The organism is Pantoea sp. C8B4, from assembly GCF_051336905.1.
Taxonomy (GTDB): domain Bacteria; phylum Pseudomonadota; class Gammaproteobacteria; order Enterobacterales; family Enterobacteriaceae; genus Pantoea; species Pantoea rwandensis_B.
Map to the genome: position 1 here is coordinate 1 of NZ_JBGMNK010000018.1, position 56,038 is coordinate 56,038.

The window sequence follows — 56,038 nt, forward strand, 5'->3', positions numbered from 1 at the left end:
ACGTTACTCCACGAGTCGCGGAAAGCGTGACGCACGGTGTTTCAGGCGTCACTTCGGGCAGTGCGGAAAGCGTTACGGAACGCGTTACGGTCGGTGCCTCAGACGTTACTCCACGAGTCGCGGAAAGCGTGACGCACGGTGTTTCAGGCGTCACTTCGGGCAGTGCGGAAAGCGTTACGTTCGGTGATTTTGGCGTTACGCAGAGCGTCACGGATCACGCTCCTCGACGCCTCTCGCGTGTTATACCTTCGCGCGCGCACACCCGTTTTAGTTTTTTAAGATCTAAAACACTAAGATCAAAACATAAAACAACACACAGAGCGCGCGAGAGAATTTTCATGGCCGTGTTCAAATCCAAAACTGCCCAGAACCAAAATAACACATGGCCAGAACGCTCTGGTCATCCCAGACAAAATCCAATGAGCCTGTCCGAGCCACGAAGCTACCGGCACCTATTCGACGCGATGCTCAACGTGACTCAGAGTTTTACGCTCTGGAGAAACGGCCAGAATGCAACCTGTGTGACCCAAAAAATCAGGCATGCCGCAAAGACCCAATTGCCTGAACAGTCGGTAATCGAGCCGGGCAAATTCAGACTGTTTCCCGACTGGTCACCGTCAGCAGACTTCCTGGCAAACGCTCAGCACATCGGCCTCACGCTGTCGCACGAAGCGACAGATTTCGAAGTCGCGGAATTTATAAATTACTGGTCAGAAGAGGGCGCACAGCACACCCAGAAGCAATGGGAGACCAAGCTGGCACGTTTTATCGGGAAAGGCCGGAAGAGGGCGGCTAAACGTGCTCAGGGCCGTCAGGACTTCACAATCCCCACAAGCATGGATTATGAAATACCTGATGGGTTTCATGGGGGCTGATAAGACAACCGCTAATAAACCGATTTTACTTTATGAAAAATGGGAACTCGAACGGCAGTTATTAGCGAACTTCGGACATTGCTTACAGCATCAATTACCCCTACATGGGGATAGAAAATCAATTATCCCCAAAGCCGCCTAGGACGATGCTGTAGACAGGCGGCAGGGATTTGATAGGAGAAGAGCTGTACCTCATCTATGACGATTATTGCTTTTCAGGTCCTCGCCGGCTGACTTTTCCCCCTTTACGACCCGCTTCCCGGGCACGGTCCGGCTCGTTTCGGAAATTGCCTCCGCTAACTTGCTCCCTTTGCTGCCTGCTTCTGCAGCGCTCTCACGATTATGTGCAAAGTTGCCCAGACCAACGCGTAAAATTTGCTATGTCATCACGACCTCTGTTAGCGATAAGCGAAGCTTGAAATATAGCATGCTAATCATAACTACGAGGGAGAAAATTAACGATTTTCAGCAGATCGAAGTTTATCAGAACAGGTATTTACGTATCTTTTCACTAAATACTGGCTCTTGACCGAAGCACAAAAACATAACCACTGCTAAAGTTTAATTGATGCACAGTAGCTGTAGCTTCAGTGAGGTGTAATCAATAACGCTTTTCCCTGGTGTGGTCACTACCATATGACACCCGCTCCGGCGGGATTTTTTTTGCCTGTATTCCAGGCTGAATTTCAGGTTTGTGGACAAAAAATATCCGCGCATAGCGGGTCAAGTTCATTACAGGAGATAATCTCCATACCTGTTCCGACAGGAGGAAGTTATTAACGTTTGGTTTTTCAGTTAACAATGGCGGGATGAGCCAGCTGCCCTGTCCGGCAGTAGGCTCTGCTATAACAAAACTTATCTGAGCGAGAGTGGATTTCTGCCCTGTCAGGACTTATTAAGCCAGACAATAATACACCTTTTAACCGAAGAAGTTTTCGCTATCTCCAGTTCTCAAGGGCCGGTGACCTGAGCCCTATTGAACCACACAGACTAGTGTATTCAACTTCCGCGAAGGCACGCGACTGCCTGAGGCAAGGCCTATAAGGCAGCTGTGAGCGAACAGCGGACGCTGGTATATAGCAAACGAGCGCCCGTTAATATTACACAGAAAGTTTACTTAACCCGTTTCCCCGTTTCGTCAATGACCTTTTCGCCATCTTCTTTGGTAAAAGAGCCTTTCTGACTTTCAGGTAGAATATCCAGCACCATTTCGGAGGGGCGGCAAAGACGTGTGCCGAGCGGTGTTACTACAACCGGCCGATTAATTAGGATCGGATACTGAAGCATAAAATCAATTAACTGTTTATCAGAAAATTTGTCCTCTTCTAGACCCAGCAGCTCATAAGGTTCGACATTCTTACGCAGCAATGCACGTACTGAAAGGTCCATATCTGAAATCAGTTTGATAAGTTCATCACGAGCTGGGGGCGTATCGAGATAATAAATAATGGTTGGTTCGTTACCGCTGTTACGGATCATCTCCAGAGTGTTACGTGAGGTGCCACAGGCAGGGTTGTGATAGATGGTAATGTTGCTCATATCAGTATCTCATTACAAAGTGACAGAGAGCCGCCACGCCAGCGCGGCCAGAGTGACAAACAGCACCGGCACAGTCATGACAATGCCGGTACGTAAGTAATATCCCCAGGTGATGGTCATATTTTTCTGGGCAAGCACATGCAGCCACAGCAGGGTTGCCAGACTGCCAATCGGGGTGATTTTCGGGCCTAAATCGCAGCCAATCACATTGGCAAAAATCATTGCATCTTTGACGACGCCAGTCGCCGTGCTCCCTTCAATCGACAGCGCACCAATCAGCACCGTCGGCATATTGTTCATCATTGATGAGAGAAATGCCGTCAAGAAGCCGGTGCCGAACGTCGCTGCCCATAACCCCTGGTCTGCCAGCAGACTCAGCACGCCAGACAGGTACTCCGTGAGCCCTGCATTGCGCAGACCATAGACCACGAGGTACATGCCCAGCGAAAAAATAACGATCTGCCATGGCGCACCGCGCAGGACTTTCCCGGTGTTGATGGAATGACCTCTATTCGCCACCACAAACAGCACTGCTGCGCCAGCCGCCGCTATCGCACTGACCGGGACCCCCAGCGGCTCCAGAACAAAGAAACCGACAAGCAGCAATAACAGGACAATCCAGCCCACCCTGAAGGTTGCCGGATCCTTGATCGCACTGGCAGGCTCCTTCAGCAGCGAAACGTCATACGTTGCCGGAATATCCCTGCGGAAGAAGAGATGCAGCATGATCAGCGTGGCCGCAATCGCTGCCGCATCCACGGGGATCATAACGGAGGCGTACTGCGTAAAGCCCAGACCGAAGAAATCCGCCGAGACGATATTCACCAGGTTAGAAACAATGAGAGGCAGGCTTGCTGTATCTGCAATAAATCCTGCTGCCATGACAAAGGCCAGTGTCGTGCCATGGCTGACCCCCAGTGCGAGCAGCATCGCAATCACAATTGGCGTCAGGATCAGCGCGGCGCCGTCATTGGCAAACAACGCAGCAACAGTGGCACCGAGCAAAACTATCCAGGTGAACAGCAGGCGACCACGTCCGTTACCCCAGCGGGAGACGTGCAGTGCGGCCCATTCAAAGAAGCCGGACTCATCGAGCAGCAGGCTGATGATGATGACCGCAATAAATGCCGCAGTCGCGTTCCAAACGATATTCCAGACAACGGGAATATCAGCGATATGGATGACACCGGTTCCAAGAGCCAGCACTGCCCCGATACTCGCGCTCCAGCCAATACTCAGACCTCTGGGTTGCCAGATTACCAGTACCAGCGTCAGTAAAAATATACTCACTGCCAAAAGCATCTCAGACTCCATCATATATGATTATGTGAATGTGTTATCCTGCCTCAGCAGGAGGTGCTGGCTGATTTATCCAGCCATTCACGCACATCCTGCCGCATACACTGCCAGGACGTTGTGATTGTCTCAGCTGCCCACGCCGGTATGTGGGGTGACAGACGATAGTGGATCCATTTTCCTTCACGACGGTCAAGAACCAGCCCGGCATCGCGAAGGATGGCCATATGCCGGGAGATTTTGGGCTGCGATTCAGAGGTGGCCGCGCAGATATCGCAGACGCACAGTTCACCGGACTCCCGGAGAAGCATGACGATGGCGAGCCGTGTTTCATCCGACAGGATTTTGAAAAACTGAACAGGTTGTAGCATTTATCACTCCGTTCCCTTTAGAATACACATATGCTAAATCATATGTATTGATTTTGAAATCACCTGTTCTCTCCGGAGGAGAAAAATGGAACAATTTCCTGCTCTGAACACAGAATGCTTTGATCAACACATCGCGGAACGCCTCCACCTGCAGGAACCGCCACGGATTCTGATCCTCTATGGCTCAGTAAGAGAGCGATCCTACAGCCGTTTTGCCGCGGAAGAAGCTGGTCGCCTGCTGACGGAGATGGGCGCGGAGGTAAAACTCTTTAACCCCTCCGGTTTACCCCTGCCGGATGATGCGCCGGACACGCACCCTAAAGTGACCGAGCTACGCGGTCTGGTCAGATGGTGTGACGGGATGGTGTGGAGTTCTCCGGAACGGCACGGGGCTATGAGCGCAGTTATGAAGGCGCAGATTGACTGGATACCCTTAAGCGAAGGCGCGGTTCGTCCTTCGCAGGGCAAAACACTCGCGGTAATGCAGGTCTGCGGCGGTTCTCAGTCCTTCAATGCAGTGAACCAGATGCGTATTCTGGGCCGCTGGATGCGGATGTTTACGATCCCCAACCAGTCCTCCGTAGCCAAGGCATGGCAAGAATTCGACGAAAACGGACGAATGAAACCTTCGTCATGGTATGACCGCATCGTCGATGTAGCTGAGGAGCTGTTTAAAATCACACTGCTGCTTAAGGGACAAAGCGGTTATCTTGCGGATCGTTACAGCGAGCGAAAAGAGAGCCATCAGGAGCTTTCATCCCGCGTTAATCAGGACAAAATATAACGTCTTTTCTTCGTGAATCTGTACTGCATGAGCTTAACAACGTCCGCTGTTGGCACAGGGCTGCTGATGCAGCCCTGACAACCTTAGACTTCGATCGATTCAGAGATCTCTAATGCATCATCGACTTCAATGCCCAGATAACGGACTGTGCTTTCCAGTTTCTTATGGCCCAACAGAAGTTGGATCACCCGGAGATTCTTGGTTTTCTTGTAGATTAGGTAAGGTTTTGTTCTTCTCATGGAATGTGTGCTGTAAAGCGAATCTTCGAGACCAAGCTTTTCTATCCACCCATGAAAAATTCGGTTGTATTGCCGGGTAGATATGGGCTGGTTAGTTCCGACTCGAGACCGAAACAAGAAGTCTTTACTATGCAAATTGCCAAGCTTTATCAATGCAGCAACAGCTTCTCTTGTCCCTTTGGTTATCTCAAACTGCACAGGGCTACCGGTTTTCTGTTGCAACACCGTAGCTCTGCTTGAAACAGAGCTACCATATGCAACATCAGATACTTTGAGTTTGACCAGATCACAGCCTCGTAGCTTACTGTCCAGAGCCATATTGAACAGAGCTAAATCGCGCGTTTTACCTTCCAGTTCAAGCCGGATTCGGATCCCCCAGATATGAGATATCTGAAGTGGTCTTTTTTGGCCGATGATACGGTCTTTGTTCCACGGTGACGTGTTCATACTCAAATCTCCTGCAATGTGGGAGATTTGAGTATGGTTGTCCCTTATGAGCGAAGATCGGACATGAAGTATGAGATTGACAAGCACCATGCAACAATGGTTGTATTCTACAACTATTATCACAGGGCAATCCTAATGATTTCAGAGCGTCAGAACATAAAAAACATCCGTGCTGCATCACGTTTAATGGTGCGAGAGTTGGGCTTCATGAACCAAAGTCTGGCTGCAACAGATTATCCTCCCTCGGCCGTTCACGCATTACTTGAAGTTGAAACGCATGGGGCAGTGACAGCCGCCCAACTGGTGCAGATTTTAGAGCTTGAGAAGTCCAGCGTCAGCCGCATGCTTGCTAAGCTCGTCGAAGCCGGAGAACTTGAAGAACACACATCTGCTGATGATGCGAGGGTGAAGCTTTTAAGCCTCACTGGGAAGGGAAAAAAGACTGTACATAATATTAATGCCTACGCTGATCATCAGGTCGCGGCAGCTTTGGATAAGCTCGATCCGTTTACGCAAGAGACTGTATCACAGAGTCTTTCTTCATATGCAGGCGCACTAAAATCCAGTCGCGAACACACTGAAGGGAAATTGCAAAGCAGCGTCAAAATAGTGACGGGTTATCATGCGGGTATGATTGGTCGTATTACCGAAATGCATGGAGGCTATTACGCCAGAGAGCATAATTTCGGCCATTTTTTTGAAGCTAAGGTTGCCGCAGGCCTTGCAGATTTTTCAGTTCGCCTGGATAAGCCATGCAATCAGATTTGGCTGGCAATGGTTAATGAGCGCATAGTCGGCTCAGTTGCAATTGACGGCGAGGACCTGGGAAATAGTGAGGCACATCTGCGCTGGTTCATCATTGACGATGGTTGTCGTGGCAGCGGACTGGGTAGAAAACTCATTGGAGAAGCGATGAGATTTTGTGATGAGCAGAGCTTCTCTTCGGTACAATTATGGACATTCAATAAATTGACCGCGGCAAGACGATTGTATGAATCATTCGGATTTGAGTTAGCAAAAGAATGGGAAGGCGATCAATGGGGCAGTACTATTACTGAGCAGCAGTTCACCCGCAAATCATCTTAAAATCGCTTACGACTTCCCCTTGATGGGCAGAAAGTTTTTGAGTACTTACATTGCTCAGTCTTTCTGTCCCTGATTAGTGATGTCCGCTCCTGGCACTGAGCAGTCATAGCCCTCAATCTCCCAACGACATCGGCCGCTTACCTCCCGGAGGTAAACCAAACCAGCTTCGTACCCAGTTAAGGAACGCTCCATAGGGCCGCCCGAGGAGCAGCATCATCAAAGCGGCACCGAGTGTGCCGCGCACTAATCCACTGCCAGATGCGCCGCTAAAAGCTATAATGGCGGCATAAATTGGGACCTGAAAACTGACCAGAGCAGCGCTGTCCCACAACAGCTTCGAGACCCGGCTTGTTCCTGCGCGTTTCATCAGCCAGTCTCGCCACAGACCGTAAGGACGAGCAACCGGCACCATAAGCATTGCACCAATTAAACGTGCATGCAGTACCTGATCCCACGCCATCCCAGCGACCCATCGTTCATTAATAATGCCGGTTGTAGTAAAAAACAAAATCAGCGCAGTGGTATCTGCAATAAAAGCCCTACGCCGCATGCTTGGATGCTGAATTTTTCGCAAATTACATCTCCTGTGTTTGCCTGATGAGGAAGTGAAGTTTAGACATTGAACAATAATGAGATGCCAATTAACGAAATTATTCTGCAGTGAAAATGGTGAAATAATAATTTTTCCTGACTTCCTGTGTGAAATCTATCTGGTTCTCTTACTGGGACAGCTCGTAAATCGACAATACACCACCATGAATCAGATCTGCATCGAGAATTTCTGGAATGTTGAAGCAAAGGAGGAGTTGAAAATCCATTGAAGTCAGGTATTTGTCTTATACAAGCGGGGAAGGGGGGGTTAACTCTGTAGTGTTAAATCGGAAGAGGATGTGGCCCTTTAAACTGGTTCCGTGTAAATCCAGTTACGTTAAATAAGATTTATACTAAAAATGCGCACCATCTTGCAGGTATGAGGTCTAATGAGTATAAATCATCGTTTAATTCTCCAGAACCTGCAGGTTAAAAGACATGGAACATAAGTTATCTCATCAGCCTTCACTTCCTCTCACAACTGGCATTATTGGTGAAGCTGTGCTTGAACTAGTTCAGCGAAGCATGGCCGTAAATAATGAAGCCATTGTTTTCATGCTTGAAAAGAAGAAAAGTCACTGCCAATTGCCTGCGTTAGCCAAAGTTATAGACGATGCGTTGTTCTGGCTTAGGAAGAATGAAGGGGATTAGAAGGGCATCCATTGGTGATGGCGTACTGTCTCGCTTGGCTTAAATTATCAGGTGAAGTTCCTGCATTCTTAACAGTACCCTGACGAGATTTGCCAGCATGAAAATTGATTCATTTCATGCTGGCTCGTTGCTGATGAATCTGGGCACGTAACTTTCGGTCTGCTTTGCTCAGCGAAAGGAAGAAGAGCACCAGAGAATCTACCGTTTCGTTAAATTCATTTCTTATGCCATTTATCATCATTACCTTTCTCATATTTCTGCTTGACTGCAGACCAGGCTACTTTATGTGAAACCTCTTCACGTGAGCTATCATCCTTACGGTCTTTCTTTTCTTTATATTCATCCCACGCACTGTTAAAGGATGCAAGGTAGATATCCTGCGCGTGAGCCGGGAGGACGTTCCGGACATTGTCGGGAAGGGAATCTCGTGATTTATATGGCATATTTACCTCACTCTGATTAGTGAATTAAGCCTGGTTCACTTGTGATAATTTTCAACGTGTATTTCAAGGTACATAAAGAATGTTAGTATTAATGATGCATCGATGAGACTTCTTCAACCCACAGATTAAGCTCGCCTGCGCTTCTAATCGAGTTTTAAAGATATCTTCACGCTACCGGTCAGTTCAGATACTCAGAAAGGGTACTGACTTACCGTATTTTTGTTGAAATTCACTCTAGCCCAAGCGGTATAGATGCGCCGCCATAAACATTCACCATGTTAAATGGTTATCAAATTTAAAATTCAAAAAAGCACTTTGAAAAAAACCATCTACCATTCTAGGTAAGTGGAGTTAATCTTCATTTCTACAGATGGTTTTATTTTTTTGTGTCTTACCGCTTCCCTTTTATATAGGGTTGCATCTGATTACTTAAGAGTCTTAACGTTGTAAGTGGTTATGTTTCCTGTTTCTTCGGGCAGTTCCTGGTTATGAATACAAAAAATTAATCTAAGGAAAACAGCTATGACTCACATTCACGAAGAATCTACTGTTAACAGTACGTATCCCGATACTCGTCTGCCCCCGCGCTCCTCGAATACCAGCGCTCTATCATGGGGTGCCATCTTTGCCGGCGCGACAGCTGCGGCATCCCTTTCTTTGATTTTGATAATGCTCGGTGCCGGTTTAGGTCTGACTTCCGTTTCACCCTGGGAAGGTCGTGGACTTGACGCAGGTACGGTAGGCATTACCGCCATTGCCTGGCTGACCTTTACTCAGGTTATTGCCTCAGGTATGGGAGGTTACTTATCTGGGCGGCTGCGCACGAAATGGGTTGATACGCACACTGATGAAATTTACTTCCGTGATACCGCACATGGTTTTTTGGCCTGGGCGGTTGCAGCAATCATATCAGCTGCGCTGTTAACCAGCACAGTGGGATCCATTGTTGGAGGAGGGGCTAAAATTGTCGGTACCGTTGCGGGGGGTGCAGCAGCAACCACGGCAGCAGGTGCCGCTGGTATGGCGAGCGGGTCGTCTGGATCGCTGGGTTCGTCAATGGATTACTTTATTAATTCGATGTTCAGGGAGAACAATCATGCCACTTCTCCGGATAACGCAGCTAATCCCGCTTCGTCAACTGCTCCTGCAACGCCATCGACCTCTCATCAAGAGGTTTCTCCTGCGCAGTTAGGAGAAGTGTCCGGAATATTTGTTAACAGCATTACCACCGGAGCCTTACCGCAGGAAGACCGTCAGTATGTCGCCGGGTTGATTGCTAAACATACAGGTATCAGCCAGCAAGATGCTGAAAAGCGGGTTCAGAGCTCCTATGACAAAGCACAGGCTAAATTAAAAGATGCGAAGGATAAAGCGCAGGAAGCAGCGGACACCGCGCGTAAAGCCACGAGCTATCTTATGCTCTGGATATTCATTTCTCTGCTTGCGGGTGCCTTTGTAGCCAGCCTGTGTGCGACCTTTGGTGGCCGTCAACGTGATTTATAATTCTTAATTTTATGAGAGGTTTAAAATGCGCTCATTACTACTGTTCTTTTTAGGTGTGCCAATTCCAATCATTATCCTGATTGCACTTTTTGTTCATTGATGTGGATTGGATAGACAGACATTAACCCGTCAGGGCTGGACAGAGGTATGAAATAAATAAATGCCCGAAAGGGCATTTATTTCTCTCACGCCCATGATGGAGCAGCAAGGATTAAAGTCGTTAGGGTTATTCATAAAGGTCAGGTGGCTTTATAGTTTGTTAGCATGTGGTTATGAAATGATTTTTTGGTGAGAACTTTACAGCATCTCCTTTTCAGACACTCCTGCTCTCCTGAATAAGCTCAATAATGTGTTCGCATTGTGCTCACTTCAAATTTATTTTCATTAAAAAGGCATAAGTAATTACTGGATGTTACTCGCTTGGCTTATTGCGCTGATGATTGAATTAATACAGTTTTTAGCACGCTTCGCTTGATACCGGTTCGGTTTCATAAAGCGAGCTAGCCTGATAATGTGTTGGTGACAATCTGCGATTTACTGGAGCGTGAAATGCATACAACAATAATTTATCGAAGCCATCTCTCGGATGATGTCCCTGTCAACATACTGCCTGGAATGGTAGATAAAGCAACCCGGCGAAATGCCTGTCATCAGGTGACGGGCATTCTGCTTTTTAACGGGACACATTTCTTCCAGATCCTTGAAGGGCCGGAAGAGGGCGTTCTGGATATTTATGGACGGATTTGTGCTGACAAACGACATCATAATGTTGTTGAGCTGATGCGTGACTATTCCCCCTCCCGTCGCTTCGGCAACCACGGTATGGAATTGTTTGATTTGCGCGAGCATGACTCTGGCAGCGTGTTGCAGGCCGTGCTTGACCGGGGGACGTCAAAATACAGACTGACCTATGCTGATCGGGGTTTGCAATTTCTCCGGACCTTTGTTGAGGCTCGAGAGAAAGAGAATTATTTCGAAGTGCTGCCTGCAGACTACTGGGAGTTTATCCCGGCGGATAATGAAACGCCAGCAACAGCGCCAGGTGTAACATTTCGTCCCGTTGTGGATCCACTGGGACGCGAAGTCACGGCACTTGAGGCAATACCTGGAGAGGCACTGGAAGTGCTGACGGATGCTCAACGTTATGCACATAACCTGCGTGCGGTGACCCAGGCATTACGAAAGGCTGGCAGTTCGTGTCCGGATGGGATGACACTGTACATCAGCATTTTGCCGATGACGCTGGTTTCTGTCGATGGGGCTGTCGACCAGATTGTGCATGCTATCAAAGAGGCTGAACTTGTGCCACAGCAGGTCATACTGGGCGTCAGCGAAACGGAGGTGATTTCACAGCTCGATGCTTTTTCGGCATCGGTGCGCCAGCTCAAACAGGCAGGCATCAGCCTCTCGATTGATAATTTCGGCGATGGCTCAGCCGGGCTTTCGCTGCTGGCACACGTTCAGCCTGATCGTGTGCGTATTGGTGCCGGGATCATTCGCGACATACATCGCAGCGGCCCAAAACAGGCAGTGGTTCAGGCGGTGATTCGGTGCTGTTCTGCACTGGAAATCAACGTCATTGCAGCGGGTATAGAGCGTCCTGAAGAGTGGATGTGGCTTGAAGCTGCCGGGGTCATTGATTTTCAGGGTAACCTGTTTACTCATGAAGGTAGCGCTGTGGCATGGCCTGAAACCCGCGAAGCTGTCTGAGCACGGTAATTTGATTTAAGGCGGTTCGGGAGAAATCCCGACCACGCCTGTAAGCTTCAAAAATTTAGATTATATCTCGATACTTGCTTTCAAATAACAGTTGGATATTTAGTATGAGGAACGTTTCGCTTATACATAAATATTATTTTTTGGATTTTACGTGACAAATATCACATTTTTGCCAGGCTTAATTATCGCACTGACAAGGAGATAATGAGATATGAGTTCATTTACTAACAAAACACTTATTACCCAGCAATATCCTAAACCTCCTTTTAAAAAACAGCATCAGCCGATTCCCGGGCTGGCAAGTGAAATGGAACCTCGTCCCGACCATGGTGAAACAAGTTATCGCGGTAACGGACGTCTGACCGGTCGTAAAGCACTGATTACCGGAGGAGATTCCGGTATAGGACGTGCTGTCGCCATAGCATATGCTCGTGAAGGAGCAGATGTTGCCATTAATTATCTGCCGGAAGAGGAGCAGGATGCGTCAGAAGTCGTGCAATTAATCGAAGCGGAAGGGCGTAAAGCTGTCGCTATACCGGGTGATATTCGCTCAGAAGCGTTTTGCCAGCAACTTGTAAAAGAAGCTGCAACAAAATTAGACGGTCTGGATATTCTTGTGAATAACGCCGGTCGTCAGCAATTCAATGAATCCATTCGCACGCTTTCCACTGAAGATTTTGACGCGACCTTTAAGACCAACGTTTATGCCATGTTCTGGATAACCAAAGCGGCGCTGGAATATCTGCCAGCCGGTTCATCAATAATCAATACTACGTCAGTTCAGGCATATAAACCGAGCGCTATTTTACTGGATTATGCCCAGACAAAAGCAGCAATCGCGGCTTTCACAAAAGCACTCGCGAAACAGTTGGGTGAGCAACAGATCCGCGTTAACGCTGTCGCACCCGGACCGTACTGGACTGCGCTTCAGGTCTGCGGAGGTCAGCCTCAGGAAAAAATCGAGGAGTTCGGTGCTACCGCTCCGTTAGGTCGACCCGGCCAGCCAGCAGAAATTGCCCCGCTCTATGTCACCTTTGCTGAGACCACCAACAGCTTCACTTCCGGTCAGGTGTGGTGCTCTGATGGCGGCACGGGCACCGTCTGATTCTCTGAAGTATTGGTGAAGTTCGTGTAGCGGCCACGTTGTTGTCTCAGCAAGCAGGGAAGACCCATGAACAATCAGGTATTAAATTCGCCGATGCGCGAGGATGGGTTTGCGCGTCTCGGGGACTATGCGGCAATAGGTGAAGGTCGGTCGGTGGCGCTGATTGCTCCTGATGGCGCTATCGACTGGTGGTGTGCGCCTGACCTTGATTCCCCTCCATTGTTTGACCGCCTGCTGGATCCTGAAATCGGCGGTTTTTTTCAGATAGAACCTTCATCCGACTACCGCACTGAAAGGGTCTATCGTCCCGACAGCAACGTACTCGAAACCCGCTTCTTTACGCAGTCGGGCAGCGTACTCATCACAGAATCACTCAACAGTACACTGGCAGGTCGACTTCCCTGGAGCGAACTGGCCCGCCGCGTTGAGGGGGTTGAGGGTGAAGTTGAACTTATCCTGACTTTACGCTTTGGCACCGTTGCGGAGACACGATCTCCCTGGCGTGACAGCACCGGTCAGGGAGACGTTTATCATCTTGGTGACCTGATGGCCATGCTGCGCACCAGTGAAGACTGGATCGTTACGGAACGTGACGATGGTATGATCCGCGCGACACTTCACACACGTCCCGCCAGCCGTTCATTGATTGCACTGCTGGTAACGGAGCGGGAGCCACTGGCAGTTCCTGACTTGACGGCTATTGATTCCCGCATTGAAACCAGCCATACGGCGTGGCGCGACTGGACTCACAGCCTGAGCTACACGGGGCGTTACGCCTGCCACGTCAGGCGTTCAGCTTTGTCCCTCAAATTCCTGTGGTACTCGCCAACCGGTGCGCTGGCTGCTGCAGCCACGACCTCTCTGCCAGAAGGAATAGGGGGTGAAAAGAACTATGACTATCGCTACGCATGGGTGCGCGATGCCTGTCTGATTATCAAGTCGTTTGTCTTTTTAGGCGCCCTCGAAGACTGTAAGGCCGCGTTTTCATGGCTGTCTAAAACGATAATACGACACGGCACCAAACTTCGCGCCTGTTATACGCTGGAAGGCGGGGAAGTCCCGGCCGAAAGCTATCCTCCTCTGCGCGGTTATCAACATTCACTTCCTGTCCGCATTGGCAATAACGCTCGTGACCAGGTTCAGCTGAGCATGTACGGCGACATGCTGGCAACGGCCGAACTCTTTATCCGCGCAGGCCACATTCTCGATCTTGAAACCTCGCGCATGCTGGGAGAACTGGCGAACTACTGCGCAGATCAGTGGCGTCAGAAAGACAGCGGGATCTGGGAACTGCCGGAAGAACAGCATTACACCCATTCAAAAATGGCCTGCTGGCTCGCACTTGATAGTGCGGTCACTCTCGCCCAAGCCAAACACATTGAACCCACCTGGGTAGAACGGTGGGAGCGAGAGCGGGATCGGATGAGTGAATGGATTGAAGCACACTGTTGGTCTGAAGATAAGCAGGCGTATCTCTTCTATCCGCACAGCGAAGGTAAGCTTGATGCCTCACTGGCGCTGGTGCATCACTATGGGAACACGGTTAACCCCCAACGCATGCGCGCTACTTATCGTGCCATTCAGCAGGATCTAGGCCATGGCAGCGCGATGCTTTATCGCTACACCGGAGCTGAGCAGGAAGAGAGTACGTTTGTAGCCTGCTCTTTCTGGCTGGTTGAGGCGCTGGCAGCCATGGGTGAAGCCGGGCAGGCCGAAAAATCCATGGAGGAAATCCTGGATAAACTCTGTCAGCGCGGGAACGTCGAAACATTCAATGAAATGTTTGATGTTCGCAGCGGTGAGTGGCGCGGCAACATGCCGCAGGGTTTAAGTCATCTGGCCCTCATATGCGCGGCCCAGGCGCTGACCGATCATGCTTAAACCTTCAAATGACTACAGTCAGGCACACCAGGTCAAATTCAGAGTTAGAACTTCAGGTTTTATTTAACGCATTTCAAAAGGAGGCACGAGATGATCCGTGGAATTGAACGTATTGGTATCACCGTTTCTGACTTAAAACAGGCAGAGCATTTTTTTACCGGTGCGCTGGACGCATCTGTACTCTATCGCATCGTTCCTCCTGCAGACGAAGAAAAGTTTATTCCGGGTAAAAAAATGGCCCCACTGAATGGCTCCCCTCCAGAACTGAAACTGACGGGGCTATCCATGCTCAGGCTGAAGAATGGCTGCAATGTAGAATTATTCCAGACGCAGCCTCCTGTAACCGATCGCACCGCTAATCCCGGACTGGCTGGCATAAACCATTTCTCTCTTTATGTAGATGACATTAATCTGGCTGCGAAAAAAATGCGTGATTACGGCGCTGACATGCTCGAAGGTCCTTCAGATTGCTTTGCTCAGGAGGAGGGTGCCGGTAATCAGACGTGGTTTGGAATGACACCGTTTGGCGTCCTCATTGAACTCATCACTCTTCCTTCGAATATTCAGTATGACGCTGAAGCCACCCAGCAGCGCTGGATACCTGAAACCTGAATCCACTAAATGTTCGGAGATCTGAGGATGCAAAGACGTGAATTCATTGCCGGCGGGATAGCAACATTATGCCTGTCTCACAAAGCTTTTGCTGTGGCAGAGTCCATCGTTAAACCGCAACTGCAGGTTGCGGCGACTTCACCCTGGCTTGCCAATGGTGTTGCCGTAACAACCGGGGGAGCGTTGTTTCTTAATTTTCCTCGCTTCAAAGGACATCAGAATTCGCCTTCGCTCGCACGCGTGACCCCATCCGGATTAATACCTTTCCCGGGTGGCAACTGGAATGGGTGGAAACCGGGAAACGACGGCCATGACACCCTTGTGAATGTTAACGCCTGCCATCACTTTGGTGACAATTTACTATGGGTGGTCGATCAGGGCGCACCTCAGGGCGAAAAGCCATCACCCGGGGCGGCGAAGCTTGTTGCGTTTGACGCATCTTCGGGCGAAACGGTAAAAGTCATCCGATTTGATGAAAAAGCGTTACCTGCAGGCGGGGCACTGAACGACCTGCGTATACACGGGAGTTCGGTATACGTCACAGATTCGGGATTGGGTGGTTTGCTAATTCACGACTTAATTTCTGGTAAAACAATACGAAGGCTGTCTGAAAATAAACTGCTACGCAAACCAGAATCAATCGACCAGAAAGGTTACAGGGGGCGAATTCTTGAAGATAAAAACGGAAAACGGCCCAGCGTACACAGTGATGTTATTGAAGTCAGTCCTGACGGCAAGTGGCTTTACTATGCGACGCCGACGGGGCCGCTCTATAGAATCCCCACCGCATCACTACACGATACCGGGTTGAATAACGATGCACTGGAGCGGCGTATCGAAAAAGTAGCGGATATTCCTTCAGTCGGTGGGTCCGCCATCGATGCTGCGGGAAATATTTATCTCTCAAATGTGGAGAAACGTTCGGTCGATATACTGCTGCCTGATGGCAGGCTGGAGACGCTTGTTCAGGATGAGAAGCTGATGACACCCGATGCTCTGGTCATTGCTGAAGGCTGGATTTATGTGCCCGCTCCCCAGATTGAATACCTGGCAGACAACAATAAAGGTAAAGATAAAACGCTTGGACCCTGGAAAATTTACCGCTTCGCATTTACTCCTTAATATATGTTTCGCCTGATTTCTTTTTACTCCGATGGGGTTGATGCAGGACCATGAGAGCCTCTTTTTCTGTATGAGCTAGAATTAAAAGATGTTTACGCTTTCAAACTGAAAATCGACTTACCCAGACTATCAGGAGATCAAATGGCTGACATAAATGAACGCATTGGAATCCTCGAGCAGACTATCAATGACCTACAGCTCGACCTTTATATATCTAAGGTCGCCATAACTGTTTTGTCTTCAGTGATAGAAAAAATGGGTGGTGAGCCCGGCTTGCTAACCAATTCATACGAACCAGAGAAAAGTTCGGCCCCCCTGGTGAAGTTCAATCACCCTGGTCAAGAAGACAATGCTGACGATATCAGAAAAAGAGTTTTAGCCCTGTTATCGAATCCGGAATAAACGGTGTAACGAAGGGGGCATCATCAAGAAGATACGGGTAGAGCGAGCTGCGGTTGCGTTACCCAGCGTTCTCATGATTTCTCCTCCATCGTTTTAGTTGCAGAGTGCATTCATCATCGGGAAGACCACATTGCTAAAAGCGTAAAAAAACGCGCTACTGCCCCCGAACAGAATTGTGTTGATGATCGGCCTTGCTCTTCCGTTCATTTGTGATAATCATCCGAAAGAACTAAACAGATGTTATAGTTCAGTGCGGTAATTAAATAACATGGACACCATTTTTATTTTAGTTGCTTTCCTGGATTAAACGAGGCGGGTATTAATCCTCAACGTGTTGAAACCCAAACAAAAAAATCCCGTCGAGGAGGGAAGAAGCAGAGCGGGAATTCCTTTTACTTGATTACCCTTACAGTCGAACATGGGGCACTTTTTTAATATAGCGCCTGAGTATCAACTATCCATTTTTCATGTGCGCTTTACCCACATATCCACACGACGGCCAGTTTTTGCAATGAACCCATTTGAATGACTAATTTTCCGACAAATTTAATCGGCACTTTATGGGGGGCACTCACGTTTTAGTCATCAAAATAAGAAAAAAACTGCACATAATGTCGTGCTAAACATCAAAGCCCTTTAAATAAACTCGCTTAAACAGAAGGTTATGAAATAGTTCTGTCGCTTTCTCGGCAGCCATTTGTTTTTAACTTTCACAGGTTCATCTGCTCCACTGCCACCGGCTGGCTTGTCTTTTGCGTTATGGCGACCAGGCTTTATGGGTTAACCGATCCATATACGCAAAGCGCTTTCAAAGCAAGGAGAGACAGATGGGTAAGAAAATAGCGGTACTGATCACAGATGAATTTGAGGACTCCGAATTCACCTCACCCGCCGATGCTTATACCAAAGCAGGACACGAGGTGGTGACCATTGAGATGCGAGCGGGGAAAACGGTCAAAGGTAAGCAGGGTAAAGCAGAAGTCAAAATCGACAGGGATATTGATCACGTCAGTCCTGCAGAGTTCGACGCATTACTTCTGCCAGGCGGCCATTCACCTGACGCCCTGCGCGGTGACGATCGTTTTGTGAATTTTACCAAAGAGTTTGTCGCCAGCGGCAAACCCATATTCGCCATTTGCCACGGACCTCAGCTACTGATAAGCGCAAACGGCGTGCGAGGCCGGAAGATGACTTGTGTCAAAGCCATAGCAATAGACCTACGGAATGCAGGCGCAGACTTCTATGACAAAGAGGTCGTGGTGGATGATGATAAACTGGTCACCAGCCGCACACCGGATGATTTACCGTCGTTCAACCGTGAAGCACTGCGTATTTTGAATGTCTCTAGTTAATTAGCTACTTGTCTTCGCAAAACCCGCCATCCTCAGATGGCGGGCACATGTCACTGGGTGATTACGGGATGCTGATCAACTAAATTGCGGCGTTTTTTCTTCAGTTCCTCAATTCTTTCATCTATGTCTTAGATGCGTTGCTCAATACCATTGTGATGTTCCTGCAGTAACTCTTCAACCTCTACAAGTGATGAGGCCGCAGGGGTATCGCCATAGAGAGGTTTGTTCGCCGTTTCTCTTACAGTGAAGCCGGTTACAACCCCAATTACCCCTACAACCATCAGATACCATTCAGACATATAAAGGTTGCCGGTTTCTTCAACCAGCCACGCAGTCAGTGTAGGCGTGACGCCCGCAACCAGAATAAAGATGTTATAGGTACTCCCCCAAAGCACGTTAAAAAGTGATAATGGATTGAATGAACGCTGTCTAAAAAATAAGCGGTGGAGGGAAGTAAACGAAGCATGCGGTATATTCATGCAGTCTGGCGGTGTTAATATTTTTAAATAGGTGCGTGTTCTAGGTATTCAGTTTAGTGTTACCACTTTATTTTTATGAAAATCGAACTCCATAAGCATGATTCCGGACTTCATCTATAATATCTAATCGATATTGAGACAGGAGGCCAGATGGCAAATACAAAGAATGAATCTAAGGGAAATCAACATTCAGTTGAACATGATTTGATACTAAAGAGTGGTTGTGCATGGAATGGCCAGGAATATGAAAAATATCCGGTAGGGAAACCACAGATTTCAGTTATGCGTATGTCACTTCCACCTCACAGCGACTTGCCCTGGCACACTCACCCTATGCCTAATACCGCCTACATCCTGTCCGGTGAGTTAACAATTGAAGATAAAATGACAGGTCAGACTCGATGCTTTAAATCGGGTCAGGCCGTCAATGAAACCATCAACAGCGCACACCGCGGATACACATCAGAACTACACACCGAGCTGGTAATTTTTTATGCCGGGGTTGATGGCCTTGAGCTTTCTGAATCTCTGCCTGGAGAAACGTCAGAGTTTTGACCTCAGGTGCAATTTAACCTGAGCCATTCCTCTTACCAGTCATATAACGGACATAACTGACCAGTAATGAAAACAGGGAAAAGCAAGCCCCGGTTATCAGGCTGAGTGTGATGCCATGGGCTTCGCTGATGTTCAGATATATGGCGACCATGGCAGACCCAATAATCTGACCGATGAGGCGGGAACTTCCCAGAAGGCCACTGGCGACACTGACATTTTCATTTGCCACTGAGGTCATGATCAGATAATTGTTGGGTGACTGGAAAAGCCCAAATCCAGCGCCACAGAGTGCGACCCGCCAGATGATATCAAAGTTCCCGGGTGAAACAGGAAGCACCGTCATCGTGACCATTCCACAGACCAGCATGCCCAGCCCCAGTGAAGCAATCACATTAGGGTTGTGACGTTTAAGCAACTCCCCCGCGACCAGAGAGGTAATGGTTGTCGCAAGTGGCCATGCTGTCAGTAACAAACCAACCTGAACCACGTCCCGATGCAGGATGTTGTGAAAGTAAAAGGGCAGCGAGACATAGGCCAGTAGCTGTGTGCAGTAGGATAGAGTGGACATCATTAAAGAAAGTGAAAACGTCCTGTCTGCAAAGACGGACAAGGGAATGAGAGCCTGGTTCATCTTTCGTCTCTGGTTATCGAATAGCCATAAAAGCATGGTGACCGACCCGACGGTACCGCACAGGGCCATAAGGATATGTTCTCTGGTCATACCCAGCACAAAACACGCTAAGAATATTGTCAGAGTGAAAACCAGCATTGCACCTGAGATGTCGAATCTCGTTCTCTGGATCGGTTGTTTGTTCAGGTTCAACATGCTCAGTAACAGGGACACAATTGCTATTGGCACGTTAATGGTGAAGAGGCAATTCCAGCTGGCCATGGACATGATGGCGGCTGCGATCGATGGACCCGCAGCAGCTGAGACAGACACTATCATCACGTTAATGGCCAGGCCTCTGCCAAGTAATTTTTCAGGGTAGATCTCTTTTATGAGTGCGGCATTAACACTCAGAATGGCCGCTGCTCCAAATCCCTGTATCACACGAAATATCGTCAGCATGTTCAGCGTATCCGATATGGCACAGCCTAACGAAGATATTGCGAACAGCAACACACCTGTCTCAAAAACACTCTTATTGCCTAGTTTCTTTCCTAGCGCAGCCAGAGGTACTAGCGCTGCCACAACTGCAAACTGGTACGCGTTGACGATGACAATTGATGCCGAAGCGCTAACCTGAAAATCCCTGGCAATCACCGGCAGGGCGACATTAGCAATCGTGCTGTCAAGCATGGCAATCACAATACTCAGAGATACAGCTGTTATCGCCATCCAGTTTACTTTGGAATAATTTTCGTTAATCGAATACACACAGTACTCCCGTTAATATTTCTTTTTAAAAAAACACGCGATGAATACGTGAGAGGGGATTTAACATCGATGTTCTCAGAATGAAATTAAGCATTTTTTCATTCAACATTTCATCAACCAAAGTAGGGTTTTAAGGGGTGTTGTTTAATTGTGGTGACGTGTCAATGTTGCGTGCATATTTAATATGAAAGCATTGGTGCGATTCATTATCCTGAATAAAGTAGCCCTCGGGAAAGACGTGAGAATCGTGTTTGATAGGAAGGTTTTTTCTGATGTTGGCTGGATAATAAGTGTGGGGATTGCTTCATAAAATATGTCTGGCGTCTCTATTTATTTATGAGGTCGGCAGGGTGTGCTCAAAATTTCTAATGATAAATTGTAGTTGAATAGGGGGCTGGATTTTCACATGGCGAAGATTTTCTTTGTATTAATAAGGCAAATATTACAAATTTTTATCGACAATAAATTAAGTTATGTATCGAAGAGATGATGATAATGAGGATGATGGAAGGAATCTAAAACAACGAGGTGCAATCAACATGACAATGAAAAAGCCCGGAGCTTGCGATTTCCGGGCTGGGCTAACGAGGGGCCAATGAAGCAATGGAGTTGGAGATATCACAGGCAGGTAGTCCTGAGATGAATAAATAGTAGAAGCCTGATTCGCTTTTTGCATGCGAAGCGGTTGATTTAGTCCTCAGGTTTTTTACTTATTACGACTCCTAAGAAGGTAGCTGTGAGGAATAATAAAAGATGTCGTTAAGAGAACGGAGACTTCTTTACCGTTCAATCTTGCATATGGAGTTGCCTAGGCATTCAGTCCGAAGTCGCTGTGGTTAAAGTCAGGTGGATTTTTTATACTGACTGGATAGTACGCATATAATTATAAATGGTATTTTTTGTAAAGTAGGGAAATGGGAACTGAACGATTAAGTGTAAGATAAATTAACCATACGATCTCTGAATTCGCGGTTGAGAAAAGCTATCCCAGTTTACGCCTCGCTTAAACTCTAAACGTTCAGGACTAAAAATGGCAGCAATCCTGTTATGGAAGTTACATGACAAAGTGCATGAGCTTGCTTACTATAGCGTGATTGTTTCAATTCAAAACAATAATAACCGAAGCAGGATGTTCATCGTACTGGTGGTAAATCATCAAGCATCATTTCTAAATTAAATTTCTAAATCAGGGCCGACTTCTGGTGGGGGCTTGCATGAACAATTCAGCTATGTACGCACTAAACGGGCTTACCATTCTGGCATTAAGATCGCCTGACATCTGCAGAGATGAAGTACTCACAAAATTCACTGATCTGGTAAGTGAAACGCTAAATTTTCCAAGCAGTTTCATTGCTATACTGGATGATCACTATCAGTACATTAAAGCGTCCCATAACTTTGACCTTGATGGATCTGTGAGAAGCGACTCCTTATGTCAGTACGTTGCGGATGATGTTAGTCCATTGATCATTCCTGATACTCATGCTGACAGCTGCTTTGCATCTAATCCTTTTGTTACTGGGTCCCCCTTCATCAGGTTTTATGCCGGGGTACCGCTTAAAAACAGGGAGGGGGCTTTTCTTGGGACGCTTTGCGTGACGGACAGCGTCCCCCGTAGCTTTAGTGCGGACCAACTCGCCACGCTGGAAAAACTTTCACAACTTGTCATTTCATTTCTTGAGGCCTGGCATTCCGCAGGTTTCACCGATCCGGTAACAGGTTTACCTAATCGTCAGCAATTAATTCGTAACCTCCATACCCTCGGAAAAATGGAGAAGAGTTCATCTTACCGTCTTATTCTCATAGACCTGATTGATATCCCCCGCGCTTATGAGCTTGCCAGGACATTAGGAATGGGCCCGGTTGAAGGTCTGCTCAGGGATATGGCCACGCTCATACCGTTACGATTGCGACCTGGACCAGATGACTTGATTTACACAGTTGCGACAGGGCGTTTTGCGCTCCTCACCCAAGCTTCCACTCACTTCACAGCAGAATGGGTTGCCACTAAATTAGCAGGCGTTTCTGCTGACATGGGTGAAGGATTATCTGTTGATCTGACGACACATGCCGGGGAAGCACTTTTCAATCCCGGTAAATTTCCACCTCATGAAGTCTTGAGGAAAGCAGTCAGTGCCCTGCATGAAGCTATTTGTCAGGGTGTTTCCTACATGAGTTTTAGTGAGAAAAACGATGAACGTCGCACCGATGACTTCACTCTGGTCAATGATCTGGCAACAGCTATACGCTTTAATCAGGGAATATACCTGGTTTACCAACCTAAAATTTGCCTGAATACGGGACTGCCAATTGGTCTCGAGGCGCTCATCCGCTGGCGACATCCTGTGAGAGGGGAGCTTTCTCCCTCCGTATTCATACCTCTGGCCGAACAAACGACGCTTTTACAGGATTTGACGGAGTGGGTTATCGATAAAACCATTGAGCGTCTCAAGCGACTGGACAGCAGCCCGCTACAGCTACCTGTTACGGTGAATGTCAGTGTACGGGACTTCAGTCAGGAGGGATTTGCAGACCGGCTGGAAACTAAAATGATAAATGCGCGGCTATCCCCGGAATTGCTAGGAATTGAATGCCTGGAGACTGAACGAATCATCGAGAGTGCCGCCGCCATGGCCGGACTGGAAATGTTAAAACTGCGTGGATTTAACATATCTCTGGATGATTTTGGCACAGGTTACAGCAATATAAGCTACCTGCGCCGTATGCCTCTTGATGTTATTAAGCTTGACCGATCCATTATCAATGGACTCACGACAGATACAGCTTCTCGCATTATTACTAAAAGCATTATTTCAATGTTAAAGGAGCTGGATTATGTCGTCCTGGCTGAAGGGGTAGAGAATGTTGAAACACTGGATGTGCTCAGGGAGTTTGGGTGTGATCAGGCTCAAGGATTTTATCATTCTCGCCCTCTACCTGAACCTGAACTGGATGAGTGGTTGAGCTGGAAAATCCGCCGGTAACTGTCATTCAGGCCAATAAAAATTGCGTTAAAGGCGGTTGAAGCGGTTCGTTATCAGCATATCCGACATACATCTTCGCTGCACGCCTCTTAAACTGTCAGTCTGAGTGCAGGATACGTATGCATCATTCCGGATGGTAAGGAAAAATCGGTTTTGAGCCTGTTCAGTCTGGCTGACAGCCCTCTTTATTCTGCGAAAAAACCCGGACGAAATCGGGCAGCAGGGGACTAAAAAGGCTATCCCTTTTGATAATTTAACTTCGCCGGCTGCACCATGAGGGCGCAGTGTTAATCTTAATCGCCCTGAGTCGAAATGTTCACTTGCGAACAATGACCGCAATTTCAGCAGGAAGCAGAAAACCCCGCCTGATTTCGGCTTACTTTCCATCTGCGACAAAATGTGGATTTACGATAGCGTTAGTCAAAGTTGCATTGAAAATATGGATTAAAGGAGAATTATCAACCAGGCTGGTTACAGTGAAGGTAATCCTTACCTTTCACCAACGTTGAAGGAATCAAGCTATGACTACTCGTCGCGGTGGAACAGGAAATTTTGCTGTAAACAGGGACCGGGCAAGTGAAGCAGGACGTAAAGGTGGAAGTATGAGTGGTGGTAATTTCAAAAATGACCCTGAACGTGCGGTTGAAGCCGGAAGAAAGGGTGGCAAAATAAGTCGCAGGAAAAGTGTTCCTGGTGGTGAAATAAACGCAGCGTAAATTAGTTTTCTGGCTGAAATTGTTTTCTGTGGTTATCATTTTCATTCCCACCTGAGTTTACAGGTGGGGTGGCCACGCTGACAGACTGAGCCCTGAAAATAATTTTTGCTATCATGATTTTTGACGCTTCGCTTTAAATAAAACCTTTCTTAACCCTGACAAATGGACTCCAGTTGCAGAGGTCATGCTATGTCTGAATTCACTCATATCAGGTCCACAAAACAGGTCATACTTTACGATGGAGTTTGTAAATTATGTAATGCCTGGGTCGTGTTTTTGCTTCGAAAGGGTGTATCAAAGGACATTCGTTTCTCAGCCATTCAGAACGACATCAGCAAAGCGATATTAAAATCTGTAGGACTTCCCGAAGAGAACATTCGCACCATTGTTCTGGTTAAACAGGACATGTACTGGTTGCGTGCCGGTGCCATTTTTCGCGTTATGGCTTATTTACCCTGGCCCTGGAAGATACTGTCAGTTATGCGCTTCCTGCCACGATTCGTAACTGATTCTGTTTATAAGATTGTGGCCTTCAATCGGTATAGATTATTTGGCCGTTTCGATGACATCCAGACCATCAAAGCTGATTTTCCCGAGCGATTTTTGTGAATTTTACTGAGTATTCCAGTCAGGAACTCCTGAACTTTAAACAGCGTCATTGCATTCGCATCATTCCCCATTCTCTATTAGGTTTAATGCAGGTCTGAACTGCGGAGGAGAGGCAATGACGGATATAACCACTGATGAACTCACACTGCTGAATCGTTACTGGCACGCTGCGAATTATCTGTCTGTTGGGCAAATCTATCTGATGGACAATGCTCTGCTGCGGTCACCGCTCTTAGCTCAGCACATCAAGCCGAGGTTGCTGGGTCACTGGGGGACAACGCCGGGACTGAATTTCATCTATGTGCACTTAAACCGTATTATCCGGCATCGCGATTTTAATCTGCTTTACGTCTGCGGTCCCGGACATGGCGGACCGGGCATGTTAGCTAATACCTGGCTGGAGGGAAGTTACAGTGAAATTCACCCTCACATCAGCGAAGATGCAGAGGGCATGAAGCGCCTCTTTAAACAATTCTCTTTTCCGGGTGGTATTCCCAGCCACGCAGCTCCAGAGACACCGGGTTCCATTAATGAAGGTGGCGAGCTGGGCTACTCACTGGCTCATGCGTTTGGGGCAGCTTTTGATCATCCTGACCTTGTAGTGCCGTGCGTCATTGGTGATGGCGAAGCTGAAACCGGCCCTCTTGCCGCAAGCTGGCAGGGCATCAAATTCCTGAATCCGGAACGCGATGGTGCTGTTCTGCCCATTCTGCATCTCAATGGCTACAAAATCGCGAATCCAACAGTACTTGGGCGCAGCACTGATGATGAACTGACACAGTTATTTGATGGTCACGGCTATGAAACCATCATTGTCAGTGGGCACGAACCCATGGACATGCATCATCAGATGGCACAGGCTCTCGACCGTGCTTTTGACATCATTTCGATGTTTCAGCAACAGGCGCGAACAGGCAAAGAAGTCAGCACAGTTCCGAAATGGCCGATGATCGTTCTGCGCAGCCCTAAGGGATGGACCGGACCAAAAGAAGTGGATGGCAAGAAAGTCGAAGATTTCTGGCGCGCCCACCAGGTGCCGGTATCCGGCTGCCGGGAGGATGACGGCCACCGACAGATCCTCGAAGCGTGGATGCGCAGCTATCAGCCGCAGGAGCTGTTCGATGAGAGTGGCAAACTCAGACCAGAATTACGCGCGCTGGCGCCTGTGGGCGCTAAGAGGATGGGCTCGACGCCCTATGCTAATGGTGGGCGACTACGTCAGGAACTTAACACACCTGAAATACAGGACTTTGCGCTCAAGACCGGCAAGCCGGGCAGCACCAGTGGGCAAGCCACTGAGCAGTTTGGCCACTATCTCAGCGAGATATTTAAACGCAACGCCGTTAATTTCCGTCTTTTTGGTCCGGATGAAACCGCTTCAAATCGCCTCTCGCCGGTGTTTGACGTCACTCAGCGCACATGGATGGAACCGGTCAGGGATTACGATGAACAGTTGTCACGTGACGGTAGGGTGATGGAAATCCTCAGTGAGCATCAGTGTCAGGGCTGGCTCGAAGGTTATCTGCTCACGGGACGACACGGACTGTTTAACTGTTACGAAGCCTTTATCCATATTGTCGACTCGATGTTCAATCAGCACGCCAAGTGGCTGAAAGTCAGCCGGAAGCTGGGGTGGCGTAAACCGATATCATCACTGAATTATCTCCTTTCCTCACATGTCTGGCGGCAGGACCACAATGGCTACAGCCATCAGGATCCGGGATTTATCGATCATGTCGCGAACAAGAAAGCTGACATTGTACGAATCTACCTTCCTCCGGATGCCAACACGCTGCTGTGGGTTGGTGATCACTGTCTGAGAACTTGGGACAGGATCAATGTCATCGTGGCCGGCAAGCAGCCTTCCCCCCAGTGGCTGGATATGAAGAGCGCTGTTGCGCACTGTGAAGCCGGAATGGGCGAATGGCGCTGGGCAGGCTGTGAGGGTGAACCTGACGTGGTGATGGCCTGTGCAGGCGACGTCCCGACCATGGAAACGATGGCGGCAGTGGACCTTCTGAGTGGTTATCTGCCTCAGTTACGCGTGCGGGTAGTGAACGTGGTCGATTTGCTGGCGTTGCAGACAAAAGAGCAGCATCCCCATGGCAAATCCGAAGCCGAATTTGATGCGCTTTTCACGGCTGATAAACCGGTGATATTTGCGTTCCACGGCTATCCCAGCCTCATCCATCGGCTGACCTATCAGCGCAATAATCATCGCAACTTCCATGTGCACGGCTTTAACGAAGAGGGCACAACCACCACGCCATTTGATATGACGGTGCTCAACGAGCTCGATCGCTATCATCTGGCGCAGGCCGCCATTCTGCACGTGCCGGGGCTGGCAGAGCGCCATCCAGAGTTGCTGGATGATTTACAGGAGCGCATCGCAGAACATCATCGCTACGTGCGTGAGCATGGTGAAGATGTACCTGAAGTCAAAGACTGGATCTGGTCTGGCAGGTAAATAAAAACCGCCTCTCGGCGGTTTTTAAGTCAGTCAGGTTGTTTGTCACCTGACTCCGGGGCATTTCTTTCGTCATCTTTGGGCTTTTTGTCAGGCGATTGTTTACGTGGATTATAATCCGGTTGGTCGCCTTTCACGGGACGATCGGTCATCACGTTCTCCTCGTATTCGCTGGATGGATAATAAGTTTAGTTCCCTGTTGGTGGTTAAGCCAAACGGTCATTGATGAATATCATTCGTTGTACCCATCGCCAGTGCGCTAGCGCTGGCGGGGTCAAACAAGGAAAGACTTTCGATTTGATCCACCATAATCACTTTGCGAAATTCCAGCGCACATTTAGGTTTAGACGTGAAATCGATCCCGTGTTCGTGATACCAGCTACTGTAATTATGCTCAACAGCAAGATTGAGTGTGCGCGCATCGCGGTAACCGCTGAGCATAGGGATAAGAACAATATTTGCAGTACTGGCGTATTCGAATGTGGCTGCGTGGATCATACCGATATAAATCCGACGGGACTTGAGTGTTACCCACGCCAGTTCACCTTCCTCCATACACTGTAACAGCATCTGTTCAATACCATTGGACCGTGACAGGCGCTGATACAGGTCTTTCCGACTGGAAGCGGTGAGGCGGGCACTGCCTGCCCAGTTTGATCGGTAAACACAAAACAGCACCGCGAACGCCAGCATGATAACCACGGGGGCCTGAATACCCAGGAAACTCCATGTCATGAATTCCACATGCCATCGGGCGTGTACCACGTCACTCAGCGCAAACGTGTTATTCATAGCAGATGCGCCAAGTAACAGCAGCCAGACAAGTCCCGTTGCGAGCACGCCCTGAAGAACAAAAATACAGCCATACAACGCGATCAAAAAATATACATCCCAGCCGATCGAACGTTTGATTTTCAACCTGCTGGACATATCCCGGCTGGTGTACCAGTAACCGCACACCATCAGAACCATAAAAATGGCTGTACCCATTTAAATGTCCTTTAATGTTTTAACGTGGTGAGAAAAGTCGCGCTGTACCTTGGGACTTAAGGGATTAACCGAAGCGTTTCCATCCTCATCAATGATTATTCTGTCACCTTCCTCAATAGATTCTCTCATATCCTGCTGGCTCATCACCTGTAAAAGGGATTCCGGACTGCTGAACAGAGAAGATAAAAATCGAAACATAAAAAGACTCCGCGGGGATTAATATGGAGGATAATGGCAGATAATTAGAGGGGTAGGTCTTTCTGGGGGCGATAAAAGGTAAAAAGGCGTTATTTCAGAGTAATCCTCACTACAAGCGAAACCGTAAATCAAGATCATCATTGCGTTCAGAAATAAAAAACGGTGCGATTTTAAGCAGTCGCACCGCTCAGTCAAACGACCAAATAATACGCGAGGAAAACAGAAAATTGATATTCATTATGAAACTTCAGTCAGAGCAAGCAGAGAGGGATGCTCCCTGCTGTATATTCACACTAAGGGGGATGGTGCCCCCAGAAGTTTATCTTTATTGCAACTCAGGAAGAATTGCGGTGGCTGTTTTGACCACCTTTTTTACCGGCTTCGGACGCTTTATTATGGTCATTTTTGAAATTACCGCCACTATGCTGCCCGCCTTTTTTTCCTGCTTCAGAAGCCCTTTCTTTATCTTCTGCAAAGTTGCCTGAACCGCCTCTATGTTGAGTCATAATACTGCCTCTTCATGAGTAATAATTAACATGACGCCATGTGCACGTTGCCTTAGTAATATTAATATATCCTCGCGAATATGCAAGCGCGACGGTTATATTTCTGTGCAATGTACTTTAATGTGCCATATTTAATTCTCTGGTCATTTCAATTAAAACGAAGCGTCAGTGTGCTTCGGTTATTTACAGGAATATAAAGATGAAAGCGATTGTTTATAATGGGCCTTTTGATGTCTCTGTTAAAAATGTGCCTGATGCGAAAATTGAACGTGCCACGGATGCGCTTATTCGCATCACAACCACCAATATCTGCGGCTCTGATTTACATATGTATGAAGGGCGAACCAGCTTTGAGCAGGGCCGTATTTTCGGTCATGAAAATCTTGGGGAAGTGATTGAGGTAGGAAGTGGCGTTGAGCGCATCAAGGTGGGGGATCGTGTCTGTATGCCCTTCAATGTGGGATGTGGGTTTTGTGAAAATTGTGAGAGGGGTCTGACGGGGTTCTGTCTGACGGCAAACCCCGGCAGTGCGGGTGCCGCGTATGGCTTTGCAGAAATGGGGCCCTGGGACGGTGGTCAGGCGGAGTTATTACGGGTGCCGTTTGCAGACTTCAACTGTCTGGTACTGCCTGAGGACGCATTTGATAAAGAGGAAGACTACGTCATGCTCTCTGATATCTTCCCGACAGGATGGCATGCAACGGAACTGGCAGGTCTGCGGGCAGGGGAATCCGTCGCCATATACGGCGCAGGACCAGTGGGGTTAATGGCTGCCCACTCCGCAGTCATAAAGGGGGCCTCTCAGGTCTTCGTTATCGACACCCACAGCGATCGTCTGGCACTCGCAGAAAAGCTCGGCGCAACGCCTGTGAATGCGGCCGGTGATGAAGCGGTGCAGAAGATTCTTGAACTGACGGACGGCAGAGGCACGGACTGCGGCTGTGAATGTGTAGGGTATCAGTGCTGTAACAAGCATGGCCATGAAGACAACAGCGCCACCATGAACAGTCTTGTGGCATCCACCAAGGCAACAGGGGGCATCGGTGTCGTCGGGGTGTTTGTTCCTCAGGATCCAGGTGCAAAAAGTTCTCTGGCCCAGGAAGGAAAAATGCCTTTCGATTTTGGCAGTTTCTGGTTCAAGGGGCAGTCTATCAGAACGGGCCAGGCCAACGTCAAAGCCTATAACCGCCAGCTTGCGCGCCTGATTCATCAGGGTAAAGCCAGCCCGGGACAAATTGTTTCACACCGGTTGAGCCTGGCTGAAGCGCCTGAAGGCTACAGCAACTTTGATAAAAGAGAGCCGGGATGGACAAAGGTCATCCTGAAGCCTTAAGAGGTTGTCACCCAAAACATGTCAGCCTTGCCAATGAACTGCAGGCCTGACATGTTGCTTTTCACTTACCCTCCGTCCTACTGGCGCTGCTTCGCTTGAACTCCCGTTCATGGCTGCCAGGCTTAGTTTCCACATATTCAAAAAGTGAGGAGTAAGTATGTCGAGATTTTCAGAAAAAGTTGTCGTGATTACCGGCGCAGGTTCCGGCATTGGTGCTGCTGCCGCAAAGCGTTTTGCCAGTGAAGGGGCTTCAGTGGTGCTGGTGGGGAGAACCCGTGAAAAACTCGAAAACGTACTTAATACACTACCTGGTTCGCAACACCTGATTGCTCAGTGTGACGTCGGCGATCCGGAACAGGTAAAACAGCTGTCAGAACAGGTACAGCGCTCATTTGGCAGAGTCGATGTGCTGGTGAATAACGCAGGTAGCGTGGTTCAGGGGAAAGTCCATGAAGTCTCAGTCGAGGACTGGCGAAAACTCATGAGCACCGATTTGGATGGTGTTTTCCACTGTACCCATTTCTTCATGCCTGGTTTACTTAAAACCAGGGGAAATGTTGTAAACACTTCTTCAGTATCCGGACTGGGTGGTGACTGGGGGATGAGTGTCTACAATGCGGCTAAAGGTGCGGTAACGAACTTTACACGCGCGCTGGCTATGGATTATGGCGCTGACGGAGTCCGGGTTAATGCGATTTGCCCCGGGTTCACCCTGACCGATCTCACCGAAGATATGAAGGATAATAAAGCGCTGCTCGAACGCTTTTATGATCGTATCCCTTTGCAGCGTGCAGGAGAAGCTGAAGACATCGCCAGTGCTATTGCATTCATTGCCAGTGATGATGCGCGATACATCACCGGGGTGAACCTGCCAGTCGATGGCGGTCTTACCGCGTCGAACGGTCAACCTAAACAGGCGTAATTTTCAGTATTCTGGAGGAGACCATATGCTCTCCTCCTTTCCTTGCCGTAAGTCCCACAAAAGGCATTACCGCTTCAGGTACGGATGGTGTGTAACGCCAGTGACCATGTGTTACGTCCGCATTCTGCACACCGTTCCTGATGACCCGTCATTATCGTCTTTGTGACGCCGCAGCGATTGCAGGCATAAAGTCCGTCGTGAGGAATACGTGTGTAGCATAAGCGGTGTTCCGCCGGAAGCACCGACAATCCAGGCACTACCTCGTCATCCCTGTAGAAATAGAGGCTTAGCTGGCCATCGACTTCCACCAGGCCTAGCCGAATCTGCCCAAGGTGCTCCGCTCCTTTCAGGCGCAGCTCCATCAGGAATTCATCTTCTGAAATATTGAGTCTGTCCAGATTAGCCGACACGTATTTTCCGTCCGCGATCAGCGTCACTACGTCACCTTCCACCAGCGTGGATATGTAGGAAGACTTCGTCATGGCCCATGTGGTTAATCTGTAGAGAAGGAGTAGAACCACGAATACGAGAATGACGGGCAGAACGGGGACATCATCATAGAAAGTGACATCCCCTGAAGCAGAGCCCAGTGTCAGTATGACCACGACCTCAAAAAGCGACAGTTGCTGGACACCTCTTCGCCCAGAGATTTTGAGGAAAATGAACACGACAGCATAAGCGATAAATACACGAACGATGACTTCGAATAAAAATGTGTAAGGTTGATCGTTGATAAGAAATTTATGCAGATCGAAGCCTCCCATAGAATCTCCTGAACAGGGTGGGGTTTGCTGAATGTGTTGATTATAGTAATTATAGACGCAAGACCATAAGGCGGTAACCCAATTGGGTTAGGTTTAGAAAAGCCTCATCCAAAACATCCCCCGTTGATATTTGCAGGTGTTTGCGTTTGTTCTTTGCTTTACTCACCTAGTTGACACGCGAAAGATATATTTTTCACAAGATTTTAAGGCTAAGAAAAACAACTAAAATCATTCTGAAAGTTAATCCTATTTCATTGTAAGGAGTCGTGGCTTTTTGTTGATATTAAAAGGTGATGGCTGAAAAGGTAAATGTAACCGCAAATTTAAGGTAAACGATTGCGTTGATTGCCCGATCGAAAGTTAGTAGTAATAAATGTCGCCAGGGAAGGCTTAATCTACTTTAAATAATGAATCTGTTGATGGAATTAATATTATGGTGGGTAGCAAAAGATTTGTTGTGGTAATAGGTGCAGATAATATATTGCACTGCGGTCTTTTTCATTTAATTGAAGGTGAGTGCATAAAAAGAAATCTTGTCCCTGTTTACTCAGCAAACGATCATGACTTCTGGATAAGAATACCTGAACAGCATTCAGGTCCGTTCAGTCTTGGCATTCTTTGCCTGGGTACTGACGATTTCTTCCCGACCTGGTTCAGCACCTTTTTAACGCTGCTCAGAAAGACCAACGGCAATATTCTGATCTTCACTGACAGTCACGAGTTGCTGGACAGGCGTAAAAAAAACCTTTTGGCGCGCGTCTGTGAGCTGGAACATGTTCTGGATGTGTCTATGCCCGTGAGTTATATCTCGTTTCTGGTGGAGTATTATATGAGCCGTGACTGCTCTGTCCGGGGGAACTGTAAGATGTCGATGCGTGAACTTACCGTCATCGATGGCTTTCTGAATGGTGTCGACGCCGTCTGCCATTCATCCTGGATGGGTATTTCCACCAACACGCTCTACCAGCATCGCAAGAACTGCGCCAACAAACTCGGTGTCAGAAATCTGAAAGAATTACTCAGGCTTTAAAGTTCAGGGGAAGCAGCGTGCCGATCATTAACATCTCTAAAATCGACTGGTTCCGTATCCTGTCAGACATGAGCCGATCAGGCTACTCGTTGCAGGACATCGCTGAGGAACTGGATGTCGTCGCCTCCACGCTTATTGGATGGAAAAAAGGCGCCAGCCCTCGTCACCATACTGGTGAAGCGCTCATTGAACTGTGGTGCCGTGTAAACAGTAAAGGAAGAGACGAATTGCCAAAGGAGAAGTTTGTACAGAAATTCATTTTTCACTCAGCCAGTCGTGCCTGTCGTCATTCAGAAAAATGAATCGGGTCGCTCTCATAGTGCCGGATGACTTTACCGGCACGGAGTATTCCTGATGAAACTTGAAAGTGTTGTTAAGTATCACTCTCCACGATCGCTCTCACCTCATGCCCTCAGCGTAGCCACCTCACCGGACAACCTTTCTGGTACCGATGTGATGGCTGCGCTAGGCATGGCGTTAAAGAGGGCACCCCTGGGTTATTCGGCGTTTTGCAGCAAGATGAACCTCAGCCAACGTGACAGAAAACGTACTGTTGAGTTACTTACCGTAGTGGGCCTCAGGGTGTCCGGCCGTTATCCGGCGCTGACAAAATTAAGTGTCAGAGAGCAAAGGGCGGTCATCAAGGTTATCGCAATCTACGCTTACCTCGATTACGCGCGAAGTCCGGAGACAGAGATTCCCTGCCATGCATGTTCCAGCACGGGTTTCAGAAAAGGTAAGCGGTGCAGTAAGTGTGCGGGTAAAGGGATGACGCGTGCTGCCTGTAAGGACTGCAAGGGGCGGGGCCAGTCAGTTAACCGAATTAAGACCGAACTGCAGGGCGTACCGGTCTATCAGGACTGTAAGCGCTGTGGCGGGCGGGGATTTGAACGTATCCCGTCAGCAGTAGTGTTCAGGGCGTTGTGTCAGGTATCCAGCGGTATCTCTCTGGATACCTGGAACAAGAGCGTTAAACAACTTCTGGACTTTCTCATTGCGGAGCTGCACAGAGAAGAAGCCTGGGCTGACAAGCAAATTTCTCGCATCACTAAGTAGCGAGCGATATACACAGTAGCTATGAAATAGCCTGCTATTTACTTTTCCATTTTTTGGGGTAAACTTGCTCTAACAATGGGTCACTGACTCTAAAAAAGCTTACAAGCCCTGGCATATCAAAACCGACGGGGCTTTTTTATTTCAAGATTTTCCTCCGCTGCACAGTATCTCTTTTCAGGCAGCCTGTTTTATCCTTACTTCATTACGGCATAACCCCATGAGCAAACTGACGACAGGTGCAGCTTACAGCGCATCTGCGGGTGCCATCGTGCACAGCATACTGACATGGTTCAGCCCGGAAGAATGGAGTGCACTGGGTGTGCTGGTGGGTATCAGCATCGCCATCGTGACCTGCATTGTGAACTGGTATTATAGGCGTAAAGCCACACTCGCCAGTATTCGGGCTAACAGGTGTTATTGCAGTCCTGCCAGAGACTGAACCGTGGCTCTTTCATATGCCCTACGAAAGCGCCTACTGGCGGTGGCCAGCGCGGGTGCGCTCACTATTGCCGCGACATTGCTTGGCGGCTCAGATGGACTGGAAGGGCGACGCTATATCCCGTATCTGGATGTGGCGGGCGTTTTAACTGTGTGTGACGGGCACACCGGTGCTGATGTCATCAGGGATAAAAGCTATACCGATTCGGAGTGCGATGGCCTGCTGCGAAGCGATCTGCAGCAGGTGAAAAACAGCGTAGATGCTCTCGTCAATGTTCCTCTCAATGATTACCAACGCGCTGCGCTTTACAGCTTTGCATTTAACACAGGTACATGCGCATTCGCTTCTTCTAAACTTCTGTTGAAACTGAATGCCTGCGATATCAACGGAGCGCGTGAAGAACTGCGCCGCTGGATTTATGCAAAGGGTGTAAGGCGAAAGGGGCTCATCAACAGAAGACAGATCGAACGCTGGCTGTTTGAAGTGAAAAACAAAGATGACCTGCGGTAAAAGAAAAATATCTCTGCTGGTGGTTGTCGTATTGCTTTCAGTAAATCTGATAGTGGGCCTCACGGCATACAATCAGCATGTCAAAGCAACTCTGCTCAACCTCAAGAACCAGCAGTTAGCGTCTGAAAAACTATCTGCAGAAGTCATTACCCGAAATGTCATCCAGACCACACTTCTCATGCACGACCTGGCAAGAGCATCTGCGAGGGACAAAGATAGTCTTCGGGAGAACAGCGAGCGAAGGGTGGTTGTCATCCGAAAACTGGTCAAGGAGGACAACTGTGCTGTTGAGCCTGTTCCTCATGACGCAGTTGAGCAGTTGCGTGCGCACCGAAACGAAATACGTTAGCGCACCCGCAGTACCATTGCCTGAAAGCTTACTGAGCGATTGCACGGTACCTGAACTTCCAGAGCACTTCACCTGGGGAGCCAGTCTTGAGCTGAATGAAAAACTGCTCACCGAGCTACAAAACTGCAACAGAGATAAAGCCGCAATACGAGAAATTGAAGATGCCAGACATTCAGTGGATCGTAACCAAAGCAACCAGTGACGTCAGTATTCAGGCATTAAATGGCATGAAAAAAATGCGTTTTTTAATTTTTAAAAGAATCATCTGATAATAGGTAGCTTATATAAGACGTTACTTAATGCATCACACAGATGTTTTAAGCCAAGCGCGTCGAAGGGAATAACTTCTACCCGAAGCCTTCCTCACATTTTTCAAAAGGGATGAAAAGATGTCATTCATGATGGCTAAACTTTTATCACCGATTGAGAAGGCTGGAGGAAGATATGTCTGAACGTCCAGAAACTGAACCAGATAAAGTTAAGCCGCGTCCGGGTGCTGATTAACGTTAAGTTGATAACGATGATGATGGGTGCGGTGAGTAAAGTACCACTCTCTGTCAGACGAGCCGCCTGTGGCGGCTCTGTTGTTTATCCGTAGCAGGTACCCGATCGCTTATGCTGGCTGACTGCCATCAATCGAGGGTGAATCAAAACGGATATATTGTCGTATCGCTTCGTGAAGTGCGCGTTTACGGCCGGTATCGAGCCCCCGCTCTTCGTACTCCTTAGCCATCTGAATCAGGACTTCATCGTACTTCCCTTTAAAAGTGATGTTGTTCAGGGCCACCTGTTTGATCATGAGTTCACGCAGTACATCGGTCTCGACCTTGAGGCGCAATACGGTTTCCTCAAGTTCCTTAATTCTGCTCTCAGCTGACATTGTCACTCCCTATATTTCCAATTGGACAGTATTTATCACAGACAGATAACTGCATGAAAACTATCTCATTGAATAGAGACTCGCTCAAGCAATAACAGGTATCACCAGGGGTAAGCGAACCGTTAATTAATGCCTCTCGTTACTGCTTTTCTTGCTAAGGCGATTAATTTTTCCGGGCGTTAATTTCAGGGTTTCTTTAAAGGCTTTGATTGGTATTTACTTAACTTTGAGTCCCTAGTCTGAAATATGGCCTACATTTAAACAACATTAACAGTGAGGTTATTTATGAAAGACCATAATTCTAATGAGCAACGCAAGAAAGAAGGGGATGTCCACAAGGGATTACCTGAGGCGGCACCTAATGCGGGCAACGCTTACGAAGAAGACGATCATCCGGCAAAAGACAATCCCAATGAACACGGTGAGATCCCCCGTACGCGTGATGACAGCAAAGACCATAAGCGAGATCCCTTTAAGGACAAGTAGTAAAAGCTGAACAGCCAAAACCATGTTGAAGGAGACAAATCATGAATCTTTCAAAATTAGCCAAGCATCTGGACCTCACTCAGGAAGAACTGTTGGAAATGGGGCTTAGCCCTAACGATATTCACCAAGACAACAGTCAGTCTGGTGATGATGGGCACTTATACTACTTCAACGTACCTGACGTGACGCCGGATCGCATACTGGGCAAGAAAGGCTGGTCTCTGGGTGAGCGGGTAGAAGTAGATGCCAGTGTTCTTGATGCTGATGGAGAGTAGCTAAAGTTCTAGCAGTTTCGATTGTGCTCGATGGCAATTACCCAATCCAGAAGACATTTAACATTTATGGCCGCGCCTTATCAGGTGCGGCTTTTTTACGACATAGTTTCAATCTGCGCAATCGCATGCGCGTATAACGAGAGCCTTTCATAAAGTGAGCCTGAGAAAAGCCGTTAAAGGCGGCTACCTCTCTCGGGCGGCTTTTCTGTGCGAACAGGCTCACTTTCTAAAAGGTATAATTCATGAACGTGATTCCACTGGAATACAAAGGCGAAGCTGTTTGCTTCAATACTGATGGCTGGGTCAATGTCACTGGTGTGGCTGAACGATTCGGTAAGCGAGTCGATAACTGGAAGCGATTAGTTGAAACGCTTGAATATGTCCGTTCGTTAGATCAAGCACTCACCGGTAACGAATCTAAAATTCTACATCCCTCACAATCCAGTTATGTAAGAACGAGCAAGGCTCGAAAGGACAGGGGCGGCGGCACTTGGTTGCATCCTAAGTTATCTGTGGCATTTGCTCGATGGTGCGATGCAAGCTTCGCCGTCTGATGTGATCTGCACATCGACAGCCTACTCCGTGGTGAATTGTCCGAGCAGCAGAGGTTCGAGCAAGCATGTCGCATTCGTGATGATCGTAAATCGAAAGCGAGTAAAGGAGCACGAGAAATGGCCCGTTGGAGATGGGATAGGCCAGAATTGGAAGCCAGTGTCGATTACTGGCGTGACCAACTGTAGCTAACACTGGATATTGCAATTCAGTGAAGGCGAGGCCTGAAAGTCACGAACCGCCTTCATAACGGTTATCACCACCCTTGAATGACATCCCGCCTCACATCGTGATTATTCCACCGTTAGAAAGTGAATCGACGTCGACAGTACGCCAACGGCCGTATTGCAGTAGTACTTTAACAGCAGGTGCTTAAAGTAAATTCATGAGATAACATCGATCTCCAAAAAGAGGATTAACAATGAATTTAAAGCACAGGTTCGAAGAGTATACGGAAGCAGAATTCACTCGACTGGTAAGCCTGATTTTTAGCGCTGAAGGCGGTGAAGGTTTTCAGGACGAATTGCTTGAAAATTTCATTGCAGTTACAGAGCATCCTGAGGGTTCTGATCTGATTTATTACAGCGATGACGATGAGTTGACGCCCGAAAAAGTTGTCACGACGGTGAGGCTATGGCGGAAACAAGAAGGGTTGCCCACATTCAAATCATAACGCCTTTAGGCAGAGTCTAGTTTCCTTGTTTTGAAAAAAATATTTCTGTCTTTCATCCGTTTTCGAATTAGCAGTGCCTAAAGTTAATGCCCGCATATTGCGGGCAAATTCATCAGAGATATTCAGGATGGACGCGAGCATTTAATGTGTTTATAAGCTCTTGCTTGGGTATGCCGATACCATGAGACCATTGTTTCGTTTTTGCTGGCAGGAACACCTCAAGCATGTGGGCATAAATCCCCACCGATGGCATATGTGAGTTATTTGTTAAATTATCATCACCCGAGAATCTCCCCATGGTTTTTAGCAACCCACCAATAATGAGATATTCTGTTTCATTGTTCCCGTCGAATCCCGGGAATTGCAGGTGATACTCCGCATCAAAATTTGATACAGATTGTGCAACCTCAGCTTTACCCTGCTCATCCAAGCGGTCGTATGTGTATTTGAGAATTCTATACATGTCAAACGTGTCGACAAATAATTTCACATTCTCTGGCGTATCTTCATCTGAGTGAAGGCTGGGATATTCCCAATCGATTGCCCAATACTGATCAGTGCTTAACGCTTCATCAATGAGGTCAGGGTTGAAGGAGTTTTTTATATTCAATGCTCTAAAAATCTCACAAAGCATCATGGTCTGAAGTTTTTCTTGCTGAGTGTATTTCATGATTTAGCCCCAAAGGAATTGTGTTGATGTTAGGTTAATCAAAAGGTTGCGATATTAATTAATGGTAATTTGATGATTTACAATCTTCAAATCTCCATTGCCAATGAGGCGAATTAAATCTGAGAGCCGTCTATTGTAACGCTGGCATTCGCAGAACTATTAGGTATATAGATTCTGACGGTTGAGCCTGAATCTGTTACAACCTCTATCGTTAAAGATGAGGGCGGCACCCCGGTGTCATCACCGGTAAAGGCAGTTACAATCTGTGAAGATGATTTATCTTCGATAATTGGCATTAAATCGCCATTGACTAATCCTGCATAAATTTTCACGTTGCCCATCTTTATCTCCATAAGGTTATTTATGGCACTCACCGACAAACAAGAGATGTTCTGTCGAGAGTATCTGATTGATTTAAACGCCTCACAGGCTGCCATCAGGGCAGGTTACAGCCAGAAGACCGCAAACCGCATGGGTTCTGAAAACCTGTCTAAACCTGATATATCAAAGCGCATCATCGAACTTAAAACAGCGCGCAATGAAAGGGTAGAGATAAATGCAGATTACGTACTGCAGCGGTTGGTGCAGATCGATGAGATGGACGTACTCGATATCCTGAAAGATGACGGTGGCCTTAAGATGGTGCACGAGTGGCCCAGGGTCTGGCGTACAACCTTGAGTGGTCTGGACGTGCTGACGACCGTCACCAACTTCGACGAAACCACCACTGAAAACATCCTCAAGAAGATTAAGTGGCCAGACAAGGTCAAGAATCTTGAGTTGCTTGGTAAGCACATCGCCGTACAGGCCTTCCGTGAGCAGGCTACGCATGCGCTGACGGGAAAAGATGGCGGCCCGGTTGAGGTTAAACTGCTCTCCCGCGAGGAATACCGGCAGGCGCGCCGGGAAATGTTAGAGGATGACGACTGCTGACTGTAAGACCGCTGCACGCCGTATAGAGTGTGAAGAGGACGGGATGTATTTCGCCCGTTATTTCTTCAAGCAGCGCACCGGCAGCCGGATGATAGTCGCACCACATCATCAGGTGATACAGCAGACGCTGGACCGGGTGATTGATGGCGAGATACAGCGACTCATCATCAATGTGCCACCGGGCTACACCAAGACTGAAATGGCTACCATCAACATGATGGGCCGCGGGCTGGCGCTGAACCGGCGTGCCCGCTTCATGCACTTGTCGTATTCCCACAACCTGGCGTTACTGAACTCGTCGACCACGCGCAGTATCGTTAAATCGTCAGCCTATCAGGCCATGTGGCCGATGGCGCTGCGCGATGATGCAGACAGTAAAGCCATGTGGTGGACCGAATACGGCGGCGGGGTATATGCCTCCTCCGCTGCAGGTCAGGTCACCGGCTTTCGTGCCGGGCATATGGAGCCGGGGTGGCAGGGGAGCCTCATCATTGATGACCCGGTCAAACCTGATGATGCCTACAGTGAAATTGTGCGTGACGGGGTGAACACCCGCTTCAACGAAACCATTCGCTCCCGTCTGGCCATCGAGACCACGCCTATTGTGGTCATCATGCAGCGCATTCATTATCACGACCTGAGTGGCTATCTGCTGCGGGGCGGCAGTGGTGAGAACTGGCACCACCTGAACCTGCCGGTGCTGATTGATAACACTCAGCCGTATTCAGCGCAGTATCCGGAAAATACACACGCGATCCCGGTGGAGCATGGCCTGCCTGATGGCTGGCTGTGGCCTTACAAGCACAATGAGTCACACCGGGTTTCCCTGTTTTCACACCGGCGCACTGCCGAAGCGCAGTACATGCAGCGCCCGCGGCGGTTCAATGCAGAAGGGGCACTCTGGACTGAAGCGATGGTCTCCGGCGCACGTGCGCTGGATATCGTCCTGCAGCCATCGCGTACCGTCGTGGCCATCGACCCGCAGGCCACCAACAGCGAAGAGAGTGACGAAACTGGCATTGTCGTGGCGAGCAGCTACGGGCGCGGTAACGACCGGCTGTTCTCCGCTGACGCGGACTACTCCGGTAAATACTCACCCAACGGCTGGGCGAAGCGGGCCATCCGTGCCTATGAAGAGCACCACGCTGAAGCCATTGTCATTGAGACCAATCAGGGCGGTGATATGGCCGAAGATACGCTGCGCAATGCGGGCTTTCGTGGGCGCGTCATTCGTGTCCATGCCAGTAAGGGTAAGTTTGCCCGGGCTGAGCCTATCTCTGCGCTGTACGAACAGGGCCGGGTGGCGCATCGTGGCAACCTCTATCAGCTGGAGAACCAGCTGCTGGAATATGTGCCCGCCACAGCCAAAAAATCTCCGGACCGCCTCGATGCGCTGGTCTGGGCCATTACCGAACTGTTCCAGCCGAAGAGCACGACAGTCCGTCCATTTTCTGCCTGACTGAATATCACCATGAGCAACGACGTCCGGAAGCGATCGCCAAGAATTGAGTCGATGGCCGGGTGCTGGCCCATGATTTCTGCACTGCTGGGCGGTACGGCGGCCATGCGTAAGGCAGGGAAAACGTATCTGCCACGGTGGCCCAACGAAGAGGATGCGTTTTATCAGAACCGCCTGAGTACGGCCACGCTGTTTCCGGCTTTCTCACGCACGGTTGAAGTGCTCAGCGGGAGACCTTTCTCCCGCCCGGTGACCTGGGATGAGACGGTTGTGCCCGCCCGCATACGCGAGATGTTCACCGACATTGACCTGCAGGGCACCAATCTGCACTCCTTTCTGGCTGACATCTGTGAAGAGGCCATGGCTTATGGTCTCTGCGGCATTCTGGTGGAGCATCCGCCCGCGGATAAGCCGCTTTCCCTGGCCGAAGAGCGCCAGCGCGGCCTGAGGCCATACTTCGTGAAGGTGACCGCCAACAGCCTGCTGGATTACGAGTCAGAACGCGTAAACGGGCATGAGACGTTCACCATGCTGCGCTTTGTTGAGACGGTGAGTGAGCGTGACCCGGAGAATGAATTCGTCGTGAAAGACATTCAGCAGGTCAGGGTGCTGAATCCGGGACGCTGGCGTATTTATCGTGAGAAACCCAACGGCACTAACGGTGCGCTGGAGTGGCAGCTGCACGAGCAAGGCACCACCAGTCTGAAGAAAATCACCTTTGTCCCGGTCTACGGTGACAAGCGTGGCTTCATGAACGGCAGGCCGCCGCTGGCGGAGCTGGCCTGGCTCAACGTCGAACACTGGCAGTCACGCAGCGACCAGCAGACCATTCTGCATGTCGCCCGCGTGCCGGTACTGTTTGGCAAAAAGCTCGGTGATGCGCCCATCTCTGTGGGGGCAGCTTCCGCCATCATGTCCGAAGAGGACGATGCCGACCTGCGCTATGTCGAACACACCGGGAAAGCCATTGAGGCCGGGCGGACTGACATCCTCGACCTTGAGGAGAAGATGCGCCAGATAGGGGCGGAACTGCTGGTGGTCAAGCCCGGTCATCGTACTGTGGTACAGACACTGGCAGATAACGAGGCGGGCACCAGCGCCCTGCAGCGCATGGTGTGTGACCTCACAGACGCAACCCGGCTTGCGCTGCAGTATCTGGCTGAGTGGATGGGTGAAAAAGATGGTGGCCATGTCACCATCTTCAGCGATTTCGGTGCCACCACACTCGCCGAAGCCTCGGCAGACTTCCTGATAGGTATGCATAAAGAGCGTGCGCTGTCAGACGAAACGCTGTTTAACGAGATACAGCGCCGCGGCCTCATCAACAGCGAACTCCGCTGGACGGATGAGCAGGGGCGTATCCGCGCCATGCCGCCACCCGTAACAGACAAGCCGGCACCCGACCCGGCTTAACCCTCTCAGGCCTGTGCTTTTGCACGGGCTTTTTTTATTGCCGACCGCTGCGGATGCAGTGAGGCGCCACGAGCCGGATGGCTCTTACCCGGTTGGATGACCACGATGAAACTGAAACTCGATGAGAACGGCAATGTTGTCGTGAACGATGGCAAGCCTGTGTACCTGCAGGATGACGGCAAAGAGGTTGCCTTTGATGCCCCCGGCACGCTGCAGACCATTTCGCGGCTGAACGGCGAGGCGAAGTCGCACCGCGAACGCGCGGAGACGGCAGAGACCACGCTGAAAACGTTCGAGGGTATAACCGATCCGGCTGCTGCCCTGGCCGCGTTGGATACCGTGAAGAACCTGGAAGACAAAACGCTGGTGGATGCTGGCGAGGTTGAAAAGGTGCGTTCAGAAGCGGTGCGCGTGCTGGAAGAGAAGTATGCGCCGATTGTGAAAGAGCGTGATGACCTGAGCCAGAAGCTGACTGCAGAGAAAATTGGCGGCAGTTTTGCCCGTTCAAAATTCATTGCTGAGAAGATGAGTATTCCGGCCGACCTAGTGGAAGCCCGATTTGGCAGCAATTTCCAGGTCGTTGGTGACACCGTCACGGCATTTGACCGCGAAGGCAACAAAATCTTCAGCGCCATTAAACCCGGCGAAGCGGCCGGATTCGAAGAAGCGCTGAGCATTCTCGTTGAACACTACCCCTACAAAGACCAAATCCTCAAAGGCACCGGTGCATCAGGCGGCGGTTCCGGCGGTGGCAATGGCAACACGAACCCGAACACACTGACCCGCGCACAGTTCGAATCCCTCAGCCCACAGGAGCAGAGCGAGAGAGCATGCGCGGGGGTGCAGATTACCGATTAACAGGAATGCCCTGAATGGCCAACACCCTTACACAACTGATTCCCGACCTTTATCAGTCGCTCGACATTGTTTCACGCGAACTCTGCGGGTTTATCCCGTCCATTACGCTGGATGGTTCCGCCGAACGCGCGGCGCTCAATCAGCCGATCCGAATTCCACTGACGCCTGCATCCAAAGCGGATGATGTAAAGCCCGGGCAACTGCCTCCGGACGATGGTGACCAGATTATCGATAACGTGCCGCTGACCATCACAAAATCGCGCATGGTGCCGTTCCGTTGGGAAGGCGAACAGCAAAAGGGCATTAAGTCCGGTCCGGGCTACCACGGCATTCGCCGCGACCAGGTGACACAGGCGATGCGAACGCTGGTCAATGAAATCGAAGTCGATCTGGGGCAGCTCTTCCGTCGCGCCTCACGTGCAGCGGGTGAGGCGGGTAAAACGCCGTTCAAAGACACGCTTACCGATACAGCACAGGTGCGTAAAATTCTCACCGATAACGGTGCACCGCTTAGTGACCTGCAATGTGTCATTGATACGACCGCAGGTGCTGCGCTGCGCACCATGGCACAACTGACTAAGGCCAACGAAGCGGGCACCACATCGCTGCGTGCGCAGGGTACACTGCTCGAACTGCATGGTTTTACCCTGCGCGAGTCCGCAGGAGTAGCAACTCAATATTCTGATGGTTCGGAAATTGAAAAAATTGTCACTGAAACAGAACTCGATGGGGGGTTTCCGGCACTGCCATTAAAAGGCAAAGCGGCGTCAGGCGACATCATCATTGCTGGCCATCACAAATATATCGTCCATGACGTGACCAGTGGTGGTTCTGCAATTCTCTGCCATCCCGGACTCCTGGAAAATATTAAAAAGGGCACCGAGATTATGATAGTGAAAAAATTCACCGCTAATTTCGCCTTCAGCCGTTCCGCTATTATTCTCGCTACCCGTGCTCCTGCGCTGCCTGAAGAAGGAGATATGGCTGATGACCGCATCATGATCACCGACCCGCGCACCAACATGTCCTTCGAAGTCTCCATGTACAAACAGTACCGTCGCGTACGCTACGAAATCGCGGCGGCATGGGGGTGCCAGAACATCAAACCGGAACACACCGCGGTATTGCTAGGTTAGCCAGTCGATGTCGTGTCAGACAGCACTTCACTCTAAGAGGCAATTCATGCTGACTCCCCAACAGCAGGCTGACGCACGCCGGTATATGGGCTATTCGATGCTGGGTGATACCTCTCCGGACGAGCGCTCAGATGCGGCCTACGCGCAGGTGACGTCCGGACGATACCAGACGCTGGCTCACCGCCTTAATACGCTGCGCGCTGAGGAGGAAACCATTGTGGTGAACTACCTCATCACGCTGGCAGGACTTGAAAGCGGAATTGCCCGTGCGGCGGAAAATCTGGATACCGATAAAGCCGCTGTCTGGCAACGGAACCGCTCAGAGGTGTCAGACCGTACGCGTTTATACAACCAGTGGCGACGTCAGCTTTGTGGCTTGCTCGGTATTACCCCGGGGCCGTCACTGGGTAATGGGTCAATCCGACTGGTCAGGAGCTGATATGGATGCGTTACAGCTTTCAGCCAGGGTGAGTAAGGGCAATGGAAAGGCAGCAAAACGCCTTGGAAGTATCGCCCGTCATTACCGGGCAGTGAGTCCCTTTGGCCCGCTAAAAACGGACTCGCTGCAGTTACTTTCAGCGTCCTTCACGACTGATTACGGCTACATGCGCGCTGCGCGTTTTGGTCAGGCCGCCCGTATTGGTATTTTTGATGAAACGGGGTTTGAGGTCGGCGACATCCTGGTCTCAGAAGAAGAAGGCACGTTTTATGTGGCTGCCATGCCGCTGTTGCAGCCCATATTGTGTGTGAAAGCAGAGCGGCTGATTACCTTGCGGCGTTACGCAGCGAGTGGATCAAATGGAGGTCTGCAGGATTACGGTGGGACGACAGCTGCCAGTGAAACAGTAATCATGTCTGACTGGCCTGCAAGCATTCTGCTCAACCGTAGTGGTGAGCACAGCCCGTTAAAATTACCCGGAGAAACCCGCAGCGCCTGGTACGGCATTCTCATGCCAGCCTTCGGTAACCTGCATATCCATACCGGGGATTTCATGACCGATGATAATGGACTGCGCTATGTGGTCACCGGTACCGAACTGACTGATATGGGATGGCGGCTCACAGCGATGCGGTTGACTGCGTAAATGGCCAGTGTTGATGACGTCTCTCAATACCTCGCAAAGCGGGTCGCTGATGTACTTTATTCCGGAGGTACCGATGTCACTGCCATCATCGACGCCACCATCAAAATATACCCCGGCTGGCCATTGCCAGTACCGTTGCAGCAAGACATTGATGCGGGAGGTGTCCACGTGTCCGTCTGGTCACTCCCGAGTGAACGACGAGTTAATCCACCTCTGGGAAGACCCTTCCGGACTCTGCCGTTATCTGAGGACAACACCGGGCAGGCTGTGCGGGAACTTCGTCGGCAGATTAAGGATTTTCAGGTTACGGTCTGGGCACCCACGCCTTCGCTGAGAAACACGATCGGCACAGCGATTGATACTGCACTGTCAGAGCATTGTCACATTGACCTCGGCGATGGTGTACCCGCTCAGATGTTCTATGCCCGCCAGTTTGATTCAGACAGTGCTGAGAACTGGCATGTGTACCGCCGTGACCTGATTTTCAGTGTTAATTTCGCCACTACCCAGACCATCAGTGCGCCCGAGGTAACAAACATCACTGTTAATCTCAATGGCCACAACCTCAGGCCCTGATGCCTGACCTTCACGCATCAGCTGTCACAAGCAACCTGCATTACTGATTCAATATGGAGTAAAACGCATGCCGATTTATCCTTCCGGCAGCCTCAACACGTCTGCACTGACGGCACCGGATTTGTACGTGCAGGTTGTGCCGCCCCGCACACGATACATCAACGGCGTACCCACTGACGGACTGGGGCTGGTGGGCGTGGCCAGCTGGGGCCCGGTTAACAGCGCATTCCGCATCAGTTCTGATACGGATATGGGTTTCTTTTTGGGATCACCAAAATATCGCCAGTACGATTTAGCGACCGCTGCGGCGATTTCTCTGCAGGTTGGCGCCAATAACCTTATCTGTGTCCGTGTAACCAACGGTCGTGACACATCAGCCAGTGGCAGACTCTGCGAGAACGGTAGTAAGAATTCATTGTTGCTGACCGCACTTTACAGCGGCACGCGTGGCAACCAGATAAGCGCGGGCATCAGCAACGGTACCGCGGTCGGCTCCAGAAAACTCACCATCAGCCTGCCGGGTGTGAGTGCTGAAGTGTTTGATAACATCCGGGGTGAAGGGGATGCGCTCTGGAAAGCCATGGCTGATGCGGTCAACCAGGGGCAGCTCAATATTCGTGGTCCCAGCCAGCTTGTCAGGGCTAAAGTCACCGAATCAGAGGCGACGGCTCAGTCACCGGTGACTGAGGCCATGCTCAGCGGTGGTACCGATGGCGCCACAGGCATTAATGACACAACCATCCTCGGTCAGGACGGGATTGATACCCTACGTAAGGGTATGTATGCCCTCCGCGGTACCAACTCTCAGGTCATCAACCTCATCGATGTGACGGATAAAAATTGCTGGCCATCTATGGCTGCATTTGCGGCGTCAGAAGGGGCATATGCGATCGCGCAGGGTGCTGTCTCGACGGGCTGTAACGCGTTGTCCGAAGCCCTCAACAGTTCAGGCGTTGATGACTGGCACCTGAAACTGATTGTGGGCGACTGGCCGTCCTGGAAAGACACTTCCAACGGGATTAACCGGCTGATTGCGCCGGCTACATTTGAAGCGGCGAATATTGCATCCCGATCACCCCATATCTCCACTCTGAACAAGCGTATCCCAGGCATCATTGCGACTCAGCGCCAGCTGGACGGGCGACCTTACTCGGTACCGGAAATCGGGGCGATTAACTCTGCCCGACTTGATGTCATTACCAATCCCTGTCCGGGAGGTCATTACTTCGGGATGCGGTCGGGGCGTAACACCTCATCCAATCCGACCCAGAATGATGACACCTACACACGCATGACCAACTTTTTGTCGCTGACGATTGCTGCCAGTTTTGGCGGAGTGGTGGGTGACAATCAGACTGTGGATTTACGCCGGGAAACCAAGAGCACGCTGGAATCTTTCCTGTCGAATCTGGAGGCGCTGAAGATGATAGGTGACCCTAATGGCGGCCCCGCATTTGCCGTGCGCCTCGATGCCACTAACAATCAGGACTCACGCGTTGCTTTGGGGTACATGACCGCCGATGTGCAGGTTAAATACCTGAACGTGGTGCGCTATTTCCTCGTGAACCTGGAAGGGGGCGGTAGTGTGTCCATTTCCGTCTCAAACGAATCACCCCGCTAACACGCCTGCGCCTCTTAATCCGGAGATAAACCATGCCAACTCTTGGCTATACCGTGGGTCGTGATATCGCAGTCGATATCAATACGCATACGGGCAAGCTGCGCATTCCCAAAATCATGAGCTTTGACTCAAAGCCGCAGGTCTCAACCCAGAAGATTACGCCGCTGAACGGCATCACCGACGAGTTGCAAATCCCTGTCGGCTGGCACGGTACCATCACCGCAGAGCGTATGGATGCCACGCTCGATGACTTCTGGGCGAGGTGGGAGGACAACTACTTCAACGGTATCGATCAGCCCCGCGGCACCATTACCGAAACCATCACTGAAGCGAACGGCACGGTCAGCGTGTACCGCTATGAAGGTGTGTCGTTTCACCTCACCGATGCCGGCAACAAGCAGGGTGAGAAGACCGTTAATCAGACGCTGTCATGGACAGCCAGCCGTCGCAAAAAAGTTAACTGAGGATAAATCATGGTGCAGGTCAGAGTGCATGAAAACAAACAGCCCGCAGCGGCAGAATCAGCTGTTGAATCCAACCAGGTCAGGGACGCCGCCGGTCGCCTTATCACCCTGCGTGAGCTGGACCCGGTGCAGGAGTCCCGCCTGACGGTCGCCGTGGGTGCGGAGATGGCCATGAACGTGATGTACATGAACATGTATGCCTTCCCGGTGGCAGCCGTGGCTGAGATTGACGATGACGAATACCCGGTGCCGCAGAACCCGAAACAGATTGAAGGCGTTCTCGCCATCCTCGGTAAAGGCGGCCTGAAAGCGGTGACATCATGGCTGCGCGAGAAGTCGAAAGAGGAAGAAGACGAGGCCACAGAGACTGCCGCAAAAAACTAGCGAAGAACCCTGCATTCATCAATCAGTGCTGGCTGATGAAATCCGGGGTTCCGTTCAGCATTATTTTTCCTGGACTGACCGGGCTGATGCCGCATGAACGCATTGCAATGGGCGTGGTCATGCGTGAGTTCGACGGGGGAGTCTACAACTGGAACACGGGCAAGTGGGAGGAGGGTAACTAATGGATCTTGAGCAGTTTGCGCGGGAGCTGTCGTCAGCCTCCACCAAAATTGCGTCTGAGCTCGAACTTGGCTTTCACGTCATTGTGAAAGATATTGAGGAGACGGCCAAAGAAGAGATTGGCGTTTACCAGCCCGCTTATGGCCCGTTTGAAGCCTGGGCGCCCCTGGCAGCATCCACTAGGGCGGACCGTGTTCGTCATGGTTACACCGAAAACGATCCGCTGCTGCGCTCTGGTGAACTGAGAGACTCAATTGAAAGTGAAGTGGTTGGTCTGGTTGCCATCGTGGGCACGAAAAGTCAGATCGGATTCTGGCAGGAGGTGGGTACCGACCGCATCCCGCCAAGGCCATTCATCGGGCCTGCTTACGTGCGGAAGATTGACCCTTTGATGGAGTCGATTGGATTGGCGATATCGCGAGGTTTCAAAGCCTGGTAAAACAAAAGCCCGGCAGTGGTGGCTGACCGGGCTGGCACAATCCTGTGCCCAACATTTCCAATGAGAGCAGGTCTCATCACAGGGAAGTAAGAGACACTTTGAGCATAGTCGTTGTAATGGGGATTGCATGCGAAGCGGCACACTAGATTTTCTAGGATTTCATCAAGTTGGCATTAAACCACTTTTTAATAAAACACTTGATTTTTATACATGGTTTTAATTCTAATGTGATGACGTTAAGCGGTTGAAAAAATAAATGAAAAAGAAAACTGTCGCTACAATTGCAGCTCCTGCACGCATTTGCATTTACACTGATGAAGATCGACCAGTAACATTAAAATTTTTCAATGAAATCAATCAGAATGCGTTGTTTTTTCAGCGAAAGCTTGTTATAGACCTGTCTCAAGTAACTTATGCCTCAGCGGCGGCTTCGACGTTAATGTTTGCCATAGTCAATCGTGCACAATTAACTCAAGGGGATGCAAATTCGATTAGGTTTATTTTCCCTTCTAAAACGGAGAATGATAATGGTCACAGATGGATTGTGCGGACTGGACTGTCTAAGGCGTTGCTGGCTGGGAACTTAGACAGATTGACTGCACTGACGGAGAATGAACAGTACTTTCAGTCAGCTGTCAGACCTTATGAACAGTATCCAAAAACGGTAAACTTTTTGGACAAAGAAGCCGATTTATCTTTAGATCAGTTTTTGACATTATCAACAGCTATCAGTGAAGCAATGATAAATGTAGCCCATCATGCTTACCAGCATCCAGATATGGAGCCTATGCTCAAAAGCATGGGCGGTGATAGGTGGTGGCAATGTTCATGGTTCAGCCGAGTCACTAATGAGGTGTATTTCATAATTTGTGACTTGGGACTGGGGGCGGGCAAAACTTTCGCCTCTGGTAATGCTGTCAGTCCTTTCAGTGACGAATCAGATTGGGTAAAGCAGGCTTTTAGCTATGGCGGCACCAGATATGATGATCCTTCTAGAGGAAATGGCTCAGAGGATATGAAGCGACCAATTGGCGTAAGTAATTCAGATAATGAGAAATTACTGGTATTCACAGGCATCGCAATGTATGTGTATACTTCTGAGAATAATGATCCAGTTTGTACATCACTTCCTGACCATATCCCAGGAACATTGGTTCAATGGTCGCTGAAAAGAACTGGGAGTTAACATGACTAAGATATTGATATCAAAGGATTTTTCCAAGACGCCTTTTGGGCGATATCCATCTGATGGTCCAAATAGTGCAGAAAGATTCCGTAAAGAATGTTTAGTGCCTGCGTTTATAAATGCCACTTCACCCGTTGAAGTGGATTTTGATGGTATAGCACTGGCAATTGGTTCCTCTTTCCTTGAAGAAGCATTTGGTGGAATGGTGCGCAAGGAAGGTATTGATAAAGATAAGTTACGTAAGTTATTAATTGTCAAGAGTGAAATGCCTTTTTACAAACAGCAGATTTCAAGATTTATTGACAAAGCTGAACCTGAAAAAGTGATTTGAGATTTTTAGCCACATGACACCATTTACACTTATTTTGTCAATTTTAAGTCCCGCGTTGGTTTTGTTGGGATGGAAGGTCGTTTTTTTTAATGCAAAAAGAATTGCTACAAGAAGCGAAACGAAGTCAGTAGTGGATAGCAGTGTTAAGCTTGTGAACGAAATTGCCGAACTTTCAGTTGGTTATTGGGTGCCCAAGGTTCAGCGTGATGACGATCATCGTAAATTTTTACTGTCCGTTCTTGCTAAATCAAGTCAACTTCAGCGATACATAAACATTTTAAAGAATCGCGGCGTCATCTTAGACATGTCGCTACTATCATCGATTGCGGATGACGCAACATTAGATGCTGAGTATGCATCAGGTCTTGAAGATTCGTTAAGGGAAGTGAAAGCGCAAACCGTTGTTGAAACCTGCATGGGTGGGGTTTTGCACATTTTCCAAAAGTTTGAAGAGGTTTATCCGCCAATCAAAGAGATAAAGATGTACGATTATTTTTCTTGGTATGATGACCCTAATTACGTAACAACGGTTATTGATAAACAGCCCTCATAAGGGGCTGTTTTCACATTCCCGTCTTTCGAACAGGCAGATTAATTTCTTATCGATAGGGTGCCGTGGGCCACTTCCTGTAAGCGAAGACGTAAAGCATGATCAAGTGAATGCCTGGACAGGAGAGCAGTAGCGCCATCTTCCATCCGAAGCCTGCCTTCTGTGCCATGCGGAAGCAGGGTATGAACATCAAAAACCAGATGATTAAAGACAGGGCTGCAAGAGGGTTAGGCTTTTCCATTGAAAGTTCTCCTTGAATTGTATCCCTCTGTTATCGGCAGCCAGCCTTAATTATTCAGCAGAGTTTAGATTAGTTCTGTGCTTATGCAGCAACTCAATCTGCGCTAGAAGCCGTTTATGGGTCTCAATTGCATCCCATATCAAGTATTGTGTATCGCCGTCCCAATCCGGGCAGGCTGCCAGTTCTGAGCGAAATTGCCTTAATCTTATATGTATAGCTGCCACTTCGTCTCGGTTACACTTTCTGGCGATTCGAGAAAGCTCAGATTCTGAAGTGCGCCTATACATCGATTGAGCACACTGTTCCCTTTCAAACAGGCGGCCGAGTTTATCCATGATCGGAGCTCCTACTCCCTTTGATTTGCAAAGGTTATCGTCACAATAGCTTAAAAGTTCAGCGATTATTTCAACATTTATCACCTCCACTCTGACCAGCTCCGGCTGGTTTTTTTATACCCGCAAATCGAGGTCTCTTTGGATATTCAGGCTTACCGCGTAGCCGTGCGACTGGCGCTGGATGACCAGATTACGCGCAACCTGATGCAGGTCAGCCGGGATGCGATCGAGCTCAATAAGAAATTCGTCAAAATCACGAAAAACATCAAAGCACTGACCAGTGCTGCCAGAGAGGCGACATCCGCGCTAAGGGCGCTCAACCGTTCCCTTAATAATCAGTTTTCCGGCGCGGCCCGGGGCGCCCGTGATTATGCTGAGGCTATCCGCTCGGCTGCTGACCATACTCAGCGCATGAACAATGCCAGCAGGAATCTACCGATGCTGGCTGGTGGGTACGGCGCGGCCATGACATTGCCGGTTCTGGCCGCGGGTTCCGCAGCGGCAGGTGGGGGAGGCGGTTATGGCAACCGGGGAGGGGGACTGGCTCTGCCTCCGCCATCAGGTTCGGGAGCTGGCTGGAACGGATGGCACAACGGCGTGCCGCCGGGCGGATGGGGTGGTGGCGGTTCGGGTAACGGTGGCGGTCATGGTCGTCCTCCCGGCCATGGTTCGTATTCGGATGGCATGACTAATCTGGCCACCGGCTACTTAGGCTTCAAAATGCTCAGTGGCTTCGTAGATGAGGCTGCGCGCTACCAGACCATGACGGAGAAGTTTAAGCAGTTCGGCATGAGTCAGGCCGCAACCCGGGAAGCACAATGGTTCGCAGAAACGGCCAGCATTCGCGGTTCCTCCACCACTGACATGCTCAAGTATTTTATGGAGGCACAGGGCGTATTCAGTGAGTCAGGGGCAAAAAGCCTGGAAGACCAGCTGCGTGCGGCCAAAATGGCGGCCCCTGTGCTGGCACGAATCAACTTCGCCTCCCGTGGTCTCGATGAGCATCAGCGCGAAGTCACGGTGGCCAAACAGATGGACATGCTGCGCTTCACCGAAACGGCGGGTGGTCTGAAAAGCCCCGGGCGCTTTAACGAACTGATGGATGCGGCTTTCAAAGCCATTCAGTCTTCAGGCGGGAATGTCGATTTCACGCAGTATCGTCAGTTTATGGCCAAGGCGGGCACCTCCGCATTTAACCTGAGCATCAAGGCTTTATTTGCTGAGCTTGAGCCTATTATCGGCGAGCTGAAGGGCGGTGCAGCGGGTGAAGCGCTGATGACTGCCTATAACCGTTTAAACGGCATCATTAAGTTGCCGAGTCAGGTTTCCAGTGACCTGGTGAAAATGGGTGTCTGGGATGCCAGCAAGGTTGAACTCAACAGCATGGGTGGCGTGAAGCGTTTTCGGGGTAACCCGCTCATCAATTCGCAGCTGTTCAGCCAGTCTCCGGTTGATTACTACGAGAAGATGATTCTGCCCATCTACCATAAGAATCATTACACCGATGACCAGAAGCAGCGCGAAAACGCCCTGATATTTGGGCGCACCGGCGGCAAGATGTTCAACCTCATCGACAAGCAGCTGGAGACCATTCACCACCGCATTGACGCCTACGGCATCGCGCGGGGACTGAATGACGCCTATGGCGCCGTGGGTAACACCTATAACGGCAGGAAAATCGACTTTCAGAAAAAGTGGCTGAACCTGCAGCTGGTGATGGGTAAAGACGGTGGGCTGCTGGACACGTTCACTAAAGGACTGGATGGCCTGACGCACTCTTTGGAACGTATGACTGATATCGCACATAAACACCCTGATATGGCGAAGCTGGCGGGAAATACTGCGCTGGCCATCACCGGCCTGGCGGCCGCCAGCGGGGGCATCTGGGTCCTGAAACACGCGGCGGGTGCTTTGCTGTCACCCCTTAAGCTGGCGGGATGGGGCGTTGATATGCTCATCGGCAAAAGCGCCAGCACGGGACTGACCGGACTGTCTGCCGCACTGACCGGATTGCCGGCCATCATAGCCGCAGCGACACTTGCCGCCCTCTACCCGGCCAGCACGGTATCGCATAATCAGGAGATGAGGGAACGCGAAAGGCTTGCTCGTAAGAATGCACGAGACAACGGCGCGCCCTACAAACCCTGGATGCCGACACAGGCTGATTTCGATAACCAGCAAATGCATGAACAGACTTACCGTAAAACCGGCAGGTATCCGTCAGTACCGCCCGTTATGGCCAGCAAAACGGAACAGCCAGTCAATCTCCTGATGACGCATGAAGGCCGTCAGGTGCTGGTGGCCACCGTCATGAGTGGGATGAGCCGACAGGCAGCGAGAGCGCCATCATCCACCAGCGCTTTTGATTCATCCATGCTCATGTTGCATCCCGGTCAGGTCAGCAGCCTCATCGTTCCTTAAACTCTGCCTCGTTTAATTTCTCAGCGCCGAAGGTTTTCAGAATTCTGAATGCCGTTATCGCCATGCTGCGCGTTCTGGAGTGATTTCACGGTCACTTCTTTGACTGACGGAACATCGCTGAACTGAGCATGTGCATGGGGAACACGATAATGCTGAATAAAATCATTTTTTCTTTCGTGCTGATGTTTGTCGGCGCCGTATCTGCGTCACCTTACTTATCAGGCCATCAATCGGTCGAAAGCGCTCAAGCAACGAAAACCACTGTGTCGAAACCAGTGAGGTCTAACCGGGTTGAGACGTTGATTCACCATAAATTGCTCTACGATCCAATGTCTCCAGTTGTGGGCGCAGAGCATCCGGTATTGAAAATCGTCAGCTTCGTGAATTACGACTGCAAACACTGCAAACAGCTCGACAAAAATCTGGAAAGGCTTCTTAAAGCTTATCCCCAGATAGCGATTACCTATAAATTGATTTCCTATGGTTCCGAAGCATCGACGGCTGCCACGCGGATGGCACTGACGGTCTGGATTGAACAACCTGAGAAGTTTCATAAGTTCCACCAGGCGTTAATGGCCTATCCGAGCATGGCGGATGATTACCGCATTCGATCTGCTCTTTTTGATGCGAAAGTGAAGCTCAATAAGATCAGGCCAGATACACATCACATAATTGAGGTGAATAAGGAGTTGCTTCGGACACATCACTATTCTGGTACACCGACAACATTTATTGGTGATCGAGTTATATCGGGGGCGGTGCCCTATGAAGAGTTGAAGAATGCAGTAGATCAGGCGTTGAAGGACATGTGAGCCGGGCTAATGCCGATCGGGAAAAATTTAAGTGCCAGTCCCTGGCAAGCGATCCCTTAGCAAATCAGGCAGATGGATTAGCCGGGCGGCGGCTGACGCTGCCTCCTTTTCTTCCTGCTTCTACGGCCCTTTCAGGGTCATTTTTGAAGTTGCCCCCACTGGCTCGGCCTCCGCGTTTACCAGCTTCTCTTGCTCGCTGCGGATCGTTGGCGAAGTTTCCTGCGCCACCTCTGCGTTTTGGTTCATTCATAGTCAGACCTCATTTCAGGGTTCCATAAGATTTAAGGACCAGCCACTGACGAAAAAAATTTTAGCCAGGCATAACGTCTTTTCCACATGAAAAGCAGGCTAATTATTTGAATCAGATCAAAGAAAATGACGAAGTTTGGGTTAAGTGGGGTATGCGCTGACAAGGCAGATCAAAAAGAGAGGGTAGAGAAAAAATAAAGCCCGGGAGTGGTGGCAACCGGGCTGGCACAATCCTGTGCCAAAGATTTCCAAAGAGCGTACTTCCATCACGAGGAGCAACAGAGTCCAGTAAACAGTAGTCGATGGATTGAATAATTCATGCGAAGCGGTAGATAAGACATAACATTATCAGTTGCAGAGACTTGAAAATAAAAGCCCGGAACCTGCGCGGAAGCCGGGCGGCAATAAAAACAGATTCTGTATTGCCAGGAAATATGACGGATATCCCATGGAAGAGAGCGGGACTAAAACAGATTAGCCTGGCCTCAATGCATTGCAAACTTATCCTAAATTTTTGGCATGC

The 56,038-nt window shown here is 49.5% G+C and carries 63 protein-coding genes and 2 pseudogenes; 46 read left to right on the forward strand and 19 right to left on the reverse strand.

Annotated features, from left to right (window positions below):
* Window positions 1-211: hypothetical protein (locus tag ACCW76_RS18075; protein ID WP_436339561.1), on the reverse strand; the 211-nt coding region annotated here is incomplete at its 3' end.
* Between the two features lie 127 nt (window positions 212-338).
* Between ACCW76_RS18075 and ACCW76_RS18080 the strand changes: the two genes are divergently transcribed.
* On the forward strand, window positions 339-875 hold the full coding sequence (locus ACCW76_RS18080) for a DnaT-like ssDNA-binding domain-containing protein (protein ID WP_436339563.1): 537 nt from the start codon (window positions 339-341) through the stop codon (window positions 873-875).
* A gap of 205 nt (window positions 876-1,080) precedes the next feature.
* Here the strand turns inward: ACCW76_RS18080 and ACCW76_RS18085 are convergent.
* From ACCW76_RS18085 to ACCW76_RS18100, 4 genes and pseudogenes are all read right to left on the reverse strand, one after another.
* Window positions 1,081-1,250: pseudogene (locus tag ACCW76_RS18085) on the reverse strand (general stress protein).
* Window positions 1,251-1,988: 738 nt separating this feature from the next.
* On the reverse strand, window positions 1,989-2,414 hold the full coding sequence (gene arsC / locus ACCW76_RS18090; protein ID WP_039336265.1) for a glutaredoxin-dependent arsenate reductase: 426 nt from the start codon (window positions 2,412-2,414) through the stop codon (window positions 1,989-1,991).
* A 12-nt stretch (window positions 2,415-2,426) separates the two neighbouring features.
* On the reverse strand, window positions 2,427-3,716 hold the full coding sequence (locus tag ACCW76_RS18095; RefSeq protein ID WP_039336267.1) for an arsenic transporter: 1,290 nt from the start codon (window positions 3,714-3,716) through the stop codon (window positions 2,427-2,429).
* A 44-nt stretch (window positions 3,717-3,760) separates the two neighbouring features.
* The gene (locus ACCW76_RS18100) at window positions 3,761-4,081 is read right to left on the reverse strand and encodes a transcriptional regulator (protein WP_039336269.1); all 321 of its coding nucleotides are present in this window, start codon (window positions 4,079-4,081) and stop codon (window positions 3,761-3,763) included.
* Between the two features lie 85 nt (window positions 4,082-4,166).
* Between ACCW76_RS18100 and arsH the strand changes: the two genes are divergently transcribed.
* On the forward strand, window positions 4,167-4,865 hold the full coding sequence (arsH, locus tag ACCW76_RS18105; protein ID WP_436339565.1) for an arsenical resistance protein ArsH: 699 nt from the start codon (window positions 4,167-4,169) through the stop codon (window positions 4,863-4,865).
* Between the two features lie 83 nt (window positions 4,866-4,948).
* On the opposite strand, the gene ACCW76_RS18110 is transcribed toward arsH, so the two are convergent.
* Window positions 4,949-5,551 (reverse strand): site-specific integrase, encoded by a 603-nt coding sequence (locus ACCW76_RS18110; RefSeq protein ID WP_167809196.1) that lies wholly within the window; start codon window positions 5,549-5,551, stop codon window positions 4,949-4,951.
* Between the two features lie 135 nt (window positions 5,552-5,686).
* On the opposite strand from ACCW76_RS18110, the gene ACCW76_RS18115 reads away from it, so the two are divergent.
* Entirely contained in the window at window positions 5,687-6,637 is a 951-nt protein-coding gene (locus tag ACCW76_RS18115) for a bifunctional helix-turn-helix transcriptional regulator/GNAT family N-acetyltransferase (protein WP_436339666.1), read from the forward strand.
* A gap of 112 nt (window positions 6,638-6,749) precedes the next feature.
* Here the strand turns inward: ACCW76_RS18115 and alaE are convergent, their stop codons facing one another.
* Window positions 6,750-7,211, reverse strand: coding sequence for an L-alanine exporter AlaE (gene alaE / locus ACCW76_RS18120; RefSeq protein WP_436339566.1), 462 nt, complete (start codon window positions 7,209-7,211; stop codon window positions 6,750-6,752).
* Between the two features lie 455 nt (window positions 7,212-7,666).
* Between alaE and ACCW76_RS18125 the strand changes: the two genes are divergently transcribed.
* Window positions 7,667-7,879 (forward strand): hypothetical protein, encoded by a 213-nt coding sequence (locus ACCW76_RS18125; RefSeq protein ID WP_436339568.1) that lies wholly within the window; start codon window positions 7,667-7,669, stop codon window positions 7,877-7,879.
* A 215-nt stretch (window positions 7,880-8,094) separates the two neighbouring features.
* On the opposite strand, the gene chaB is transcribed toward ACCW76_RS18125, so the two are convergent.
* A complete protein-coding gene (chaB, locus tag ACCW76_RS18130; protein ID WP_436339569.1) occupies window positions 8,095-8,322 on the reverse strand; it encodes a putative cation transport regulator ChaB in 228 nt (75 codons plus the stop codon).
* 522 nt (window positions 8,323-8,844) lie between these two features.
* On the opposite strand from chaB, the gene ACCW76_RS18135 reads away from it, so the two are divergent.
* The 8 genes from ACCW76_RS18135 (at window position 8,845) to ACCW76_RS18170 (ending at window position 18,018) form a co-directional block, all read left to right on the forward strand.
* The gene (locus ACCW76_RS18135; RefSeq protein ID WP_436339570.1) at window positions 8,845-9,825 is read left to right on the forward strand and encodes a hypothetical protein; all 981 of its coding nucleotides are present in this window, start codon (window positions 8,845-8,847) and stop codon (window positions 9,823-9,825) included.
* A gap of 549 nt (window positions 9,826-10,374) precedes the next feature.
* Window positions 10,375-11,535: a diguanylate phosphodiesterase gene (locus ACCW76_RS18140; protein WP_436339572.1), complete on the forward strand. Its 1,161-nt coding sequence runs from the start codon at window positions 10,375-10,377 to the stop codon at window positions 11,533-11,535.
* A 220-nt stretch (window positions 11,536-11,755) separates the two neighbouring features.
* Window positions 11,756-12,649 carry an SDR family oxidoreductase gene (locus tag ACCW76_RS18145; protein ID WP_436339573.1) on the forward strand — a complete coding sequence of 298 codons (894 nt, stop codon included), beginning with the start codon at window positions 11,756-11,758 and terminating at the stop codon, window positions 12,647-12,649.
* A 66-nt stretch (window positions 12,650-12,715) separates the two neighbouring features.
* Window positions 12,716-14,530 (forward strand): glycoside hydrolase family 15 protein, encoded by a 1,815-nt coding sequence (locus ACCW76_RS18150; RefSeq protein WP_436339575.1) that lies wholly within the window; start codon window positions 12,716-12,718, stop codon window positions 14,528-14,530.
* A gap of 90 nt (window positions 14,531-14,620) precedes the next feature.
* The gene (locus tag ACCW76_RS18155) at window positions 14,621-15,142 is read left to right on the forward strand and encodes a VOC family protein (protein ID WP_436339577.1); all 522 of its coding nucleotides are present in this window, start codon (window positions 14,621-14,623) and stop codon (window positions 15,140-15,142) included.
* Between the two features lie 27 nt (window positions 15,143-15,169).
* Entirely contained in the window at window positions 15,170-16,264 is a 1,095-nt protein-coding gene (locus ACCW76_RS18160) for an SMP-30/gluconolactonase/LRE family protein (RefSeq protein ID WP_436339579.1), read from the forward strand.
* A gap of 141 nt (window positions 16,265-16,405) precedes the next feature.
* Window positions 16,406-16,666 carry a hypothetical protein gene (locus ACCW76_RS18165; RefSeq protein ID WP_436339580.1) on the forward strand — a complete coding sequence of 87 codons (261 nt, stop codon included), beginning with the start codon at window positions 16,406-16,408 and terminating at the stop codon, window positions 16,664-16,666.
* Window positions 16,667-17,493: 827 nt separating this feature from the next.
* The gene (locus tag ACCW76_RS18170) at window positions 17,494-18,018 is read left to right on the forward strand and encodes a type 1 glutamine amidotransferase domain-containing protein (protein ID WP_436339581.1); all 525 of its coding nucleotides are present in this window, start codon (window positions 17,494-17,496) and stop codon (window positions 18,016-18,018) included.
* Window positions 18,019-18,068: 50 nt separating this feature from the next.
* Here ACCW76_RS18170 and ACCW76_RS18175 read toward each other — a convergent pair.
* A pseudogene (locus ACCW76_RS18175) lies at window positions 18,069-18,401 on the reverse strand (glycine betaine/L-proline transporter ProP); the annotation flags it as partial.
* Between the two features lie 246 nt (window positions 18,402-18,647).
* Between ACCW76_RS18175 and ACCW76_RS18180 the strand changes: the two are divergent.
* On the forward strand, window positions 18,648-19,052 hold the full coding sequence (locus ACCW76_RS18180; protein WP_436339582.1) for a cupin domain-containing protein: 405 nt from the start codon (window positions 18,648-18,650) through the stop codon (window positions 19,050-19,052).
* Window positions 19,053-19,065: 13 nt separating this feature from the next.
* On the opposite strand, the gene ACCW76_RS18185 is transcribed toward ACCW76_RS18180, so the two are convergent.
* Complete coding sequence (locus ACCW76_RS18185) at window positions 19,066-20,433, reverse strand: MFS transporter (protein WP_436339583.1); 1,368 nt, start codon at window positions 20,431-20,433, stop codon at window positions 19,066-19,068.
* 1,214 nt (window positions 20,434-21,647) lie between these two features.
* Between ACCW76_RS18185 and ACCW76_RS18190 the strand changes: the two genes are divergently transcribed.
* The 4 genes from ACCW76_RS18190 to ACCW76_RS18205 all read left to right on the forward strand — a co-directional run bounded on the left by ACCW76_RS18190 (window position 21,648) and on the right by ACCW76_RS18205 (window position 27,209).
* Window positions 21,648-23,417, forward strand: a complete 1,770-nt coding sequence (locus tag ACCW76_RS18190) for a sensor domain-containing phosphodiesterase (protein ID WP_436339584.1) — start codon at window positions 21,648-21,650, stop codon at window positions 23,415-23,417.
* Between the two features lie 521 nt (window positions 23,418-23,938).
* A complete protein-coding gene (locus tag ACCW76_RS18195) occupies window positions 23,939-24,133 on the forward strand; it encodes a general stress protein (protein WP_436339585.1) in 195 nt (64 codons plus the stop codon).
* Between the two features lie 189 nt (window positions 24,134-24,322).
* Entirely contained in the window at window positions 24,323-24,742 is a 420-nt protein-coding gene (locus tag ACCW76_RS18200) for a thiol-disulfide oxidoreductase DCC family protein (protein ID WP_436339586.1), read from the forward strand.
* 115 nt (window positions 24,743-24,857) lie between these two features.
* Complete coding sequence (locus tag ACCW76_RS18205; protein WP_436339587.1) at window positions 24,858-27,209, forward strand: phosphoketolase family protein; 2,352 nt, start codon at window positions 24,858-24,860, stop codon at window positions 27,207-27,209.
* A 29-nt stretch (window positions 27,210-27,238) separates the two neighbouring features.
* On the opposite strand, the gene ACCW76_RS18210 is transcribed toward ACCW76_RS18205, so the two are convergent.
* From ACCW76_RS18210 to ACCW76_RS18225, 4 genes are all read right to left on the reverse strand, one after another.
* Window positions 27,239-27,361, reverse strand: a complete 123-nt coding sequence (locus ACCW76_RS18210; RefSeq protein ID WP_436339588.1) for a hypothetical protein — start codon at window positions 27,359-27,361, stop codon at window positions 27,239-27,241.
* Window positions 27,362-27,428: 67 nt separating this feature from the next.
* Entirely contained in the window at window positions 27,429-28,199 is a 771-nt protein-coding gene (locus ACCW76_RS18215) for a hypothetical protein (protein ID WP_436339589.1), read from the reverse strand.
* Entirely contained in the window at window positions 28,200-28,397 is a 198-nt protein-coding gene (locus ACCW76_RS18220; RefSeq protein WP_436339590.1) for a hypothetical protein, read from the reverse strand. It abuts the gene before it with no gap.
* Window positions 28,398-28,732: 335 nt separating this feature from the next.
* Window positions 28,733-28,903 (reverse strand): general stress protein, encoded by a 171-nt coding sequence (locus tag ACCW76_RS18225; protein ID WP_436339591.1) that lies wholly within the window; start codon window positions 28,901-28,903, stop codon window positions 28,733-28,735.
* 199 nt (window positions 28,904-29,102) lie between these two features.
* Here ACCW76_RS18225 and ACCW76_RS18230 point away from each other — a divergent pair, with 199 nt between their 5' ends.
* Both ACCW76_RS18230 and ACCW76_RS18235 read left to right on the forward strand, forming a co-directional pair.
* On the forward strand, window positions 29,103-30,236 hold the full coding sequence (locus ACCW76_RS18230; protein ID WP_436339592.1) for a glutathione-independent formaldehyde dehydrogenase: 1,134 nt from the start codon (window positions 29,103-29,105) through the stop codon (window positions 30,234-30,236).
* Between the two features lie 157 nt (window positions 30,237-30,393).
* A complete protein-coding gene (locus tag ACCW76_RS18235) occupies window positions 30,394-31,158 on the forward strand; it encodes an SDR family NAD(P)-dependent oxidoreductase (protein WP_436339594.1) in 765 nt (254 codons plus the stop codon).
* Window positions 31,159-31,232: 74 nt separating this feature from the next.
* Here ACCW76_RS18235 and ACCW76_RS18240 read toward each other — a convergent pair whose 3' ends face one another.
* The gene (locus tag ACCW76_RS18240) at window positions 31,233-31,922 is read right to left on the reverse strand and encodes a DUF421 domain-containing protein (RefSeq protein ID WP_436339596.1); all 690 of its coding nucleotides are present in this window, start codon (window positions 31,920-31,922) and stop codon (window positions 31,233-31,235) included.
* Between the two features lie 433 nt (window positions 31,923-32,355).
* Between ACCW76_RS18240 and ACCW76_RS18245 the strand changes: the two genes are divergently transcribed.
* From ACCW76_RS18245 to lysC, 6 genes are all read left to right on the forward strand, one after another.
* Entirely contained in the window at window positions 32,356-32,952 is a 597-nt protein-coding gene (locus ACCW76_RS18245; protein ID WP_436339597.1) for a helix-turn-helix transcriptional regulator, read from the forward strand.
* Between the two features lie 17 nt (window positions 32,953-32,969).
* Window positions 32,970-33,254, forward strand: coding sequence for a hypothetical protein (locus ACCW76_RS18250; RefSeq protein ID WP_436339598.1), 285 nt, complete (start codon window positions 32,970-32,972; stop codon window positions 33,252-33,254).
* 52 nt (window positions 33,255-33,306) lie between these two features.
* Complete coding sequence (locus ACCW76_RS18255) at window positions 33,307-34,008, forward strand: antitermination protein Q (protein WP_436339599.1); 702 nt, start codon at window positions 33,307-33,309, stop codon at window positions 34,006-34,008.
* 217 nt (window positions 34,009-34,225) lie between these two features.
* Window positions 34,226-34,447, forward strand: coding sequence for a phage holin (locus ACCW76_RS18260; RefSeq protein WP_436339600.1), 222 nt, complete (start codon window positions 34,226-34,228; stop codon window positions 34,445-34,447).
* A 3-nt stretch (window positions 34,448-34,450) separates the two neighbouring features.
* Window positions 34,451-34,957, forward strand: coding sequence for a lysozyme (locus ACCW76_RS18265; RefSeq protein WP_436339602.1), 507 nt, complete (start codon window positions 34,451-34,453; stop codon window positions 34,955-34,957).
* A 281-nt stretch (window positions 34,958-35,238) separates the two neighbouring features.
* Window positions 35,239-35,508: an Rz1-like lysis system protein LysC gene (lysC, locus tag ACCW76_RS18270; protein WP_436339604.1), complete on the forward strand. Its 270-nt coding sequence runs from the start codon at window positions 35,239-35,241 to the stop codon at window positions 35,506-35,508.
* Between the two features lie 411 nt (window positions 35,509-35,919).
* Here lysC and ACCW76_RS18275 read toward each other — a convergent pair whose 3' ends face one another.
* Window positions 35,920-36,186 (reverse strand): hypothetical protein, encoded by a 267-nt coding sequence (locus ACCW76_RS18275; RefSeq protein WP_436339605.1) that lies wholly within the window; start codon window positions 36,184-36,186, stop codon window positions 35,920-35,922.
* 285 nt (window positions 36,187-36,471) lie between these two features.
* Here ACCW76_RS18275 and ACCW76_RS18280 point away from each other — a divergent pair, with 285 nt between their 5' ends.
* From ACCW76_RS18280 to ACCW76_RS18295, 4 genes are all read left to right on the forward strand, one after another.
* Entirely contained in the window at window positions 36,472-36,672 is a 201-nt protein-coding gene (locus tag ACCW76_RS18280) for a hypothetical protein (RefSeq protein ID WP_283227924.1), read from the forward strand.
* 41 nt (window positions 36,673-36,713) lie between these two features.
* On the forward strand, window positions 36,714-36,947 hold the full coding sequence (locus ACCW76_RS18285; protein ID WP_436339607.1) for a hypothetical protein: 234 nt from the start codon (window positions 36,714-36,716) through the stop codon (window positions 36,945-36,947).
* A gap of 242 nt (window positions 36,948-37,189) precedes the next feature.
* Window positions 37,190-37,501, forward strand: a complete 312-nt coding sequence (locus ACCW76_RS18290) for a KilA-N domain-containing protein (RefSeq protein ID WP_436339608.1) — start codon at window positions 37,190-37,192, stop codon at window positions 37,499-37,501.
* Window positions 37,502-37,920: 419 nt separating this feature from the next.
* A complete protein-coding gene (locus ACCW76_RS18295; protein ID WP_436339610.1) occupies window positions 37,921-38,172 on the forward strand; it encodes a bacteriocin immunity protein in 252 nt (83 codons plus the stop codon).
* A gap of 112 nt (window positions 38,173-38,284) precedes the next feature.
* Here ACCW76_RS18295 and ACCW76_RS18300 read toward each other — a convergent pair whose 3' ends face one another.
* The gene (locus ACCW76_RS18300) at window positions 38,285-38,842 is read right to left on the reverse strand and encodes a YfbU family protein (protein WP_436339611.1); all 558 of its coding nucleotides are present in this window, start codon (window positions 38,840-38,842) and stop codon (window positions 38,285-38,287) included.
* A gap of 113 nt (window positions 38,843-38,955) precedes the next feature.
* The gene (locus ACCW76_RS18305; protein WP_436339612.1) at window positions 38,956-39,183 is read right to left on the reverse strand and encodes a hypothetical protein; all 228 of its coding nucleotides are present in this window, start codon (window positions 39,181-39,183) and stop codon (window positions 38,956-38,958) included.
* A 22-nt stretch (window positions 39,184-39,205) separates the two neighbouring features.
* On the opposite strand from ACCW76_RS18305, the gene ACCW76_RS18310 reads away from it, so the two are divergent.
* From ACCW76_RS18310 to ACCW76_RS18390, 17 genes are all read left to right on the forward strand, one after another.
* Window positions 39,206-39,775: a terminase small subunit gene (locus ACCW76_RS18310; RefSeq protein ID WP_436339613.1), complete on the forward strand. Its 570-nt coding sequence runs from the start codon at window positions 39,206-39,208 to the stop codon at window positions 39,773-39,775.
* The gene (locus ACCW76_RS18315; protein WP_436339615.1) at window positions 39,762-41,234 is read left to right on the forward strand and encodes a DNA-packaging protein; all 1,473 of its coding nucleotides are present in this window, start codon (window positions 39,762-39,764) and stop codon (window positions 41,232-41,234) included. Before ACCW76_RS18310 ends, ACCW76_RS18315 begins: the two co-directional genes overlap by 14 nt.
* A 72-nt stretch (window positions 41,235-41,306) precedes the next feature.
* On the forward strand, window positions 41,307-42,647 hold the full coding sequence (locus tag ACCW76_RS18320) for a DUF4055 domain-containing protein (protein WP_436339616.1): 1,341 nt from the start codon (window positions 41,307-41,309) through the stop codon (window positions 42,645-42,647).
* A gap of 105 nt (window positions 42,648-42,752) precedes the next feature.
* On the forward strand, window positions 42,753-43,505 hold the full coding sequence (locus ACCW76_RS18325) for a DUF6651 domain-containing protein (protein ID WP_436339617.1): 753 nt from the start codon (window positions 42,753-42,755) through the stop codon (window positions 43,503-43,505).
* 14 nt (window positions 43,506-43,519) lie between these two features.
* Window positions 43,520-44,641: a P22 coat - protein 5 family protein gene (locus ACCW76_RS18330; RefSeq protein ID WP_436339619.1), complete on the forward strand. Its 1,122-nt coding sequence runs from the start codon at window positions 43,520-43,522 to the stop codon at window positions 44,639-44,641.
* A 46-nt stretch (window positions 44,642-44,687) separates the two neighbouring features.
* Window positions 44,688-45,080: a hypothetical protein gene (locus ACCW76_RS18335; RefSeq protein WP_436339620.1), complete on the forward strand. Its 393-nt coding sequence runs from the start codon at window positions 44,688-44,690 to the stop codon at window positions 45,078-45,080.
* A 1-nt stretch (window position 45,081) separates the two neighbouring features.
* Window positions 45,082-45,726, forward strand: coding sequence for a hypothetical protein (locus ACCW76_RS18340; RefSeq protein ID WP_436339621.1), 645 nt, complete (start codon window positions 45,082-45,084; stop codon window positions 45,724-45,726).
* The gene (locus ACCW76_RS18345) at window positions 45,727-46,302 is read left to right on the forward strand and encodes a hypothetical protein (RefSeq protein WP_436339622.1); all 576 of its coding nucleotides are present in this window, start codon (window positions 45,727-45,729) and stop codon (window positions 46,300-46,302) included.
* A gap of 67 nt (window positions 46,303-46,369) precedes the next feature.
* On the forward strand, window positions 46,370-47,923 hold the full coding sequence (locus ACCW76_RS18350; RefSeq protein ID WP_436339624.1) for a phage tail protein: 1,554 nt from the start codon (window positions 46,370-46,372) through the stop codon (window positions 47,921-47,923).
* A gap of 32 nt (window positions 47,924-47,955) precedes the next feature.
* The gene (locus ACCW76_RS18355) at window positions 47,956-48,387 is read left to right on the forward strand and encodes a hypothetical protein (protein ID WP_436339625.1); all 432 of its coding nucleotides are present in this window, start codon (window positions 47,956-47,958) and stop codon (window positions 48,385-48,387) included.
* A gap of 9 nt (window positions 48,388-48,396) precedes the next feature.
* Window positions 48,397-48,771, forward strand: a complete 375-nt coding sequence (locus ACCW76_RS18360) for a hypothetical protein (protein WP_436339626.1) — start codon at window positions 48,397-48,399, stop codon at window positions 48,769-48,771.
* Between the two features lie 181 nt (window positions 48,772-48,952).
* Window positions 48,953-49,390, forward strand: coding sequence for a hypothetical protein (locus ACCW76_RS18365; RefSeq protein WP_436339628.1), 438 nt, complete (start codon window positions 48,953-48,955; stop codon window positions 49,388-49,390).
* A gap of 256 nt (window positions 49,391-49,646) precedes the next feature.
* Complete coding sequence (locus ACCW76_RS18370) at window positions 49,647-50,576, forward strand: hypothetical protein (RefSeq protein ID WP_436339630.1); 930 nt, start codon at window positions 49,647-49,649, stop codon at window positions 50,574-50,576.
* A 1-nt stretch (window position 50,577) separates the two neighbouring features.
* Window positions 50,578-50,907 (forward strand): STAS-like domain-containing protein, encoded by a 330-nt coding sequence (locus tag ACCW76_RS18375; RefSeq protein ID WP_436339631.1) that lies wholly within the window; start codon window positions 50,578-50,580, stop codon window positions 50,905-50,907.
* A 13-nt stretch (window positions 50,908-50,920) separates the two neighbouring features.
* A complete protein-coding gene (locus ACCW76_RS18380; protein WP_436339633.1) occupies window positions 50,921-51,460 on the forward strand; it encodes a hypothetical protein in 540 nt (179 codons plus the stop codon).
* Window positions 51,461-52,198: 738 nt separating this feature from the next.
* Window positions 52,199-54,454, forward strand: coding sequence for a hypothetical protein (locus tag ACCW76_RS18385; RefSeq protein ID WP_436339635.1), 2,256 nt, complete (start codon window positions 52,199-52,201; stop codon window positions 54,452-54,454).
* 149 nt (window positions 54,455-54,603) lie between these two features.
* Window positions 54,604-55,266 (forward strand): thioredoxin domain-containing protein, encoded by a 663-nt coding sequence (locus tag ACCW76_RS18390; protein WP_436339637.1) that lies wholly within the window; start codon window positions 54,604-54,606, stop codon window positions 55,264-55,266.
* A 64-nt stretch (window positions 55,267-55,330) separates the two neighbouring features.
* Here the strand turns inward: ACCW76_RS18390 and ACCW76_RS18395 are convergent, their stop codons facing one another.
* Window positions 55,331-55,516: a general stress protein gene (locus ACCW76_RS18395; protein ID WP_436339638.1), complete on the reverse strand. Its 186-nt coding sequence runs from the start codon at window positions 55,514-55,516 to the stop codon at window positions 55,331-55,333.
* Window positions 55,517-56,038: the final 522 nt, after the last annotated feature.

Coding starts and splice junctions, on each gene's coding strand:
- arsC (WP_039336265.1), bottom strand. CDS start 2,414: ATGAGCAACATTACCATCTATCACAACCCTGCCTGTGGCACCTCACGT.
- ACCW76_RS18115 (WP_436339666.1), top strand. CDS start 5,687: ATGATTTCAGAGCGTCAGAACATAAAAAACATCCGTGCTGCATCACGT.
- ACCW76_RS18345 (WP_436339622.1), top strand. CDS start 45,727: ATGGCCAGTGTTGATGACGTCTCTCAATACCTCGCAAAGCGGGTCGCT.
- ACCW76_RS18160 (WP_436339579.1), top strand. CDS start 15,170: ATGCAAAGACGTGAATTCATTGCCGGCGGGATAGCAACATTATGCCTG.
- ACCW76_RS18330 (WP_436339619.1), top strand. CDS start 43,520: ATGGCCAACACCCTTACACAACTGATTCCCGACCTTTATCAGTCGCTC.
- ACCW76_RS18340 (WP_436339621.1), top strand. CDS start 45,082: ATGGATGCGTTACAGCTTTCAGCCAGGGTGAGTAAGGGCAATGGAAAG.
- ACCW76_RS18080 (WP_436339563.1), top strand. CDS start 339: ATGGCCGTGTTCAAATCCAAAACTGCCCAGAACCAAAATAACACATGG.
- arsH (WP_436339565.1), top strand. CDS start 4,167: ATGGAACAATTTCCTGCTCTGAACACAGAATGCTTTGATCAACACATC.
- ACCW76_RS18245 (WP_436339597.1), top strand. CDS start 32,356: ATGGTGGGTAGCAAAAGATTTGTTGTGGTAATAGGTGCAGATAATATA.
- ACCW76_RS18225 (WP_436339591.1), bottom strand. CDS start 28,903: ATGACTCAACATAGAGGCGGTTCAGGCAACTTTGCAGAAGATAAAGAA.
- ACCW76_RS18325 (WP_436339617.1), top strand. CDS start 42,753: ATGAAACTGAAACTCGATGAGAACGGCAATGTTGTCGTGAACGATGGC.
- ACCW76_RS18095 (WP_039336267.1), bottom strand. CDS start 3,716: ATGCTTTTGGCAGTGAGTATATTTTTACTGACGCTGGTACTGGTAATC.
- ACCW76_RS18180 (WP_436339582.1), top strand. CDS start 18,648: ATGGCAAATACAAAGAATGAATCTAAGGGAAATCAACATTCAGTTGAA.
- ACCW76_RS18140 (WP_436339572.1), top strand. CDS start 10,375: ATGCATACAACAATAATTTATCGAAGCCATCTCTCGGATGATGTCCCT.
- ACCW76_RS18240 (WP_436339596.1), bottom strand. CDS start 31,922: ATGGGAGGCTTCGATCTGCATAAATTTCTTATCAACGATCAACCTTAC.
- ACCW76_RS18135 (WP_436339570.1), top strand. CDS start 8,845: ATGACTCACATTCACGAAGAATCTACTGTTAACAGTACGTATCCCGAT.
- ACCW76_RS18230 (WP_436339592.1), top strand. CDS start 29,103: ATGAAAGCGATTGTTTATAATGGGCCTTTTGATGTCTCTGTTAAAAAT.
- chaB (WP_436339569.1), bottom strand. CDS start 8,322: ATGCCATATAAATCACGAGATTCCCTTCCCGACAATGTCCGGAACGTC.
- ACCW76_RS18375 (WP_436339631.1), top strand. CDS start 50,578: ATGACTAAGATATTGATATCAAAGGATTTTTCCAAGACGCCTTTTGGG.
- ACCW76_RS18155 (WP_436339577.1), top strand. CDS start 14,621: ATGATCCGTGGAATTGAACGTATTGGTATCACCGTTTCTGACTTAAAA.
- ACCW76_RS18210 (WP_436339588.1), bottom strand. CDS start 27,361: ATGACCGATCGTCCCGTGAAAGGCGACCAACCGGATTATAATCCACGT.
- ACCW76_RS18350 (WP_436339624.1), top strand. CDS start 46,370: ATGCCGATTTATCCTTCCGGCAGCCTCAACACGTCTGCACTGACGGCA.
- ACCW76_RS18195 (WP_436339585.1), top strand. CDS start 23,939: ATGACTACTCGTCGCGGTGGAACAGGAAATTTTGCTGTAAACAGGGAC.
- ACCW76_RS18370 (WP_436339630.1), top strand. CDS start 49,647: ATGAAAAAGAAAACTGTCGCTACAATTGCAGCTCCTGCACGCATTTGC.
- ACCW76_RS18125 (WP_436339568.1), top strand. CDS start 7,667: ATGGAACATAAGTTATCTCATCAGCCTTCACTTCCTCTCACAACTGGC.
- ACCW76_RS18145 (WP_436339573.1), top strand. CDS start 11,756: ATGAGTTCATTTACTAACAAAACACTTATTACCCAGCAATATCCTAAA.
- ACCW76_RS18395 (WP_436339638.1), bottom strand. CDS start 55,516: ATGAATGAACCAAAACGCAGAGGTGGCGCAGGAAACTTCGCCAACGAT.
- ACCW76_RS18295 (WP_436339610.1), top strand. CDS start 37,921: ATGAATTTAAAGCACAGGTTCGAAGAGTATACGGAAGCAGAATTCACT.
- ACCW76_RS18310 (WP_436339613.1), top strand. CDS start 39,206: ATGGCACTCACCGACAAACAAGAGATGTTCTGTCGAGAGTATCTGATT.
- ACCW76_RS18320 (WP_436339616.1), top strand. CDS start 41,307: ATGATTTCTGCACTGCTGGGCGGTACGGCGGCCATGCGTAAGGCAGGG.
- ACCW76_RS18315 (WP_436339615.1), top strand. CDS start 39,762: ATGACGACTGCTGACTGTAAGACCGCTGCACGCCGTATAGAGTGTGAA.
- ACCW76_RS18255 (WP_436339599.1), top strand. CDS start 33,307: ATGAAACTTGAAAGTGTTGTTAAGTATCACTCTCCACGATCGCTCTCA.
- ACCW76_RS18390 (WP_436339637.1), top strand. CDS start 54,604: ATGCTGAATAAAATCATTTTTTCTTTCGTGCTGATGTTTGTCGGCGCC.
- ACCW76_RS18360 (WP_436339626.1), top strand. CDS start 48,397: ATGGTGCAGGTCAGAGTGCATGAAAACAAACAGCCCGCAGCGGCAGAA.
- ACCW76_RS18355 (WP_436339625.1), top strand. CDS start 47,956: ATGCCAACTCTTGGCTATACCGTGGGTCGTGATATCGCAGTCGATATC.
- ACCW76_RS18285 (WP_436339607.1), top strand. CDS start 36,714: ATGAATCTTTCAAAATTAGCCAAGCATCTGGACCTCACTCAGGAAGAA.
- ACCW76_RS18100 (WP_039336269.1), bottom strand. CDS start 4,081: ATGCTACAACCTGTTCAGTTTTTCAAAATCCTGTCGGATGAAACACGG.
- ACCW76_RS18220 (WP_436339590.1), bottom strand. CDS start 28,397: ATGTTTCGATTTTTATCTTCTCTGTTCAGCAGTCCGGAATCCCTTTTA.
- ACCW76_RS18305 (WP_436339612.1), bottom strand. CDS start 39,183: ATGGGCAACGTGAAAATTTATGCAGGATTAGTCAATGGCGATTTAATG.
- ACCW76_RS18215 (WP_436339589.1), bottom strand. CDS start 28,199: ATGGGTACAGCCATTTTTATGGTTCTGATGGTGTGCGGTTACTGGTAC.
- ACCW76_RS18235 (WP_436339594.1), top strand. CDS start 30,394: ATGTCGAGATTTTCAGAAAAAGTTGTCGTGATTACCGGCGCAGGTTCC.
- ACCW76_RS18365 (WP_436339628.1), top strand. CDS start 48,953: ATGGATCTTGAGCAGTTTGCGCGGGAGCTGTCGTCAGCCTCCACCAAA.
- ACCW76_RS18280 (WP_283227924.1), top strand. CDS start 36,472: ATGAAAGACCATAATTCTAATGAGCAACGCAAGAAAGAAGGGGATGTC.
- ACCW76_RS18275 (WP_436339605.1), bottom strand. CDS start 36,186: ATGTCAGCTGAGAGCAGAATTAAGGAACTTGAGGAAACCGTATTGCGC.
- ACCW76_RS18110 (WP_167809196.1), bottom strand. CDS start 5,551: ATGAACACGTCACCGTGGAACAAAGACCGTATCATCGGCCAAAAAAGA.
- ACCW76_RS18260 (WP_436339600.1), top strand. CDS start 34,226: ATGAGCAAACTGACGACAGGTGCAGCTTACAGCGCATCTGCGGGTGCC.
- ACCW76_RS18205 (WP_436339587.1), top strand. CDS start 24,858: ATGACGGATATAACCACTGATGAACTCACACTGCTGAATCGTTACTGG.
- ACCW76_RS18290 (WP_436339608.1), top strand. CDS start 37,190: ATGAACGTGATTCCACTGGAATACAAAGGCGAAGCTGTTTGCTTCAAT.
- ACCW76_RS18200 (WP_436339586.1), top strand. CDS start 24,323: ATGTCTGAATTCACTCATATCAGGTCCACAAAACAGGTCATACTTTAC.
- ACCW76_RS18380 (WP_436339633.1), top strand. CDS start 50,921: ATGACACCATTTACACTTATTTTGTCAATTTTAAGTCCCGCGTTGGTT.
- ACCW76_RS18300 (WP_436339611.1), bottom strand. CDS start 38,842: ATGAAATACACTCAGCAAGAAAAACTTCAGACCATGATGCTTTGTGAG.
- ACCW76_RS18150 (WP_436339575.1), top strand. CDS start 12,716: ATGAACAATCAGGTATTAAATTCGCCGATGCGCGAGGATGGGTTTGCG.
- ACCW76_RS18190 (WP_436339584.1), top strand. CDS start 21,648: ATGAACAATTCAGCTATGTACGCACTAAACGGGCTTACCATTCTGGCA.
- ACCW76_RS18165 (WP_436339580.1), top strand. CDS start 16,406: ATGGCTGACATAAATGAACGCATTGGAATCCTCGAGCAGACTATCAAT.
- ACCW76_RS18335 (WP_436339620.1), top strand. CDS start 44,688: ATGCTGACTCCCCAACAGCAGGCTGACGCACGCCGGTATATGGGCTAT.
- ACCW76_RS18170 (WP_436339581.1), top strand. CDS start 17,494: ATGGGTAAGAAAATAGCGGTACTGATCACAGATGAATTTGAGGACTCC.